48 protein-coding genes and 1 pseudogene are annotated in these 42,914 nt (G+C 39.1%); 33 read left to right on the top strand and 16 right to left on the bottom strand.

Translation table 11 applies throughout. From position 1 onward, the window contains the following. The 3 genes from tnpA to L634_RS0114720 form a co-directional block, all read right to left on the bottom strand. The coding region (gene tnpA / locus L634_RS32745; RefSeq protein WP_026583109.1) for an IS200/IS605 family transposase at positions 1-192 on the bottom strand (192 nt) is incomplete at its 3' end. Positions 193-372: 180 nt separating this feature from the next. After that, the gene (locus L634_RS0114725; protein ID WP_026583108.1) at positions 373-1,053 is read right to left on the bottom strand and encodes a hypothetical protein; all 681 of its coding nucleotides are present in this window, start codon (positions 1,051-1,053) and stop codon (positions 373-375) included. Between the two features lie 192 nt (positions 1,054-1,245). Next, positions 1,246-1,857, bottom strand: coding sequence for a CPBP family intramembrane glutamic endopeptidase (locus L634_RS0114720; protein WP_026583107.1), 612 nt, complete (start codon positions 1,855-1,857; stop codon positions 1,246-1,248). Positions 1,858-2,006: 149 nt separating this feature from the next. Between L634_RS0114720 and L634_RS34345 the strand changes: the two genes are divergently transcribed. After that, entirely contained in the window at positions 2,007-2,117 is a 111-nt protein-coding gene (locus L634_RS34345; protein WP_019381647.1) for a DUF6254 family protein, read from the top strand. Between the two features lie 332 nt (positions 2,118-2,449). Here the strand turns inward: L634_RS34345 and L634_RS0114710 are convergent, their stop codons facing one another. Beyond that, positions 2,450-2,638: a YkvS family protein gene (locus tag L634_RS0114710; RefSeq protein WP_026583106.1), complete on the bottom strand. Its 189-nt coding sequence runs from the start codon at positions 2,636-2,638 to the stop codon at positions 2,450-2,452. Between the two features lie 279 nt (positions 2,639-2,917). On the opposite strand from L634_RS0114710, the gene L634_RS0114705 reads away from it, so the two are divergent. From L634_RS0114705 to L634_RS0114655, 11 genes are all read left to right on the top strand, one after another. Next, complete coding sequence (locus tag L634_RS0114705; RefSeq protein ID WP_026583105.1) at positions 2,918-3,112, top strand: hypothetical protein; 195 nt, start codon at positions 2,918-2,920, stop codon at positions 3,110-3,112. Between the two features lie 154 nt (positions 3,113-3,266). After that, complete coding sequence (locus L634_RS0114700; protein WP_157452408.1) at positions 3,267-3,857, top strand: cell wall hydrolase; 591 nt, start codon at positions 3,267-3,269, stop codon at positions 3,855-3,857. Between the two features lie 127 nt (positions 3,858-3,984). Continuing rightward, positions 3,985-4,728 (top strand): SDR family oxidoreductase, encoded by a 744-nt coding sequence (locus L634_RS0114695; protein WP_026583103.1) that lies wholly within the window; start codon positions 3,985-3,987, stop codon positions 4,726-4,728. 359 nt (positions 4,729-5,087) lie between these two features. After that, positions 5,088-5,732 (top strand): ABC transporter ATP-binding protein, encoded by a 645-nt coding sequence (locus tag L634_RS0114690; RefSeq protein WP_026583102.1) that lies wholly within the window; start codon positions 5,088-5,090, stop codon positions 5,730-5,732. Positions 5,733-5,746: 14 nt separating this feature from the next. Beyond that, on the top strand, positions 5,747-6,544 hold the full coding sequence (locus L634_RS0114685) for an ABC transporter permease (RefSeq protein ID WP_026583101.1): 798 nt from the start codon (positions 5,747-5,749) through the stop codon (positions 6,542-6,544). A gap of 79 nt (positions 6,545-6,623) precedes the next feature. Further along, positions 6,624-6,929, top strand: a complete 306-nt coding sequence (locus L634_RS0114680; protein ID WP_232233770.1) for a hypothetical protein — start codon at positions 6,624-6,626, stop codon at positions 6,927-6,929. Positions 6,930-7,397: 468 nt separating this feature from the next. Beyond that, positions 7,398-7,664 carry a phosphocarrier protein HPr gene (locus L634_RS0114675; RefSeq protein WP_026583099.1) on the top strand — a complete coding sequence of 89 codons (267 nt, stop codon included), beginning with the start codon at positions 7,398-7,400 and terminating at the stop codon, positions 7,662-7,664. Further along, on the top strand, positions 7,664-9,379 hold the full coding sequence (gene ptsP, locus L634_RS0114670) for a phosphoenolpyruvate--protein phosphotransferase (protein WP_026583098.1): 1,716 nt from the start codon (positions 7,664-7,666) through the stop codon (positions 9,377-9,379). Before L634_RS0114675 ends, ptsP begins: the two co-directional genes overlap by 1 nt. A 446-nt stretch (positions 9,380-9,825) precedes the next feature. After that, on the top strand, positions 9,826-10,287 hold the full coding sequence (locus L634_RS0114665; RefSeq protein ID WP_026583097.1) for a hypothetical protein: 462 nt from the start codon (positions 9,826-9,828) through the stop codon (positions 10,285-10,287). Positions 10,288-10,491: 204 nt separating this feature from the next. Beyond that, positions 10,492-11,370, top strand: a complete 879-nt coding sequence (locus tag L634_RS0114660) for an NAD(P)-dependent oxidoreductase (protein ID WP_026583096.1) — start codon at positions 10,492-10,494, stop codon at positions 11,368-11,370. A gap of 74 nt (positions 11,371-11,444) precedes the next feature. Further along, positions 11,445-11,624: a hypothetical protein gene (locus L634_RS0114655; RefSeq protein WP_026583095.1), complete on the top strand. Its 180-nt coding sequence runs from the start codon at positions 11,445-11,447 to the stop codon at positions 11,622-11,624. 327 nt (positions 11,625-11,951) lie between these two features. On the opposite strand, the gene L634_RS0114645 is transcribed toward L634_RS0114655, so the two are convergent. Together L634_RS0114645 and L634_RS0114640 are read right to left on the bottom strand one after the other, a co-directional pair. Further along, entirely contained in the window at positions 11,952-13,106 is a 1,155-nt protein-coding gene (locus L634_RS0114645) for an aminotransferase A (protein ID WP_026583093.1), read from the bottom strand. 120 nt (positions 13,107-13,226) lie between these two features. Further along, positions 13,227-13,430: a hypothetical protein gene (locus L634_RS0114640; protein WP_026583092.1), complete on the bottom strand. Its 204-nt coding sequence runs from the start codon at positions 13,428-13,430 to the stop codon at positions 13,227-13,229. A gap of 281 nt (positions 13,431-13,711) precedes the next feature. Here L634_RS0114640 and L634_RS0114635 point away from each other — a divergent pair, with 281 nt between their 5' ends. Next, positions 13,712-14,242, top strand: coding sequence for an RDD family protein (locus tag L634_RS0114635; protein ID WP_026583091.1), 531 nt, complete (start codon positions 13,712-13,714; stop codon positions 14,240-14,242). 316 nt (positions 14,243-14,558) lie between these two features. Continuing rightward, positions 14,559-15,023, top strand: coding sequence for a DinB family protein (locus tag L634_RS0114625; protein ID WP_026583090.1), 465 nt, complete (start codon positions 14,559-14,561; stop codon positions 15,021-15,023). Here L634_RS0114625 and L634_RS31175 read toward each other — a convergent pair. Further along, positions 15,020-15,637, bottom strand: coding sequence for a TetR/AcrR family transcriptional regulator (locus tag L634_RS31175; protein ID WP_051428337.1), 618 nt, complete (start codon positions 15,635-15,637; stop codon positions 15,020-15,022). The two genes, L634_RS0114625 and L634_RS31175, sit on opposite strands and share 4 nt — an antisense overlap. Positions 15,638-15,823: 186 nt before the next feature. Here L634_RS31175 and L634_RS0114615 point away from each other — a divergent pair, with 186 nt between their 5' ends. Together L634_RS0114615 and L634_RS0114610 are read left to right on the top strand one after the other, a co-directional pair. Beyond that, positions 15,824-17,143, top strand: coding sequence for an MFS transporter (locus tag L634_RS0114615; protein ID WP_026583089.1), 1,320 nt, complete (start codon positions 15,824-15,826; stop codon positions 17,141-17,143). Positions 17,144-17,342: 199 nt separating this feature from the next. Beyond that, positions 17,343-18,251: a chemotaxis protein gene (locus L634_RS0114610; protein WP_026583088.1), complete on the top strand. Its 909-nt coding sequence runs from the start codon at positions 17,343-17,345 to the stop codon at positions 18,249-18,251. 27 nt (positions 18,252-18,278) lie between these two features. Here L634_RS0114610 and L634_RS0114605 read toward each other — a convergent pair whose 3' ends face one another. The 5 genes from L634_RS0114605 to L634_RS0114585 form a co-directional block, all read right to left on the bottom strand. Next, positions 18,279-18,764 (bottom strand): YkyB family protein, encoded by a 486-nt coding sequence (locus L634_RS0114605; protein WP_198029774.1) that lies wholly within the window; start codon positions 18,762-18,764, stop codon positions 18,279-18,281. A gap of 69 nt (positions 18,765-18,833) precedes the next feature. Then, positions 18,834-20,099 (bottom strand): MFS transporter, encoded by a 1,266-nt coding sequence (locus tag L634_RS0114600; RefSeq protein WP_026583086.1) that lies wholly within the window; start codon positions 20,097-20,099, stop codon positions 18,834-18,836. Positions 20,100-20,102: 3 nt separating this feature from the next. Next, positions 20,103-20,711 carry a PadR family transcriptional regulator gene (locus tag L634_RS0114595; RefSeq protein WP_026583085.1) on the bottom strand — a complete coding sequence of 203 codons (609 nt, stop codon included), beginning with the start codon at positions 20,709-20,711 and terminating at the stop codon, positions 20,103-20,105. A 148-nt stretch (positions 20,712-20,859) separates the two neighbouring features. Continuing rightward, a complete protein-coding gene (locus L634_RS0114590) occupies positions 20,860-21,357 on the bottom strand; it encodes a L,D-transpeptidase family protein (protein WP_026583084.1) in 498 nt (165 codons plus the stop codon). 120 nt (positions 21,358-21,477) lie between these two features. Next, positions 21,478-22,353, bottom strand: a complete 876-nt coding sequence (locus tag L634_RS0114585; RefSeq protein WP_026583083.1) for a metallophosphoesterase — start codon at positions 22,351-22,353, stop codon at positions 21,478-21,480. A gap of 582 nt (positions 22,354-22,935) precedes the next feature. Between L634_RS0114585 and fadH the strand changes: the two genes are divergently transcribed. Further along, the gene (gene fadH, locus L634_RS0114575; protein WP_026583082.1) at positions 22,936-23,700 is read left to right on the top strand and encodes a 2,4-dienoyl-CoA reductase; all 765 of its coding nucleotides are present in this window, start codon (positions 22,936-22,938) and stop codon (positions 23,698-23,700) included. A gap of 298 nt (positions 23,701-23,998) precedes the next feature. On the opposite strand, the gene L634_RS0114570 is transcribed toward fadH, so the two are convergent. Beyond that, positions 23,999-24,775: a C39 family peptidase gene (locus L634_RS0114570; protein WP_026583081.1), complete on the bottom strand. Its 777-nt coding sequence runs from the start codon at positions 24,773-24,775 to the stop codon at positions 23,999-24,001. A 185-nt stretch (positions 24,776-24,960) separates the two neighbouring features. On the opposite strand from L634_RS0114570, the gene L634_RS0114565 reads away from it, so the two are divergent. From L634_RS0114565 to L634_RS0114555, 3 genes are all read left to right on the top strand, one after another. After that, on the top strand, positions 24,961-26,175 hold the full coding sequence (locus tag L634_RS0114565; protein ID WP_026583080.1) for an EAL domain-containing protein: 1,215 nt from the start codon (positions 24,961-24,963) through the stop codon (positions 26,173-26,175). Between the two features lie 76 nt (positions 26,176-26,251). Next, positions 26,252-26,491 carry a hypothetical protein gene (locus tag L634_RS0114560; protein WP_026583079.1) on the top strand — a complete coding sequence of 80 codons (240 nt, stop codon included), beginning with the start codon at positions 26,252-26,254 and terminating at the stop codon, positions 26,489-26,491. 470 nt (positions 26,492-26,961) lie between these two features. Next, on the top strand, positions 26,962-27,669 hold the full coding sequence (locus L634_RS0114555) for a DUF3993 domain-containing protein (RefSeq protein WP_026583078.1): 708 nt from the start codon (positions 26,962-26,964) through the stop codon (positions 27,667-27,669). Between the two features lie 41 nt (positions 27,670-27,710). On the opposite strand, the gene L634_RS0114550 is transcribed toward L634_RS0114555, so the two are convergent. Together L634_RS0114550 and L634_RS0114545 are read right to left on the bottom strand one after the other, a co-directional pair. Next, positions 27,711-27,950 carry a glutaredoxin family protein gene (locus L634_RS0114550; RefSeq protein ID WP_026583077.1) on the bottom strand — a complete coding sequence of 80 codons (240 nt, stop codon included), beginning with the start codon at positions 27,948-27,950 and terminating at the stop codon, positions 27,711-27,713. Positions 27,951-28,013: 63 nt separating this feature from the next. Continuing rightward, complete coding sequence (locus L634_RS0114545; protein ID WP_026583076.1) at positions 28,014-28,967, bottom strand: MBL fold metallo-hydrolase; 954 nt, start codon at positions 28,965-28,967, stop codon at positions 28,014-28,016. A gap of 183 nt (positions 28,968-29,150) precedes the next feature. Here L634_RS0114545 and L634_RS0114540 point away from each other — a divergent pair, with 183 nt between their 5' ends. The 8 genes from L634_RS0114540 (at position 29,151) to L634_RS0114495 (ending at position 35,690) form a co-directional block, all read left to right on the top strand. Beyond that, positions 29,151-29,387, top strand: coding sequence for a YkuJ family protein (locus tag L634_RS0114540; protein ID WP_026583075.1), 237 nt, complete (start codon positions 29,151-29,153; stop codon positions 29,385-29,387). 111 nt (positions 29,388-29,498) lie between these two features. Further along, positions 29,499-29,648 (top strand): hypothetical protein, encoded by a 150-nt coding sequence (locus tag L634_RS33435; RefSeq protein ID WP_157452407.1) that lies wholly within the window; start codon positions 29,499-29,501, stop codon positions 29,646-29,648. Positions 29,649-29,701: 53 nt separating this feature from the next. Further along, positions 29,702-29,845: a hypothetical protein gene (locus L634_RS33865; RefSeq protein WP_198029773.1), complete on the top strand. Its 144-nt coding sequence runs from the start codon at positions 29,702-29,704 to the stop codon at positions 29,843-29,845. A gap of 81 nt (positions 29,846-29,926) precedes the next feature. After that, complete coding sequence (cbpB, locus tag L634_RS0114525) at positions 29,927-30,373, top strand: cyclic-di-AMP-binding protein CbpB (protein WP_026583074.1); 447 nt, start codon at positions 29,927-29,929, stop codon at positions 30,371-30,373. A 155-nt stretch (positions 30,374-30,528) separates the two neighbouring features. Then, positions 30,529-32,028, top strand: coding sequence for an MDR family MFS transporter (locus L634_RS0114520; RefSeq protein WP_034262728.1), 1,500 nt, complete (start codon positions 30,529-30,531; stop codon positions 32,026-32,028). A 345-nt stretch (positions 32,029-32,373) separates the two neighbouring features. Further along, on the top strand, positions 32,374-33,258 hold the full coding sequence (locus L634_RS0114510) for a LysR family transcriptional regulator (RefSeq protein ID WP_026583072.1): 885 nt from the start codon (positions 32,374-32,376) through the stop codon (positions 33,256-33,258). Between the two features lie 263 nt (positions 33,259-33,521). Next, positions 33,522-34,232 (top strand): 2,3,4,5-tetrahydropyridine-2,6-dicarboxylate N-acetyltransferase, encoded by a 711-nt coding sequence (dapD, locus tag L634_RS0114505; protein ID WP_026583071.1) that lies wholly within the window; start codon positions 33,522-33,524, stop codon positions 34,230-34,232. 333 nt (positions 34,233-34,565) lie between these two features. Next, complete coding sequence (locus L634_RS0114495) at positions 34,566-35,690, top strand: N-acetyldiaminopimelate deacetylase (protein WP_026583070.1); 1,125 nt, start codon at positions 34,566-34,568, stop codon at positions 35,688-35,690. Between the two features lie 208 nt (positions 35,691-35,898). Here L634_RS0114495 and L634_RS0114490 read toward each other — a convergent pair whose 3' ends face one another. Beyond that, positions 35,899-36,792, bottom strand: a complete 894-nt coding sequence (locus tag L634_RS0114490) for a mechanosensitive ion channel family protein (protein WP_051428338.1) — start codon at positions 36,790-36,792, stop codon at positions 35,899-35,901. A gap of 337 nt (positions 36,793-37,129) precedes the next feature. Between L634_RS0114490 and L634_RS0114485 the strand changes: the two genes are divergently transcribed. The 5 genes and pseudogenes from L634_RS0114485 to L634_RS0114460 all read left to right on the top strand — a co-directional run. Continuing rightward, positions 37,130-37,672: a peroxiredoxin gene (locus L634_RS0114485; RefSeq protein ID WP_026583068.1), complete on the top strand. Its 543-nt coding sequence runs from the start codon at positions 37,130-37,132 to the stop codon at positions 37,670-37,672. A gap of 338 nt (positions 37,673-38,010) precedes the next feature. Next, positions 38,011-38,469: a TlpA family protein disulfide reductase gene (locus tag L634_RS0114480; RefSeq protein WP_026583067.1), complete on the top strand. Its 459-nt coding sequence runs from the start codon at positions 38,011-38,013 to the stop codon at positions 38,467-38,469. A gap of 501 nt (positions 38,470-38,970) precedes the next feature. Further along, complete coding sequence (locus tag L634_RS0114470) at positions 38,971-40,725, top strand: ABC transporter ATP-binding protein (RefSeq protein WP_026583065.1); 1,755 nt, start codon at positions 38,971-38,973, stop codon at positions 40,723-40,725. A gap of 11 nt (positions 40,726-40,736) precedes the next feature. After that, the gene (locus tag L634_RS0114465) at positions 40,737-42,554 is read left to right on the top strand and encodes an ABC transporter ATP-binding protein (protein WP_026583064.1); all 1,818 of its coding nucleotides are present in this window, start codon (positions 40,737-40,739) and stop codon (positions 42,552-42,554) included. Between the two features lie 168 nt (positions 42,555-42,722). Next, positions 42,723-42,914, top strand: a pseudogene (locus L634_RS0114460) (IS3-like element ISBsp3 family transposase); the annotation flags it as partial.

Genomic DNA, 42,914 nt, shown 5'->3' with positions numbered 1-42,914 from the left:
TAACATATGAATGTGGTCTGGCATAGCATGTGCTTCAATGATTTCCACATCTTTCATTTCACACAGCCTTCTCAATATCGCTCCTATATCTCGTCTCAACTTTCCATAAATTACTTTTCTTCTGTATTTTGGGATGAAAACGATGTGGTACTTACAATTCCACCTGGTATGTGATAAACTATTGTCACTCATGAGTACTGCTCCTTTCGTTATATAGAAGTTGGTTTGACGGCCAGTTTCTATTATAACGATAGGAGTTTTTTTATGTCACATTACCACTCTAGAAGCTTTGTTTTCACACGTGCAGAGCACGTGGTTTTAAAACCTATAATAAAAAGAGATCCGGTACTTTCCGGATCTCTTGCCTGCCTATTATTTTTGCGGTTCTTCTTTCATAATGGTTTTTGCCATTTGAAGGAAAGCTTCTTCATGGTCAGCGTCTTCTTTGTTGAAAAGAGTTAGCTTAAGTGAAAGGTCATCTTTTTTAATCAGATAAGATGATACTTTTTCACCATTTTGTTCTGCTTTCCATACAGTTGCATCTTTGTAAAATTCATCGGCAGGGGCTTCGCCGCTTTGTACGTCCTCGCTGACAGCACTTAATTGTGCCTTTGTATTTTCTTCGGCCATCTTCCAGTCAGCATCATCCGGCAGAAGCTCTATGCGCATGAAAACCTGGTCATTTTCGGTGAAATAGAGGACATCTTTATTTGGCTCTTCTGCTGTCAGCTCATACCCAGGAAGAACATACATAGAGTAGCTTTGATTATCACTATGTTTTAGAAAGGCTGTATCTTCTTTCGTTTCTCCATTAACTGAATAGCTCAAATTCTGCTCCAGAATCCTGATTACGCTATTTCCTTCTTCAGAGGTTCCTTCTTCTTCTGCCTTATTTTCTTCAGCTTGTTCCTGGCCATTCTGTTCTTCTGTCGCCTCTTCCTCGTTTTGAACAGGATCTGTCCCTTTATCTCCAGCACTCTGATCAGTTCCGCAGCCAGCAAGAATGCCAGCAATCAATCCCGCGAGCAATAAAAGTTTCAACATCTTTTTCATTTTGTGTTCCTCCCACAGTTCACTAAGAAGCTTCTCTACATAATTAGACGAAAAGGGAATAAAAGGGTTACATAAAAATTCCTATTTAATAAGTACATTACCATTTATGCTAAGTTTCGACAAGACTTAAAAAGGGGTTATAAAATTAAAAAACAACCCGAAAAGTGGGTTGTCTGGAGCGGGATATGATTATTATTTAAATGGAAAGATGACAAACATAAACAAGTCAAAAATTAAATGGGAAACAATCACAAGAGGAATGCTTCTTTTCCAGGCATAAAGCCATCCCCAAAATAGACCTGCAATTAACGCAGCAAATGGCAGCATCCAATATCCTGAATAGAAGTGAACAGAAGCATAGAGGATAGAGGAAAGAATGATTGAAAAAGTGACATTTGAATGCTTCAATATTCTTTTTTGGACAAAGCCTCTCCAAAAAATTTCCTCACCAGGAATGATGATTAATATTAGCACGATATAATGCCAGAGAAGGGAGGGTGAAAAACGCCCATAAAGCTTTTCAACTTGATTGATAACTGGCAGATTCAGCAAATCAAATAAATGGTAGCCGGTCCAAAACAGAAAAAACAGGACAGCACCTGAAATAGATCCATAAATGAGATATGTCCCAAATGAAACCTTATCCTCCACTTCTTCCATAATAATCGAATAGCTGATTAAGAATAATAAAGATGCAGAAAAAATATACCAAAAAATCGATTTATCCTGAAATGTAAAATACATAAGCAGATGAGCTATAAACACTCCGCCAATGAAACGGACATCTGCAGAAATATTTTTCAATGTTATTTCTCCTTTCAAGAAAAAAATAGCCAAACATTATTCTAACAAAAAATACAAATAAAAAGTAAGGAAAAGATTTCTTTGGAAATGGAAATATAAAATGGCTTTGAAATGTTAAACCTACCCATATGAGAAAGGAGGTTTTATAGTTGACGAAGTCTAAAAGAGAGAAAGAGCGTGCATGGACTGTAAGAAAGCAGGATCAGCACCCGCATGGAAAAGTGAAATCATTAAAAGAACTCTCAGGTGAAAAGGAATAGTCGTTCAAGGCCTCCTGTATGAGGGGGCCTTTCCTATTCATTTCATTTATATTTTTCGTCACTCACTATTGATAGGTGAGTGTAATGAATTTAGATTTGGTGAAAAAATGGCAGAATGGGTTTTAAATCGTTGAATCCATTGCTAAGGGGGAAAAAATGTTGAAGTATAAACCAATTAAAGAGACATGTTGCAAAGGCTAATGGCTAGTTCCGCACAATATGGTACGAGGGGAATACACATTCTGGAATCTGATGAAATGCAAAAATAAAAAGCAGCATCGCCCGCTGCTTTTTTAAACGCACTCAGAAAGAATGCGCTTTCATTTATTCTTTTATATTGCTGATTCCTTTACTACTTTATAGTTTTTGTGATTGACAACGGTTCTTTGGTCTAACTCCAGATCACGATAATTATCCATATAAGTTAAATCAACAATGACAGAATTTTCATTAACTTTTTCTACAATTCCCTGTAATCCGTCACGAAATTCAATTATATTGCCAACCTCTGCTTTCTTCAAACAGCATCTCTCCTTTTTTGTAAATTACTTTAGCTGCGTAATAACAGTTTGCACTATATTATGTATAGCGTAAAGAAATTTGAACTTCTTTTGTGTTTGAATAATAAAAATATAGTTTCTAGTTTGGTAATATTATACCAGATTAATAATTAAATTACATTAAAATTATTTAATATTCAGAAAAAATACAGACTAACAGCTCTCACTCAACCTCTTTAAAAATGAAACCCATTTATATATGATAGATAAATAGGAAAAGAATAAAGGAGCTAATATATAATGAAAGAAGAACAAATACATGAAGTGCTGGATCAATTAAAAGGTGGAACCATTTCAGAATACTATGTTTCTAAAGATGATTTTCTTCCGTTTCGCAGTGTGCTTGTTAAAAGGGATGACTTTAAGCATTTCCGCGGAATAGCCCAAAGAGGTGGAGATGTAATTTATCATTACTTGGAATCACCCAGGAGTTAAGGTTTATGTTTACCTTATATGTCTTAAGGACAATATATATAATTATTTGCCCAGAAGATTGAAGCTTCTGCAAACTGGACCATTAATTACCTGATGATAAGGGCTCTGTTAACTGGTAGCCTGATAGTATAGAAAACTATCAGGAGGAATACATATGAAAATAAAGATCAAAAAAGCGGCTGCGGGTTTGTTGGCAGCTGCAGCCCTATTTTCATACCATGGGGAAGCTCTTGCCAGTGTACATAACGTAAATAAAGGGGATACACTATGGAAAATAAGCAGCCACTATGGCGTGCCAATTTCTAAAGTTATGACCCTCAATAAGCTTAACTCCCATTTAATTTATCCGGGGCAATCTATTAAGCTTCCATCAACAATAACACAGGCTGAGAAAAATCTGCTTGCCCAGCTTGTACATGCAGAAGCAAAAGGAGAGCCATATGCAGGTAAGGTGGCTGTGGCAACAGTTGTTTTAAATAGAGTCGATTCCCCTGATTTTCCCAATACGATCAAAGAAGTAATCTATCAGATTTCAAATGGGCATTATGCTTTTACACCGGTAGCTAACGGGGAAATCAACCGCCCTGCAGACGGCGAGGCAATGAAAGCTGTGAACGAAGCACTTGCTTTTAGAGGAAAAGGAAAAGGATCTTTATTCTTTTATAACCCGCAAACAAGCACAAGTAAATGGATTTTATCGCGCGAAGTTACAACTGTTATTGGAAAACATAGATTTGCTAAATAATGCATTGATAGAAAGGTACTTGAGCATCTCAGGTGCCTTTCTTTATGCCTTCATTAATAATGGAATAGAGAATGAATGGTTTGGAGATAAATGCAATATCAAATGTTAATAAAGGAGGCTGAGAACATTGAGCAAATTTAAAGGGAAAACAGTCATTGTAACAGGAGGTGCTAATGGGATAGGCAAGGGGATCTCTGAATTGTTTGCGGCTAAAGGTGCAAATGTTGTCATCGCAGATATCAATGAAAAGAAGGGAAGAGAGCTTGAAGATAGTTTAAAGGAGAAGGGCTATTCCAGCCTATTTGTAAAGACAGATGTGAAGGAGGAAATGGAGGTTTCCAGACTCATGGCAAAAGCATATGAGACATATGGCTCAATTGATACCCTGATCAACAATGCAGGAATTTCAAAATTTTATTCTTTTTTTGATATGACTATAGAGATGTGGGATGAGATTATCAATACAAACCTAAGAAGCGTATTTCTCTGCAGCAGGGAAGCAGCAAAGACAATGCAGACAGGCTCCTCTATTATAAATATATCCTCTACAAGGGCACAGATGTCTGAAAGCAATACAGAGGCATATTCGGCTTCAAAAGGAGGGATATTGGCAATTACACATGCATTGGCAAGAACCCTTTCAGCTAAAGGAATCCGGGTAAATTGCATCAGTCCCGGGTGGATTGAAACAGAGGATTATGAAGGGCTCAGAGAGATTGATCATAAGCAGCATCTTTCCAATAGAGTAGGCAAGCCCGGAGACATTGCCCGGACTTGTTTATTCCTGGCTGATCCTGAAAATGACTTTATTACGGGGGAAAATATCACAATAGATGGTGGAATGACAAAGAAAATGATTTACAAAACTTAATTTTGCTACTTTCTGAGCAGCACTATATTTAGCAGAAAAACAGCTGCAATAAAAATAATGCATAAAATAATTTGAAACAGCATCCTCTCCCCACCTGCCTTTATATTAAAGATAAAGAAGCTTTATTAAGTGCGAATAAAGGCAAAGTAAAGTTATTATAAATGATATAATTTTATACTTATTTTCTTTAATCCTTTGAGCTCCTTCTTCTTTTTGTCCACTTCCCGCTTATAAGAAAGAGCCTTGAAATTAAGAGCCCTTTTTCCATTTTCGGAAAGAGCTTTGCTTTTTCTAATGCTTTATGGTGAGATTAAGCGGATTTTATACAGGGTAAAGGGGAAGAGGGAAAGGAGATGCCTATGGATAAAAAAACACTTTATGAGATAAAGAATCTTCGTCATCAAGAAATCCTGAAAGTGCCTCATCTTAACATCTATGCTGGAAAGGTTACTTGTATAATGGGAGAGAGTGGGGCAGGAAAATCCACACTGCTGAAAATGCTGAATAAACTGCTTACTCCTGATACAGGTGAGATTTTTTACAAGGGCACTTCATTAAGTGAACTGGACCCTATACAGCTGCGCAGAAAAGTAATAATGCTTTCACAAACTCCATTAATTTTTCCCGGAACCATCAAAGAAAATCTCCAAATCGGCTTTAGGCTTACAGAAAAAGAGCCGGTACCCGATAATCTTCTTAGGAATGCTATACATAAAATGCATTTGGACAAAGAACTGGATGAGGACTCCGGCAATTTATCAGGTGGAGAGAAGCAGCGTTTAGCGCTAGCCAGGGTCCTATTGCTTGAATCTGAAGTTTACCTTCTGGATGAACCGACTTCTGCATTAGATGAAGAAACTGAATTAAAAGTACTGGAGCACTTTATAGATGAAGCTAAAAGAAAAAAGGCTGATATTATTATGATTACTCATTCGAAGAAAGCGATCGATCAATATGGTGAGGAAAGAATAGACTTGCTTAAACTGCAGGACAAAGACAGATAAATAAGGGGGCTGGCATGGAAAACGGCGGTATTATTAATATTGAACTTTGGAGGCTAGTATCTGCTTACGTTTTTGTTCTTTTGCTCGTCTTAATTTTTAAGATAAGAGGAATTGCACGTGAAAAAAGGCTTATGATTGCAACCTTCAGAATGACATTGCAGCTTGTCATTGCAGGTTATGTCTTAACATATCTATTTGAGTTTTCCAGTCCGGCATTAACCTTGGCTGTTATCGTTATTATGGAGGGTTTTGCAATATACACCATTTTTAAGCAGGCAGGAGTTCCTCTTTCCGGGAACCTGAAAAAAACGATTGCCATTTCCATGGCAGCAGGTACTGTGTTTTGTCTTCTTTTTTTTAATTTCGTAGTCATTGACTTTGAACCTTGGTATGACCCCCGATATTTTATTCCCATTGCCGGTATGATCATTGGTAATTCCATGACTGGAATTACACTGAGTGTAAAGGAGCTTTTGCAGTCATTTAATACACAAAGAGATATGATTGAAGGTGCATTAATGCTAGGTGCTGATCCAAAAGCGGCAGTAAAGCCATATGTGAACCATGCCTGTGATTCTGCTGTTTTGCCGACAATCAATAACATGCTGGGCATGGGCATTATATTCCTGCCGGGAATGATGACAGGTCAAATTCTTTCAGGTGTAAGCCCGCTGCTTGCTATTGAATATCAAATCGTTATCCTGTTGGGCATCCTGGGCAGTGTAGGGTTATCGGTGATAATTTTTATACTTCTGGCGTATAAAACCTTTTTCAATCGGGAAGCGCAGTTTATTCCTGAAGGAAAGCAATAAAAGGAATGGCGCTCTATTGCGGCATTACACTCTATTGTCCCGCATATATTTGAAGCATCAATGAAAAGGCGGGATGATTATGATGAACCTGGAAAAAGAAAAAGCCAATAGAGTTAAATGCCTATCTGAAGATATTCTGGAGCAGCTTATGGAAGATAAGATCTTATATAATCCTGAAGACTTAAAGAATGTCATTGAAATGCTTGCCCGGTCAGTATCCGATCTTGTGAAGGTCTATACTGGGGAGGAAGGAGACCATTCCACCGCTCTTAAAGGAACCATCTCAAAAATGAGAGTAGCCTACAACATTCTTTATTACAAAGAAAAAGCAAAATGTTTGAGAAAGCAAAATAAATATCGTCCCATATTAGTAAGAAGAAAATAAAATCAGTTTGCAAATTAAGGTTTTTCCAATGCTGGATGAAAACATTGGAAAATGTAAGCGTTTAACTGAAAAAAAGTGTGAACAAACGCGAAAAAATAAGGTTTTTTCATTGTCTAAATGTATATGAAATGCTATTCTTTTGTCTGAGATGTAAGGTGTCTGATGACTTAAATATTGCTGGGGAAATCTTCCCGATTACAAATAGGAGGGTTCAGAGGAGAGGTCAAACAGTACTGAATATTGCGTGCTATTTTTCTTGGACATTTTGAACAACCTATATACATGAATATATGGCCATTGGAAAAAATAAAACAGCATATAGGACAGAAATAACCCGTCATGATTATTCTATTCCTGAAGCTTAGCGGAATTTTTTCCAGGCCCGAGCTTTTAAGTTAGTGGGGCAACGCCTTGCACATCTTAACTTAATTTTAAAAATTATTTTTATAAGAAGGGGATTGATCCAATATGGTTCAAAAACAATTTAAAGTAACTGCAGAAACTGGAATTCACGCTCGTCCGGCTACAATGCTTGTGCAAGCTGCAAGCAAGTTCGATTCTGAAATCCACCTTGAATACAAAGAGAAGAAAGTTAACTTGAAATCAATCATGGGTGTTATGTCTTTAGGTGTTGGACAAGGTGCCGATATCACAATTATTGCTGAAGGCAACGATGAGCAGGACGCTCTTAACAGCCTTGAAGAAACTTTGAAAAAAGAAGGTTTGGCTGAATAATGAGTTTTTTAAATGGAATTGCGGCATCAAGCGGTATCGCCATTGCAAAAGCATACCGTTTGATCGAGCCGGATCTTTCTTTTGACAAAAAGTCAGTTGAAGATGGAGCAAAGGAAGTTGAACGCTTTCAGGCTGCCCTTACTGCGTCAAAAGGTGAACTGGAAGTTATTCGCGACAACGCCCATAAAGAACTAGGCGCCGATAAAGCGGCTATTTTCGATGCTCACCTGCTAGTCCTAAGCGATCCGGAGTTAATATCGCCAATTGAAGATAAAATCAAAACAGATAAAGTTAATGCAGAATCAGCTTTAAAAGAAACAGCCGATATGTTTGTCACCATGTTTGAACAGATGGACAATGAGTACATGAAGGAACGCGCTGCTGATATCCGAGATGTTACCAAACGTGTTCTCTCTCATTTGCTTGGCGTCCAAATTGTTAACCCAAGCATGATTGCTGAAGAAGTAATCATCATTGCCGAAGACTTGACTCCTTCTGATACAGCTCAATTAAACCGCCAATTTGTAAAAGGGTTTACAACTGATATTGGAGGCAGAACATCCCATTCCGCTATCATGGCCCGTTCCATGGAAATTCCGGCAGTTGTGGGAACTAAGGAATCAACAAAGCAAATTAAAAATGGCGACATTGTCATCGTGGATGGATTAAAGGGTCTTGTACATATTAATCCTACCCCAGAGGCTATAGCCGAGTATGAAGAAGAGCAGCGCAAGTTTGAGGAGCAAAAGGCTGAATGGGCCAAGCTAGTCAATGAAAAGTCAGTTTCTGCTGATGGCCATCACGTTGAATTGGCTGCCAACATCGGTACTCCTAAAGACCTTAAAGGTGTAATTGAAAATGGTGGGGAAGGCATCGGCCTTTACCGTACTGAATTTTTATATATGGGAAGAGACCAGCTGCCGACTGAAGAGGAACAGTTCGAATCCTATAAAGCTGTTCTTGAAGGTATGGAAGGAAAACCAGTTGTTGTTCGTACATTGGACATTGGCGGTGACAAAGAGCTTCCTTATTTAAATCTTCCAAAGGAAATGAACCCATTCCTAGGTTTCCGGGCTATCCGCTTGTGTCTTGAAGAACAGGATATCTTCCGGACTCAATTAAGAGCTTTGTTAAGAGCCAGCTCTTATGGAAATCTGAAAATCATGTTCCCGATGATTGCTACTCTTGATGAATTCCGTCAAGGCAAATCGATCCTTGAAGAAGAGAAACAAAAGCTTCTAAGTGAAGGAACAGAGGTTGCGGACAAAATTGAAATCGGCATCATGGTGGAAATTCCTTCAACGGCTGTTATGGCAGAGCAATTTGCTAAAGAAGTTGACTTCTTCAGTGTTGGAACAAATGACTTAATCCAATACACAATGGCTGCAGACCGTATGAATGAGCGTGTATCTTACCTTTACCAGCCATATAACCCAGCGATTTTGCGTCTGGTTAAAATGGTTATCGATGCAGCCCATAAAGAAGGCAAATGGGCAGGTATGTGCGGAGAAATGGCTGGAGACGAAACAGCGATTCCATTGCTGTTGGGATTAGGGCTTGATGAATTCTCAATGAGTGCAACTTCAATCCTGAAAGCACGTTCTCAAATCCGCCAACTTAACAAAAAGGATATGGAAGCACTTGCAGAAAAAGCGCTTCATATGAATACAGCAGAAGAAGTTGTACAGGCTGTAAAAGCGGCAACAAACCTGTAATCAAATTGAAATATATTAATGGTTTTAAATCATGGTTGCGGGGTAAATGAAAAGTAAGCACTTAGGCAAGGCTTAAGTAAGCTGATCATTCTCATTTTCCCCCCTTTTTAAGCCGGCCTGGCAAGGGCCGGTTTATTTTTATGTTCACTTCTTATAGATTGTTAGTTAATAATAATAATTCTCTTATAATGAGTTTATAACTTATAACAAGAAGTTGTGGAAATAAACGGGCAAAATTTATCAACAATTTATGAGAAAGAGCCAAAGAAAAACAAACAAATGAGTATGCAAAACAAAACCCATTTTTGAGCTGTGTTGTATGTTAAAAAAGCCTTGTAAAAGGCTTTTTTTTAATGCTTTCAGAAAAGGAGCGTAAACCTAGTTGTAAGTATTGGGGTTTATTGTAAGCCCCAAAAGGAAAAGGTAATGAAAAGGAGGAATTTAACATGAGAAAGAGGATTGTTATTTTACTGTTAACCGTCTTGGTAACAGCAAGCCTGGCAGGATGCATGCAGGGCAATCAGCAATCAATTGTCAATAGCCACGCTGAAGCATTGCTGACTAAAAACAATGAGCTTCAATTCCGCTTTAAGATTAATCATAAAATCCTTTCGGATGAAGAGTTATACAAAGTTAAAGTCCTGATACATAATGAAAAACTTGCAGCTGCATTGGGCAGGGATGAATGGGTCTATGGAGAAGAAACCATCATAGATGGAGAATACATAGAAGTTAACAATGAAAAAGGAAACTTCATATTTATGAACCCAATTCCACTTACAAAAGACTTGCATGTGTTTGAAATCGAAAAAATGATTGTTAATGAAGATGCAGTTTCAGTAGAAATCATTAACGATGATGAAGTAATCGCGCGCGCTTTCCTGAATAACTTTTCCTCACAGCTTTAAGCATTTTTAAAAGAAACATTATTTAAATAAGCGTTTTATTATAGCTGAATTCGGGTAATAGTAAATACGCGCATAAAATTGGGGATGGACCAGGCACTTGCCTGGTCTTTTGTCATTTAGAGGTCATATTTATTTTAAAAGTACAGAAGAAGTGCTAGAATAAATGTAAAAAATTCAGTCATTTCAATGAGGAGAGGATTCATTTTGATTTCACCAGAGAACACAGTTGTCGGATTTGTGGGAACAGGCGTAATGGGGAAAAGCATGGCGGGCCACCTTTTGAAAGCTGGCTATCCATTAATTGTTTATACAAGGACTAAAGAAAAAGCTTCAGAACTATTAGAGAACGGAGCAGAATGGGCTGAGACGCCATTGGAGGTTGCTCAGAAAGCAAATGTGATTATTACTATTGTTGGATACCCTGCTGACGTGGAAGAAGTGTACCTTGGTGAAAGTGGCATTATCACAAATGGAAATAAAAATACATATGTCATTGACATGACAACGTCAACTCCTACGTTAGCTAAAAAAATATATAAAGAAGCCGGCAAAAAGGGAATGCATGCTTTGGATGCTCCTGTTTCTGGAGGTGATGTTGGAGCTAGAGAAGCGAAGCTTTCGATAATGGTTGGCGGTGACAGGGAAGCCTTTCAGGCAGTCGAACCAATCTTCAATCTCCTCGGAACAAACATTGTTTACCAAGGAAAAGCCGGATCAGGGCAGCATACGAAAATGTGCAACCAAATTGCAATAGCTTCAAACATGATAGGTGTTTGTGAAGCAGTTGTGTATGCAGAGAAGGCCGGCCTGGATCCAAAGACGGTGCTTCAAAGCATATCTACCGGTGCTGCGGGCAGCTGGTCACTATCCAATCTGGCTCCAAGAATGATTGAAGGCAACTTTGAACCTGGCTTTTATATTAAACACTTCATTAAAGATATGACCATTGCTCTTGAAGAGGCAGAAGCAATGGGGATGATGACGCCAGGACTGGCACTTGCGAAAAAAATGTATGCCGAGCTGGCAGAGGAAGGCGAAGAGAACAGCGGTACACAAGCACTGTATAAATATTGGAATAAGTAATCCGACTTTATAAACGAATAAAGCCGCCCGATTCACTTCAAACTAACAAAGAAGATGAAAAGGGGGTTAGGCTTATGGCTAAAAGAACAAAGAAAAATGATCCTCAGCAAAAAAACAAAAAAGGCTTTGATTCTGCCGTCATTGATTCTGAATTCTCTCATGAATTAGGCAGTGCGGACACAAACAAAATTCATAAAGATAAAGCCAAAAAAGAAAAGGCTCCAAAGAATAATGGCCGCTATAAAGGTCAATAACGAAAAAAGGCAAGCAGGGTGCTTGCCTTTTGAATTTTGCAGAGGTTGGGTTAAGAAACGGTATCGCGTAGACCTGCGCAGAAAGCATGGGGCTTCATGCGTAAATGAAGAGAAGCAGCGTAATCGGGTCATCGCACACGAAAAAACCATGTCTCCGAACCTAAAAGGAAAGTTCATCATGCACAAAAACGTACAATCCACTAACGACGCAAAAAAAGTTCAATCCGACACGATTCTCCCATCAAATAAAAAAACGCCAGCCCGTCGCAAATTTGCGTTCAAGCTGGTGAAATAACGTTCATTTACAAAGGTTTGACCAAATAATCTCTACTCTCTAATCCCGGTCAAATATCTTTCTATTCGATCCAGGCCTTCTTTAAGTGTTTCCATGGAATAGGCAAAGGATATACGGAAATAGCCTTCTCCATATGTAGAAAATGCACTTCCCGGAACAACGGCAACACCAGCTTTTTCAACAAGTGATAAGGCGAAATCAAAAGAATTCATTGAAACAGGGGGCATTTTGATGAAAAAGTAGAATGCCCCATCCGGCTTAACAACATCCAGTCCCATATTAACTAAGCGCTCATAAACATAGTCCCGGCGCTTTGCATATTCCTGCCTCATTGGAATGGCATCGTTTTTGCCTGTTGTCAGTGCTTCCAAAGCAGCCATTTGCGAAATGGAGGACGCACATGTCACATTGTATTGATGAACCTTTAATATATGTTTTGCCAGATTTACCGGTGCAAATAAAAGTCCAATGCGCCAGCCTGTCATGGAGTGGGATTTGGATAATCCATTTATGACAATTGTTTGTTCGCGCAGCAGAGAAGCGATTGAATGATGTGACTGATCATAAATCAGTTCGCTGTATATTTCATCAGCAAGGATAAAAATATCACGACCCTTAATTAGAGCTGCAATATCTTTAAGTTCGCCGATGGTTAAACTGACACCGGTAGGATTCGAAGGGTATGGCAGGACGATGCACCTTGTTTTTTCGCTAATTTGTCTTTCAATTATATCAGCCGTAAATCGAAAATTGCTTTTGGTAATATCAGAATAGACGGGAGTTGCCCCGCAAAGCTTAATAATTGGTTCATATCCCGGATAAACCGGGCCTGGCAAAATGACTTCTGAGCCTTCTTCCAAGATTGTTCTAAATGTAATGTCAATTGCTTCACTAGCTCCGGAGGTCACGATTACCTCTGTATCGGGATTATATGTAAGATTATATTTTTCGTTTACAAAAGCAGATGCAGCTCTGCGCAAGCGAATGTCCCCTGCATTGTGCGTATACGAAGTAAAGTTATGATCAATTGCTTTCTTGCCGGCTTCTTTAACGTGAAGCGGAGTTGGGAAATCGGGCTGGCCAATAGTAAGGGAAATCATGTCTTTGGTGTCGGCAACCATGTTAAAAAATTTTCGGATTCCAGAAATTTCTATGTTCTTTACTTTGGGATTTATTAAATGTTCCAATGCATTCACCTCTCTAAATCATAATCTATATTCTATCACTTTGCAGCCTGCTGTTCTAATGGCAAAATATAAAAAAGCCCTGATAAATAATATCAGAGCTTTGTCATCCGTATATTTTTATTAGTATCCATAATCCCAGTCAACTTCATCTTCATGCCAGAATACAGGAGAAACTGCACCAAAGTCGATCACTTTATTTTCAAGATGGCATTGACAATGTTTGTCTCCGCACTGTTCCTTTAATTCTTCAAAAACGGAATGCTCCACATTTTCAATAATTGTCACCTTATTTTCATCATGGTAAAGGATCGCTGTACCTTTCATGCCTGATTGCACCTCTTTTTAGTATTATGTAATCCGATTTCTCTTTTACAAAATAATTGTATGCCGGTTAGAATAGTGTGTCTACAATATTGTTAAGATGTTCACAAAAAAGTCAAGATGAAAACGTTTTGTTTTTTGTAATCTAATTAGCAGAAATAAATTCGTGTAAATTTTTACAAATAGTTGAATATAATTCATTTAGAGATTAACATTAGTAGATAGTGGAAACTGAAATTCGGAATTTTAGTTTTCAAGATCTGCGTAAAAAAGGAGGTTATGAAATGGAGACAGCTTTGGAAAAGCAGCCTTTTGAAAGCACTAAGGAATATGGGGGATTCTGGATTCGTTTTGCGGCCTATTTAATTGATACTATTATTGTGGGAATCCCGCTATCTATTCTTACAATTGTTATTTTCATGATTTTCTTTGGGGCTTCAGACGCTTTTAATATGCTGTTAAGCGATCCTTCCTATATGGAAACTGAAATGACTGATGCAGAGGCGCTGGCGCTTTTGGGATCTTATTTTGGGGCAGCTGGTGTATCCGGAATAATCAGTCTTGTGGTTGCGCTTGCCTATTTTGCCGGCTTGCATGCATCAAAATGGCAAGGAACAGTAGGTAAAAAAATCTTGGGCTTAAAAGTGACTGACCTTAATGGAAATCGCATTTCTTTCTGGAGGGCGTTAGGCAGGTATTTGGCTATGTCCTTTTTGTCCGGGATTCTCTTAATTGGATATATTATTGCGGCCTTTACAGAGAAAAAGCAGGCATTGCATGATTTAATTGCCGGCACGGTTGTGGTGAAAAAATAGGACTTGTAAAGCTGTATGGCATCTGGCCGTGCAGCTTTTTTATTATTAAGCTATGTTTTAGAGGCAAGGTTTATTTAGTACTGTGTTATTGATTTAATGGAATGGGAAAGATCCTCCAAATGCATCCGCAACTCCTGCGAGGGGAATTTATTTGAGGGCTATTTCAATTCCAGCGCAAAGAGTGCAGGAATCCCGCAGAAAGCAAGTGACTTTAGCGGAAGTCAAAGGCAAAGATCAACAAAGCATATAATTAATAAGCAATAAAAGGATTTATTTTCTGCATGTGGAATATAAATTTAGGAAAGGGAGGATGTAAATGAAAAAGCAAGAAATGATGACTCACTATGAGTCATTTGCTTTGTGGCTGGAGTCTTTAAAAATGCTTGACCAGAAAACCTGGGAAAAGCCTGTTTCAGAAGGCAAATGGCCAGTAGCAGCAGTAGTTGCCCATTTATTATTTTGGGACAGATACTCGATTCAAGAGCGCTTTCCGTATTTTAAAGAGGGTGCAGAGCTGGACAGTTTTCCTGATTTTCAAAGTGTTAATGATGCGGCAAGAGAATACGCTGAAAAGCAGGAGCAGTGTGCAGTTATTGATGAACTATTGGCAATTAGGAAACAGTATCTTAAAATGCTAAGCAGCATGACAGAGCAGAACCTGGATACTGCTTTTAAAATAGGCAGCCATTCCTTGACAGTCCGTGATTATTTCGCAGATTTTATTGAGCATGATCTTCATCATAAAAAGCAGATTATGCAAGCAGCCGGTGTCAGCAATTAACACCGGCTATCAGGCAAGGGGGAGCGGGATTTTAAGACTGTAATATAGCATGTTATTACATCATGCAGCAAAGCTGGCAAAGTCTCGTATTCTGAATGATGCACCCAATAAAACAAGGTTCCAAAGAAGGAATTCACAATCAGTGTGGCTATACGTGAGGAATTTGCCTGTTCTGTAAATTCGCCTCTTTTTTGCCCTTCCTCAATCAAATTAATTAATATGGATCTGAATTCTGATGCTAGAAGGCTTTCGGAGGTTTGAAAATCTTTTACGGCAGTACTTATATGGAAGATAGATAATAGAAGAATTGGACCATATTCTTCGTTTTTAATAGCCATAAATTTAAAAAGCTTGTGCAAGCTTTCTTCAATTGATTCATTGCTATAGATAACTTCCTCGTAAAACGAATGAAGCAGCTTTAGCTGGGATTGTCCGACTAAATGCAGAACAGATTCTTTTGAATGAAAGTAATTAAAGAAAGTGCCTTTTGCAACTCCTGCATGGTCGGTAATTTGCTGGACAGTTGTATTTTGGAATCCCTGCTTCCTAAAAAGCTCTACTGCACTCTTAAAGATTAATTGTTTTGTATATTCTTTTTGTTCCTTCCGTTTCATTACTACCCACCTTAAATATAATACTTGCAATTATAGCATAATAAAAATTAATTATTTTAATATTCATTTAATTTTTACAAAAAATTTTAAATGATGTTTATAATTGAATTTTAAAAAATAAAAAGGGTTTTTCTGGATAGTCTTGAATAAGGAATAAGGTGTTTTTTACCATAAGGAGCTGATGAAATGGAAGTTGATAAAACGGAGCTGCAGAAGCAGGCAAAGCCGAGTTCCTGGCGGCTATATATGACATTGCCAATAGGATCATGGGCATTGTATGATTTTGCAAATACAATTTTTTCATCAAATATCAATACGATATTCTTTCCTTTTTATTTACAGGAAGTCATAGGTGAAAATGAGGTGTTAAATCAAATAGCCAGCACCTTTATTTCCTATTCGAATGCACTGGCAAGTTTTTTTCTAGTGCTTTTTTCTCCTTTATTTGGAGTCATGATAGACAGAACCGGAAAAAAGAAGAGGTATATCGTCGCCTTTACGTTAATCACTGTGCTGGCAACCATTTTGATGGGGGTCTTTGCGTCAAGCCAATTTGGCGGAAAAGTTATAGGGCTCCCCATTTATCTTGCATTAGTCATTATCTGTTTTGTAATTGCAAAGTTCTTTTACCATTCCAGCCTGGTTTTCTACGATGCAATGATTTCGGATTTAGGAACTAAAAAGGAAATCCCCTTGATTTCCGGATTTGGGGTTGCAGTAGGGTATGTAGGGACTCTTGTAGGCTTGACAGTATATTTATTTGTAGGGGATGACGGCTTTCATGAAGCGTTTATACCAACTGCTATATTATTTTTCCTTTTTTCATTGCCTCTCTTTTTCTTTGTTAAGGATAAACCGGTTGAGGTAAAAGAAAAACAAAGCTTTTTATCAGGCTATAGGGAAATCTGGCAGACTTTTAAAGAAATGAAGCATTATAAGGCCATTTTTACTTTTATGATCGCCTATTTTTTCTTAAATGATGCAATTGCGACCACAATTGCCATGATGGCAGTGTATGCCAAGACTATTGTAGGCTTTACGACCGGCAAATTTATTTTGCTTTACCTTGTATCAACTGTTTCTAGCATTATCGGCTCTTTCATTTTCGGATATATTACTAAAGCGAAAGGTCCAAATAAAGCCGTTAAGTATGTTGGGCTGCTTCTCCTTGTTGCTCTTGGAATCGCTGTTGGTTCCGTAAATGAATTGATGTTCTGGATTGCAGGCAGCATGTTCGGAATTGCACTCGGTTCAATGTGGGTAACGACCAGGACCTATATAGTGGAATTGACACCTGACCATAAGAGAGGGCAATTTTTTGGACTCTTTGCATTCTCGGGTAAAGTATCCTCAATCATTGGGCCGCTTATTTACGGCAGCATTACATTAATCTTTGCTGACTATGGAAACCTGGCAAGCAGAATGGCACTGGGATCATTAATGATTCTCACTTTAATTGGATTAATCATTCATTCCAGAATTAAAGAAGATGACAGTGCCGCATAAGTACCGCAAACAAATAGGTATTAAAATGATAATCACCTAAAGCAAGCCAACCGGCTTGCTTTTTAATATCCAAAGTAAAACATGAACACCTTCATACAATTATTGCAGTCTATTAAATTTCCATAAGAAAATTTACCCATTCATGGTATATTATATTAGTAGTGTAAATGCTTAATTAAAGATAGGAAGGGCGAAAATAATGGAGCATAGAAAGGGCATTTTGCTGGAGAGCGGAACGAATGAACTGGAAATTGTTGAATTCTCAATTGGGAAAAATAAATTTGGGATAAATGTTATTAAAGTGAAGGAAATCATCAATCCGGTACAGGTTGTTCCGGTACCGCATTCCCATAAACATATAGAAGGTGTTATAGAATTGCGGGGAGAGGTTTTGCCTGTTGTTGATGTGGCCGCTTCTTTAGGAATGCAGCCTTCTGAAACCCCGCTGCAGGATAAGTTTATCGTCACGGAATTTAATCAGCAGAAGATTGTCTTCCATGTACATAATGTTTCTCAAATCCATCGAATCTCCTGGAATCAGATTGAAAAACCATCAGAAATGTACCAGGGGACTGATAGCCAGATTATCGGAATCATCAAGCTACAAGGAGAAATGGTGCTTTTATTGGATTTTGAAAAAATAGTCACGGAAATAAATCCAAATACAGGGATTAGCATTCAGAAGGTCCAGAAGCTTGGAAAAAGGGAGAGGTCAGATAAGAGGCTAGTTGTTGCAGAGGATTCGCCTTTGCTGAGAAAACTGCTGCACGATACTTTGAATGAAGCGGGATATTTTAATGTTGAATTCTTTGAAAATGGCCAGGATGCTTTCAATTATTTGGAATCACTTGCACAATCTGGCCGCAATATCTCCAAGGAAGTACAGCTGTTGATAACAGATATAGAGATGCCGCAAATGGATGGACATCATCTTACGAAGAAAGTCAAAGACCATCCACAGCTTTCCGCAATTCCTGTTATTATTTTTTCATCTCTAATAACAGATGACCTGCGCCATAAAGGGCAGATTGTCGGAGCGGATGCACAAGTAGGCAAACCTGAAATTGCAGAACTTGTTCTTTTGATTGATCAATATGCATTATTATAAAAAGCTGGGTCTCCCCAGCTTTGCTTTCTAAAAATAACTTTCCCCCAGCTTTTTGAATACCGGTTTCTCATAACGCGGCTTTTTCTGAGAAGGCGGGCTTTGGTGCTCCTTTAATCCGGTATATGCCATTAGCAGCCTTTTCGCCGTGTTTAAAGATAGAGATGCTTTAGGATTTCTAACATGGGAATTAAGTTTTCCAAGATGGGGCAGCTGTGAAAAATCTTCCTTCGAAGGCGGCAGATGAAAAGAATAATTGCCGCATTGCACCAGCACATCTGATTGCTGCTGGCTATTTTTTGGGTTGCCTGAATAGTGAAGGCCTACCTTACTCGCTTTTCCTTCTTTTATAAGCTTATGGAGTGCATCATGCTTTAGCTTATATAAAAATTTTGGGTTTGGTGCTGTTTTTGCATGGCGGTTAACGGTAAAGATGGCTTGTGAGAGGTTTTCAACCGTTGGATGCAGATGGGGGTTATGTTTCTTGTCCGAATTCAATTGATTGTCTCCTTTCATATTTTAAAGGGGTATAGACCTATTATACCCCTTTTATTCAATAAAAACCAATATGGGCTTTCATTTGGCTTAAGCCTCCATTTGTTTTTCCTTAACCTCCTGGATGGGAGCTCTTCTTTTTATAATGGCTATAAGGGCAAGTAATCCCAATATGATGGTCGTTAAACCTGCACCAAGCATTACAGAAGGGGCTCCCATCCATTTAGCAAACATTGCACCAGCAGCAGGAGCAATTAGCATGGAAAAAGTCTGCAGCGACATAGCCGCAGAAGATACTCTCCCCATCATGCGTTTGGGTGTTTTTGATTGCAAAACATAGCCATACGGAACAGATTCCCCAGCTCCGAGAAGTCCCAGAAGGCATGCCCCGATAATCCAAATAAGTGGAGGAAAGTCAAGTATGCGGAATCCCCCCAGTCCAACTGATACAATCAAAATTCCACTTAAGACTGAGGAGGAAGCCATTAAATGAATCGGTTTTCGATTCCATTTTGTCCATTGTCCCAACAATAGGGACCCTGCAACACTTCCGAAACCCACCGAACTGATTAGCAATCCGAAACTGCCTTCATTAAATCCAAGGATTTGAGCGATAAAGACAAAAAGTCCATCATAAAGGAATATGATAAAGAATGCCGCAGAGGATAAAATGATAGATAGCTTTAGCAGCGGTGTATGTGCGATATGTTTTATGCCCTCAGAGAAATCAATCCAATACTTTCGTTTGAGGGAATTTCCGGAATTATCAGTATTCGGAATTTCCTTTAAGCTTGGCAAAAACAATAAAAAGATTGCAGCAATAAAGAAGCCTGCAGCTTCAAATAGAAAGGGGCTTTTGGGGCCAAATATGGCAATGATAGCACCGCCCAAAGCTGGTCCAGCTATTTTCATTGTATTAACCGAGAGCTGGCTAAGAGTAACTGCCTCTGCCAGCAGGTGATCGGGTACCAGCATTCTGATCGCACTTTGTCTAGCAGGATCATAGAGGGCAGAAACGGTCCCCTTTAAAAATACAAACAGCAGCAAAATATATAGATTAGGAGCAAAAAATAACCCTGCAACAAACACAATTCTTAACAGCAGGCAAACAATCATAACCGTTTTCTTTGGCAATCTATCTACGAATACACTCGCGAAAGGGCCGATGATAACCCATGGCAAACCCAGGACAATAAGGACAGATGCGATTGCAGTTTCGTCCAGTCCCCAATGATAGGCTACGATTACCTGTAAAGCGATAAAATCGAGCCAATTGCCCAAATCCGAAAAAAGCTGTGCGCCAAATAACGTACGGAAAGGCCTTAATTTTAGAGGTTTAAAAATCCCTGCTTTCATTGATCATATCTCCTTTTGTTCGCCTATTGCCTTTCTCCGCCGTTCAAGCAGTTTTTCTGTATTTCCATGGGGATCCTGGCCATCGGGAAGATCGTCGTTTTTTAAAGCCACTATTGATTCCTCAATCCATTTCAATTCAGTTTCAAGCTTCATTTCAGCATAGCGAATGGCCAGTGTCCCAAGCTTGCTGATATATGAGTACTCATTTTGGGGCCACTCTTTTACAAACCTAAGAATATCTTCAGTTTCTTCTTTTCTCTTTGATAAATGGCTAATTAAGATATTGTAATCCATATCTTCATGCCAAGTTGACATTTTCATTAGCAATTCGTCTTTAATGACTGGATAGGCAGGGGGTGCCTTCAGCCAATTTTCAAATTCTTCCCAGCCTTTCGGAGTTAGTTCATACATTTTTTTCTTCCGGCCGTTATCCTCGGAGTCGACCGTATATATAAGTCCATCTTCTTCGAGTTTTTTTAATTTGGGATAGATGCTCCCATAGCTCATTCCCCAATATAGGCCAGCAGCTTTATGTTCAAATTCAGATTTAATGTTATAGCCGGTACTGGGCCAAAAACTGAGTACAGCCAGCAGTGTATGTTCAACAGACAAGAGAAAGCTCCTTTCAAATTAAATCGTAATATATCATATTGATATATCGAAATGATATAACAATATGATATATCGAAAGTATGGAAATATCAACCATAAAATAAAAAACTTTCGCCCTTTTTGGCGAAAGCTTATATTTTAGAAAGGTTTATGGCTGAATTAATACCCTTGTGCCATTCGGAACTAGCCGGGCCAGTTCCAATACATCCTGGTTATACATTCGAATACAGCCTTTGGAAACCGATTGGCCTATAGACGCTGGATTGTTTGTTCCGTGAATCCCATAGCCGGATTTAGACAGGGAAAGCCACATCACACCGAAAGGACCACCAGGATTTGGCTCTCTGTTTACAATTACAAACTCTCCAATTGGTGTTTGGGTGAGCATTTTTCCAACGGCGATCGGGTATACCTTTTGGACAGCACCATTTTTTAAAAGCGTTAAATTTCTTTTTCCCCGCGAAACGATGATGGTGTACGGAATAGTATCAGGGTTGGGAAGGCCAGGAATCATAATTTGCTGGCCTGGATAGATTATATTTGGATTAATAATGGAAGGGTTGGCTGCAAGCAGCTGGCTGAGTGGTCTGCGGTAGTTTTTTGCGATAACGCCCAAAGTCTCACCCGGCTTTACAATATGGAAGATAAAAATCATTCCCTTCTTTAAAAGGTCTAATCCAAATATATGCATTTAAATGAAAGTTGGGACTATGAAAAAGAGGAGGAGAAAAAAGGAAAGCAGCAAAAAATAGCTGCTTTCCCTTTTCTAATCGCTACTGTTAGAGTGTAGAGTAAATACCGTCATTTCGGGCCTGGACAAAAATCGGAATGGGAGTCTGGTAGTGCCGAGTCCCCTGTTGACATATAGGGTGAGAGGTTCCTGGCTGCCAATCTCGTAAAATCCCTCATGATATCTTTCTGCATAGGGAGGCTTAACCAATGCACCGAAAAAAGGGATTTTGATTTGTCCGCCATGGCTGTGACCGCTTAACTGAAGGTGTATGCCAAAGGATGAGGCACCGTCAGCCAGATCAGGTGCATGGGACAATAAAATTTTATAGGAAGGGTCCTTAATGTTTTCAACAGCAAGCTTAATATCCGGCCTTCCCAGCATAGCATCATCAATTCCGATGATGTGGATACTGCTCCCGGAGACATCAATTTTATGGCTCTCATTCATCAGAAGGATAAATCCTGCTTTTTCCATAATAGATTTATAAATATCTGATCCATAGCCGCCATGATCATGGTTTCCATAAATGGCGAACTTCCCAAGAGGTGCTTTTATTTTTTCCAGAAGAGGCGCTACACGGCTGGCTTCTAGATACTTATTGGGCTCATCCATTAGGTCACCAGTGAAAAAGACTATATCCGGCTCTTGTTTGTTGAGTTTCATGATTAATTCTTCCAGCTGATCCAAATCATAATGAAATCCCAAATGAGTATCGCTGAATTGAACAATCTTCACATGATCGAAAGCTTTGGGAATAGTCTTATTAGAAATTTTATGGGTTGTAATATCCAAAAGCCGGGGCTCTATTTCTCGTGAATAGTAGTAGCCTCCCGCACTTAAACCGAAAGCGGCTGCGGCAAAGCTGAGCGCTCTTTTTAAAAAGGATCTTCTGGACACTTTTTTCGGCATTTATTTTACCAACCTATCTTTTCATATTTTATACTCCGGAAAATAGCCATATATTGCATTTCCCGGAATGGCCATTCTTTAGGCGTTCCTTCTAATACTATCAAACTATTTTATTAAAAAGAAGGAATAACTATTCGGTTTTTAATGCCTTCATTTCCCTTTTTTCTACTATCCTTTTTTATGCAAATCCTTTTTCTTTTAATTCATTAAATCGGAGAACAATAAACAAGTTTGACAGAGCTTTCTTTAAAATAGGCGGCTGTTGTTAAACCTGATTGTTGATTATTAGTTCCTGTTGATTGGAGCGGAAGGTGCTAATCCTGCGAAAATCCTCCGGCATTTTCTTGGGGCAGGGTGTTTATTCGAGGAAGCTGATTCAATGTCCTGCGGGAGGAGCGTGTCAAAAGGAGACCCCACAGTCACGAATGTCGGACCGCCCGCTGACAGCTTTGAGCTCCTGGAGCGGAAATCAACAGGCGATTTTAATTGTGCCTAAAAAATTTTCATATAAATAATTCGAAAATTCTATATTTAGTGGTAAAATAAAGAATGAATGATCATTCATTTTAGGAGGGAAGACTTTTGAAAAATAAAACAGTTATAGTGACAGGCGGATCCAGCGGTATGGGGAAATATATGGCGAAGCGTTTTGCAGAAGCTGGGGCAAATGTAGTTATAACCGGAAGAAATCCGGAGCGGCTGGAAGCAGCAAAAGCAGAAATTGAGACATCTCAAGGCCAAGTTTTGACTGTTCAGATGGATGTGCGAGAAATTGAACATGTTAAACATATGCTTAACGAAACAATTAATGCGTTTGGAAAAGTTGACTGTCTTGTTAATAATGCCGCTGGGAACTTTATTTGTCCGGCAGAGCAGCTAAGTGCAAATGGGTGGAATACTGTTATTAATATTGTATTAAATGGAACCTTTTATTGCTCAAGTGAAGTCGGAAAATACTGGATTGAAAAAGGGATAAAAGGAAGCATTATCAATATAGTGGCTACATATGCATGGGATGCAGGTGCAGGTGTTATCCACTCGGCAGCTGCCAAAGCAGGAGTATTATCCATGACTCGTACATTGGCAGTCGAGTGGGGAAGGAAATATGGAATCAGAGTGAACGCTATAGCTCCAGGGCCAATTGAGAGAACAGGCGGGGCAGACAGGCTTTGGGAATCTGAGGAAGCTGCTAATAGGACGATTCAAAGTGTGCCGCTTGGCAGGCTTGGGAAACCTGAAGAAATTGCAGAATTGGCTTTCTTCCTATTTTCAGAACATGCAGGTTATATTAATGGGGAATGCATTACAATGGACGGAGGCCAATGGCTAAATCAATTTCCGTTTTAATGCATCAAGTTTTTCTTAAAGTGTGTTGCTTTTCAGGGTGCTAAGGAACATTGACTTCCCGATTAAGCATCTGTATTTTTTTCGTACGGTATTTATTCAAGAATGCTTTTCCATATTGTCCCTCCGGGAAGAGAGGGAAGTGGGATACCCCACAGGCAGCCTGGGTGGCTCTAATTCCTCCCCAGCGGAAAGCTTGAAGTGCCCTAAGCAAAAATGAACAGGCAAAATTTATAAGTAAAAACAACCTTTATATATATAAAAGAAACCGGCTGAATTTAATTCAGCCGGTTAGCATAATTTATTGGTAGCTGACAGCTCTGGATTGCAAGGCTTTCCAGGATGAAATGAATCTTTCTTTTGAAACTTTCATCTGCTTTTTGCCGGAAAGCGGGTCGTTTAAATAAACATACTGATCATCGTAGCCAACCAATACTACAGCATGCAAATCTAATGGTGTTTTTATCGTTTGATTTCCATGCGTCCATGACTCCCAGCGGTCTGGAAGCCTATAGTCCCCTGTAGTCCAAACGACAACAGGATATCCTTTGGATACATGGCTTAAGACGGATTCAAAATTTTGTCCGGTTAAATTAATGGCTCTTCCTGGCAAATATTTATTAACCAAGTCCTCAATTGGTTTATCAAAAATAGCATATCCGGCACTTCTTCCTGTCATATCACCTACAAACCCTTCTGCCGGATTACCCCATTTTATAATATCACCTTTGGAGCGTATTAGCGGATCATTATCCTTCTTTACGCTATTATACAAATCCATTTTTCCAACTTTCAAACCTGCATGCTGCAGTACCATTGTAAGGCTTGTTACTTCGCACCCATACTTTAATTCTGGATTTTGGCTGATCAGTGGAACATCAATCATGACAGACCGCTTTTTACCCTCCACAGCCGAATTAGTGTTTTGGGCTGTAAGGTTTTTCGCTTTTGGCTGCTCTTCCCTTGCATATGTTTGGGTTTGGCCAGCCAATTCCATTGAGCCTGTTGGACTCACTGGTTCGGCATGGCTGCACCCCAGCAAGGGAATAAGAAGGAAAACCATTAGGAAATTCCTCAATGAAATACCCCTCTTTTCTATGATGTCCTGCTTTTATATTGTGAGAAATGGTTGTTCAATATGATATTAAGCTTTTGGGAAACCATGCTGATTTATCAATTAGTGGAACCTTTATTTTGAATAGTAACTGTTTTGTACGAATATGGTATAATAATTCATTAATATACATAGGGAGGCTAATGGACATGGATGCGTTGGATATTCTTACAGATTTGGATAATGTCTTTCCTTATTTCCAGCCAATATTCAGTGCGGATGAGCATCGTGTCATTGGTTATGAGGTACTGGGGCGGTATAGGGGAACAGATGGAATTGTCAGTCTTGGGCCTTTTTTTCAGGATGAAAACATTCCTGAAGAATTTCGGCTTGAGGTCGATCATGTAATTTTAAAGAAGGCTTTGGAAAAAGCGCTTGACCTGGATAAAGACATTATGATTTTTGTAAACAGGGATGCAGACCTTTTAATGCATAATGACGGAGAGCAATTTTTGAATATACTCCGCAGCTATGAAAATAAAGGCATAAAGCTTGACCGGATCGTTCTTGAAATAACCGAACGAAATTATAAAGGAGATATTGACCATATTGACCATCTTTTAAATTATTACCGCACTTATGGAATTAAATTAGCGATAGATAAACTTGGCAATGAAAGCAGTCATCTTGATCGTATAGGACAATTAGCTCCTGATATTTTAAAGGTAGACTTAATATCAATGAGGTCAACCGCAGCTGCCTATAATTTTAACGATATTCTTTATTCATTATCCATGCTTGCCAGAAAAATTGGAGCAAGCTTGCTTTTCGAAAATATTGAAATGGTCTATCAGCTGCAATACGCCTGGAAAAATGGGGGACGTTATTATCAGGGCTATTATTTGCAAAAACCTGCAGAACATTTTACGGAAAGGAATATGCTAAAAGAAAAGCTCAGAGAGGAATGCCATCAGTTTATTGTCCATGAAAAGAAAAAGCTTGAATCGCTTTATCAAGTTTCACTGGATTTCAATGAAAAGCTGAGTGAGTTCATTAATAAAAACCGAAAGAGTGCCGATTACGAAGATACCCTAAAATACCTCGCAAAGCTTTTGGATGGAGCTGCTTTCCGTCTCTATATCTGCGATGAAGATGGATTTCAAAAGTCGCCTAATTTATTTAAGGTGGATAGCATATGGACTTTTCAAAAAGAATATCTTCAGAAAAATTGGAGCTGGCGTCCTTATTTTTTGGAAAATATTATGAAAATGAGGATAAACAAAAAAGGCATTCTTTCTGATTTGTATACAGATATTGAAACAGGGGAGACAATCAGGACATTCTCCTTCCCGCTTAATGCTGAAGATTATTTATTTGTTGACTTATCATACAATTACCTTTATGAGCATGATGGATTATTATAGAGGTCCAAATAACAAGTATAAACAGTCGCTCAATGAGGAAATGTAAGTGTAGAACTTTCCTTAAGGAGAGATTAAAATGAGTACTTACACTTTGATCATTTTATTAATAGGAGCGGGGATACTTGTGTATTCCTTGGTATACACCTTATTTGTTGCAAAAGAGCGGAAAGCTGTCCGAGGAGATATTGATACTGAAATTCCGGATCAAGTACAAAAGCATGCCTACATCCGCAACCCTATTTTCATAACCTATGCCATTTTCTTTGGGATAGTCCTGATCATGATTGCTTACTTTGCATTTACTTGGAATTGGTAAAAAGGCCCAGCATTGGGTCTTTTTTTTTCGCTTTTTTTGTAAAGTTTGAGCTATTCAGAGCTAACTAAGTTGAACCAACTGAGTTAATTGTAGTGGAGGGCACTTGACTTCACGAAAATTCATTCGCATTTTCTTCCGACGAGATGTTTATTCAAGGATGCTCCTTTCAATGTCCTGCTCAGAAGAGAGGCTCTCATCCCTGCCCGCGGGAAAGCTTGAGTGCCCGGAACGGAAATCAGCGGGCAAAAGCATTATTCTAGAAAATAATTGGTAAAAATTCACATTGAAGTATAAGGCCCGATTTTGTGCTTAAAATGTTAATTTTTTGTCAATGCGGGTAGATTTATTACAAGAAAAGAATTTTTCTGTCAGAATATCAGGGAATTTCTTGTACGAAAAGAGATGGTAGATCATTCTTTTGCTGGTAAAATTGAGGGTAACATATAAGCTAAAAAGAAAGGGAGAGTGGAATGTACAAGCACTTATTTTTTGTATTCATTTTTGCAGCCATGTTCGCAGTTAGTCCTTCCCATCCTTATGCTAAGAGCAGCTTTTCAAGCAATGATGAAATCTACAAATTTTTACAGGAAGCATTTCAGGCGCAAGTTTCATTAAGCGAGGAAGAAAGAAGCAAAGAAGAAGTTAATGATATGCTGGATCCTTATTTTTCGGAAACGGCCAAAAAACAATTCCTGAGTGAAAATTTGGTTTCTGAAAATGGAAAATATATTATTTACGGTTCAGACTCAGCCCCGTTTTATATTCCGTTTTTTTCGTATTCTGATGATACCAAAGTAGTTGAGAGTAAAGATGAAATTTACGTTTTTGAATATTTTCCGGAAAACCATGAGGGCCCGGTAAGCTATGAAAGCCATTATGAAGGAATTTTGCTCGAAAAGGAGAATGGGCAACTGAAAGTTTCCCAGTTTTTAGGTGGGAATATACCAAAAAATATACTGAAGAACGCTGATCATTCTATGCAGGAAAGAACACAAACTTCATTTAAAATAACCGATGAATCAAGCTTTCTTAAAAAACCTTCATACCAGTTCAGTTTTCTGATTAATCCATTCGATGCATTCCTTCTGACAGGGAGTATTTTTGCAGCCGACAATAGCAATGGCGTTCTTGCCCAAATTGAAAAACAAGAATTAAACGGACAGCTGGCTTCCAATTAAAAAGAGAGCTTAAAAGCAGCGATTGCTTTTAAGCTCTCTTTTTATTCGCTAATGTTCAGGACTGACTTCAGTTTTTCAAGATCAAAACCGGTTATGACAGTGTCCCCGACGATAACTGTTGGAGTAGAGAAAGACTTATACCTTTGGGTTAACTCCTTGTGTGCGGCTGTATCTTTTTTTATATCTCTTATTGTAAAAGAAAAACCACAATCTTTTAAAAACATTTTGATTATTTCACAGGGCGGGCAGTCTGGCTGTGTATACAAAATTATTTCCTTCAAAATAAAATCCTCCAAATGAATGATACAGATTGTTTATTATAATAATTCAGTACTGAAAAGTAATCAATTACCCTGCTTGTGAAGATAATCAATTAATCCCATGGCACAAACCTCTATGTCAACAGAAAGAATTTCATAGACAGGATGGTCTTTTGATATGCCTTTATCAGTAAGATAAGTTTTAATTTGATTGGCGAGTTTGTCTTTTGCTGCCTGCGTTTGCGATTCAAAGGAACCCCCTTCCTCCACGCCTGATTTGCCAGCAGTGATAAATACGTCAAGCCACTCCCTAATTTGCCTGTACACTTCTTTTGGATTACTGCTCATGCCGTAATGTCCAAAGAAGATATAGTCCAAATTCAGCTTTTCATACATTTCGATAGAGTCCAGCATTTTCTTTGGGTTAAATTGATTTGGTGAAGTGGAAGGCAGATATAGCTCAATGCCCTCTTCCTTTAGCTGCGGGTAGGTGACTCCTGCAGTATCACCAGTAAACATACCATTTACAACTGGGTGGAAAATGCTGAAATGGTGGTTTGCATGTCCAGGCGAATTATAAAATTTAAGTGTGCATCGGGGTCCAATAGCAAGTTCGTCTTCATGGTCTTTAATCATAATTTTGTCTTGCGGCACTGGAAGAACCGGATCAAATAGTTCATTAAACTTATCACCGTAAACAGCTTTTGCACCGGCAATTAAACGGGAAGGATCAGAGATGTGCCTTGCTCCCTTGGGATGGACGATTAGCTTTGCATTTGGGCAATGGGTTAGAAGCAGACCTGCTCCTCCGGCGTGATCCAGGTGGATATGTGTCACAATAATGTAGTCTACTTCCTCTGGCCTCAAATTGAGCTCTTTTATTCCTTGCAGAATATAAGGGATGGAGGGGCTTGCGGATGTTTCGACCAGGGTTAGGTGTTCTTCCATTAAAACATATGTACCGGTACGTTTTTCCTTCGAGAGATCAAAATCATCAATTAAGTAAAGGTTTTCAGCCAGTTTTTCAGGTTTTTCCAAAAAAAATCACACCCTTTATAAAGGTTTTGCTTGTACAAACGCATGACATTATTTTATGCTGTTAATATTGGTATGTAAAGCATTAAGGTTGAATATTCTGAATTCAATTCATTAGGATAGAAACATGCCAAAAGAGAAACCTAAATGTATGATTATGGGTTTTGTTTTGAAAGGAGAGAGAGCATGTCACAGCTTCAAGGTATATTAACACGCTTAAAGAGCTTGCAGGAGCAATCAACTGGCGGAGAACCAATGCAAAGATTTTTTGAGGTAAATGGAGAAAGGAAATGCCAGGTTACCTACCATCCAAAAAATGAAACATTTGAATTGGAAGTTTATAATGATAAAGAAAAGCCAAAAAGATATCAATTTGATAATATTGATATGATTACGATTGAAATTTTTGACTTGATCCAATAATTAACCACATACATAAGGGGCCTTTAAGGCTCCTTTTTTAATTTGGATTCAACCTGACAGAAATTTATGGAATGATGATATAATGGCTTAAACAAATGACAGAGGTGTAAAATGGATTATTTAATCTTGATCCTGCTTTTTTTTACAGTGCTTCTTATGCTGGCAGATTTGATTAATACAAAAAAGGAAGTTATTTTAATTCGGAAAACGCTTGAAGAGCTGAAAAAAATTCTTGAAGAAAACAGGAATCAAAAAAGGTAAAGGATACATATCCGATTTAAATAAAGAAAAGGATATTAACAAGAGGTGATATTATGATGCCAACTGTTAAATGTCCAAGCTGCTTGGCTGAAAAAGAAATAGATGGAGTCTTGACTGCCCAATCCAATCAGAATGTGATTTTTCGCTGCCCCTATTGCAGCTATGAAGTCAGGGATATTCAAACAAGTAAAGGGTGAATATGTAAAAAAGGGGCAAATCGCTGGAAACTATGATAAAATAAAAGGGATTCATAACCTATTTTTGAGGAGTTTTCGGCGATGATTAGTCTTCATAGCGAGGAATTTTTAGAATTTAATATTAGTGATTTCATGATTCCTTCAGAACGGGTAGCACATGTCCAAGTGGGAAACAACCTGGAGCATGCACTTTTAGTATTAACGAAAAGTGGTTATACCGCCATTCCGGTCCTTGATCCGCACTATAAGCTGCAAGGTTTAATCAGTACCCCGATTATCATGGATTCTATTCTTGGCCTGGAACGGATTGAATTTGAAATGCTGGAGCAAAAAAGAGTGGAAGAGGTAATGAACCACAAAATTCCGCGCCTCGACATTGACGCTTCAATCCAGCAATCAATCGCTCTTTTAGTTGATCATCCTTTTTTATGTGTAGAGAACAAAGAAGGCTATTTTGAAGGGATATTGACAAGAAGGACTGTTCTTGATCAATTAAATAAGCACATCAGAAGATTAAATAAAAAATAAAATTATTTAGCTCCCCAACTGAGGGAGCTTGCTTTATTTTAGTAGGCAGATAACGCATTTGTTAAACATTTCCGGCTGCATTGACCAGGGACTGCTATGTATTCTGCTTATCAGGGTTGGAGGGGAAATTGTTGGGTCAGGAAATACATAAGAAAATGCCTGATGGAAAGAAAAAAGTTACGAAAAAGCCTTTTGTGCTCGCTTCGGTTATGCTTGCAATGTTCATGGGGGCAATTGAAGCAACGATCGTTTCCACGGCAATGCCTGCCATTGTTGGTGACTTGGGGGGCTTTGCATTATATAGCTGGGTATTTTCTGCGTACCTGCTAATGAATGCCGTCACAGTTTTAATTTACGGAAAATTGTCTGATTTATTTGGAAGGAAACCGGTTTTGACATTTGGAATCATTGTATTTTTAATCGGTTCTATTTTATGCGGTTTCGCTGAATCCATGACCATGCTGATTATTTTCCGGCTTATCCAGGGATTTGGTGCAGGTGCTGTAATGCCGATTGCCACAACAATTGTCGGAGATATTTACACAAAAGAGGAAAGAGCACAAGTGCAGGGCTATTTATCAAGTGTCTGGGGAATCTCAGCTATAATGGGGCCTGCAATTGGAGGGCTTCTAGTTGAATATGTGAGCTGGCGCTATGTATTCTGGGTTAATATTCCGCTGGGGATCATGGCTATTGCTGGCTTATGGCTATTCCTCCATGAAAATGTTGAAAGAAAAAAGCATCAGATCGATTATGCTGGAGCTGTACTGCTAACCGTTTCAATCTCTTCGCTGATGTTTGTACTCGTAGAAGGCGGCACAAATTGGGCGTGGAATTCCATTGAGGCAATCAGCCTGATATCTGTAAGTGTAATTGCATTTATATTATTTATCCTGCAGGAGCAAAAAGCGGCTGAACCTATGATGCCTTTTAACATATGGAGGGAAAAGCCCATTTTAATTGCCAACCTGGCCTCTTTGACTACTGGCGTTATGCTGATCGGAATATCCAGCTTTCTTCCTGCATTTGTGCAGGGTGTTATGGAAAGGTCGCCAATTGTTGCAGGTTTTACACTGACAACCATGTCAATAGGCTGGCCAATTGCAGCAGCTATAGCCGGAAAAATGCTGCTAAAGATTGGTTTTAGAAGTACATCAGTACTAGGGGGAATATTCCTTATTTTAGGCAGCGTTGTTTTTGTAACTCTTACTCCTGAAGCCGGTCCTGTATGGGCAGCTGCAGGAAGTTTCCTGGTTGGTGCCGGGATGGGCTTGACTAGTACAGCTTTCATTGTTTCCATTCAAAGCACGGTTGAATGGAAACAGCGTGGCATAGCAACTGCGGCCAATATGTTCATGAGGAACCTTGGGAATACCATTGGGGCGGCGTTGCTTGGCGGAATTTTAAACAGTCAAATAAAGTCCTTTATCCAGAAAAACGGTGAAGAAATTAATTCCGATTTATCTCTTGATTCGGCGAATGTCCTTTTAAATGAACAAGCGAGGAATAGCATGGATGCTGGAGTTAAAGAGGTGCTGCAAAACGGGCTGACATTTTCACTCCATTCTGTTTACTATGCGGTTTTATTATTTGCTGTCATAAGCTTTATACTTGTTATTGCCTTGCCAAAGAATGAAAGGGATGCCGCTTCCTAGATATTCATATTTAATCAAAAGCTCTGCATCGAAATGCAGGGCTTTATCTATCTTAGAACACTTTTATTAAATGCTGGATGATTAAAAGGATTGTAATACCATACAGAACCCCTTTAAGAAACCGGATGGAAATTTTATTTGCCAGCCTGACAGCTGTTTGTGCTCCAATGATTGAACCGGAAGCCAGAAAAATAGAAATGCTGATATTGTAATTGCCTGCAGCGACAAATGAAAAACTCTTGCACCTCCTGTTCCGGATTGCATTTTATTCGGAACTGCATGATAATGAAGTTTTAATAAATATAAGATATACTATAAGAAAAGGTTATAAAGGGGAGATAGCGGATGTCTTCACTTACAGAATTCCACCTTCTATCAGTATTGGCTCAGGAAATGAATATGAGAAAAGCGGCTGAAAGGTTATTTGTATCTCAGCCGGCATTGTCCCAGCGCCTCGTAAATATCGAAAAAGAATGGGGAAGCCGACTATTTATCCGTTCCCAGAAAGGCTTATCCCTTACTCCAGAAGGAGAACTTGTTCTCCAATTCGTTAATGAAGTATTATCGAAGGAAGAAAAAGTCAGGGAATCAATCACAGCCCTTAATTCAGAAGTGCATGGGACCCTTAAAATAGCGGTTGCCTCCATAGTAGGGCAGAATTGGCTTCCTCAAGTGCTAAAAAAATATGTCAGCCGCTATCCACAAGCGAAAATTTCCCTGATTACAGGCTGGAGCAGTGAAATCTTGAAATCTCTTTATGATGACCAGGTCCATATCGGAATTATTCGCGGGACCCCGGATTGGAAAGGGGTTAAGATTCCTCTTTTCAAGGATAGCTTATATCTTGTAGATACTGAGATTACAAGACCTGAACAAGTTCTGGAAACCGACCGTCCTTTCATCCAATTTAAAAGTGATTCGAATTATTATCAGGAAATCCAGGACTGGTGGTTAAGGCAGTTTAAAACTTCGCCTAAGCGGACAATCGTCGTAGATCAAATCGAGACATGCAAACAGATGACTTTTAATGGAATCGGATATGCGATATTACCGGCTATTACACTGAATGGGGCAGAAAAAAATATTTTTAAAATACCCCTGCTTGATGAAAACAACATGCCAATTAAGCGCGATACTTGGCTGCTTGGCTATGAGTCTGCTTTTCAGCTTAAACAGGTTCAGGCGTTTGTTGAATTAATAAAGGATTATATTGAGGAAGAAAGGCAATGAATTTTTTTGATTCCTTGCCAGATGTTTTTTATGTCAGGCTCTTTTCTAAAAGATTGTTGTTTTTAAATAGGTATTGTGAATAAAAACTAAATCAACCTCTCCTCACTACTTGTTAAAAAGCAACAAAGCTTGCGAAAACAGCCTTATGTTAAAACCCCCGGTTGAATCAAAAGGAAATTCCATGTTAATTTTCTTGTTTTCAATGCTTTTGTTTGTTAAAGTAATGCTAGTTGCAAAGTTATACATAGAGGAGGACTTTTAGTATGAAAATGATGGATGCAAACGAAATTATTTCTTTTATCCAAAACAGCACAAAATCAACCCCTGTAAAGGTTTATGTAAAAGGAGATTTGGAAGGGATCGACTTCGGTTCTTCTGCTAAAGCCTTTTTAACCGGCAGCACTGGTGTAGTGTTTGGCGAATGGGCTGAAATTAGCCAGGCAATCGAAGCCAATCAGTCTAAGATTGAAGATTATGTGATTGAAAATGACCGCAGAAACTCTGCGATTCCATTGCTTGATATGAAAAATATTAAAGCGCGCATTGAGCCGGGTGCCATTATCCGTGATCAGGTAGAGATTGGGGACAATGCGGTTATCATGATGGGTGCATCCATTAATATCGGCTCTGTTATCGGTGAAGGCACAATGATTGATATGAACGTTGTCCTTGGCGGAAGAGCCACTGTCGGGAAAAACTGCCATATCGGAGCAGGGACAGTATTGGCAGGGGTTATTGAGCCTCCTTCAGCAAAGCCTGTTGTCGTTGAAGACGACGTAGTTATTGGTGCTAATGCAGTTGTCCTTGAAGGAGTAACAGTTGGTAAGGGTGCTGTTGTTGCTGCAGGCGCAATCGTTATTGATGATGTACCTCCTTATACTGTTGTAGCAGGTACACCTGCACGCGTAATAAAAGAAATTGATGAGAAGACAAAGTCCAAAACAGAAATTAAGCAGGAACTTCGTCAATTATAATTACTCATAATACATGATTGTTATCATAAAGTTATTCGGGCGGCTAACTAAGCTAACCAGCTGACTGGATTGAGTGTAGGGCACTTGACACCTCGAAAATGCTCCGCATTTCCTTACGGCGAGGCGTATATTCAAGGAGGTTTTTCCAATGTCCTGCTCAGAAGAGGGGGAAATGGGAGACCCCGCAGTCAAAGCCGAGGAGGCTCCCGGACCGCCCGCGGAAAGCGATCTCCTGTAGCGGAAATCAACAGGCTAGTTTAACAGAGCCAATACAAAAAGCGTGGATCTTTATATCCGCGCTTTTTCTTAAATAGAAAGAAGGGGGAAACTGGAATGAGTGAGATTAGTCCGCTTATAGAAATCCGCCGTGAACTTCATAAAATACCTGAACTGGGGTTTCAGGAATATAAAACTCAGAAGTTTTTATTAAATTACTTAGAGTCGCTGCCACAGGAACACATGGAGATTAAAACGTGGAAAACAGGCATTTTTGTAAAAATAAAGGGGAAGAATCCTGCAAGAATGATTGGATATCGTGCTGATATCGATGGGCTTCCAATCGTAGAAGAAACAGGTTTGCCATTCAAATCAGAGCATAGCGAACAAATGCATGCCTGCGGCCATGATTTTCATATGACGATCGCATTGGGTCTGATCACCAGATTTGTTAAGGAACAAATCAATGATGATTTGCTGTTCATATTCCAGCCGGCTGAAGAGGGTCCAGGCGGTGCCGAACCAATGCTAAAGTCGGATATCATGCAAGAATGGAAGCCTGATATGATAATTGCACTCCATATCGCTCCGGAATATCCTGTAGGAACAATTGCTTTAAGAGAAGGATTACTGTTCGCCAACACCTCCGAACTGTTCATCGACTTAAAAGGAAAAGGCGGACATGCTGCATATCCGCATAATACAAACGATATGGTTGTGGCAGCCTGTTCATTGGTCAGTCAGCTTCAATCAGTTGTATCTAGAAATGTCGACCCGCTTGACAGCGCGGTGATTACCATTGGAAAAATCACCGGCGGCACCGTACAAAACATAATTGCTGAAAAAGCAAGGCTTGAAGGCACCATCCGAACGCTGTCACCCGAATCTATGAACAAGGTTAAGAGCAGGGTACAGGCTCTTGTAAGGGCAATTGAAGTTGGATATGAATGTGAAGCTTCAATCGATTTTGGCAGCATGTATCACCAGGTCTATAATGAAGAAATGTTAACAAGAGAATTTATGGAATTTGTCCGCACCAATACTGACATAAAGGTTGTAGAATGCCGTGAAGCCATGACGGGTGAAGATTTCGGATATATGCTTGAGGAGATTCCAGGATTTATGTTTTGGCTTGGAGTCGATTCGGAGTATGGGCTTCATCATGCAAAGTTAAATCCCAATGAAGAGGCAATCGAAAAAGCAATTGAAATGATCACATCGTATTTAATATATAAAAGTTAATGTTGGGTGCCTGTGTTAGGCATCCTAATTTTATTCGTCCAGGTATTGTAAACTAAGCAATTATATAGGATATACCAGCGAACAAATAGTTAATATAGCAAATGAAGGGGGGAGTTTTAGCAAGTAAACACGTTCATCTAGCAAAAAAAGCTGATTCCAAAGATCCCCATCAAAAGAAACTTCGGAATCAGCCGCATGAATGAAACGTTTACCCGTTTGCACGCTCAGTGCCAGCCTGTTTCTGAATAAGGACCTGATGAGGAAATGGAATTTCAATGCCATGTGCATCAAGTGCTTCTTTCAGAGCTTTTCTAAGTTCTCGTTCAACAGCCCATTGCTCCATATTTTCCGTTTTAGCAATAACACGCAGTACTACATTCGATGAACCTAATGTTTGTACACCGATTACATTCGGGCCTTCTACAATTGCCTTATTTTCCTCTGCTATTTTGTCACATGCTGCCTGAAGCACCGAAATGGCTTCGTCAATATTGTCATCATAGGATATTCCTATATCAACAAGTGCCCGCATGTTGCCGCGCGAATGATTGCTCAGACTGGTTATTTCGCGGTTAGGTATAAAGTGCAATGTACCATCAAAGCCTCGGACCTGTGTCGTTTTTAACCCGATTTGTTCGACAATTCCTGAAAAGCTCCCAGTGGTAACATAATCCCCGACATCAAGCTGCCTTTCAAGAAGGATGAAAAAGCCTGTTACAACATCGCTTACCAGGCCTTGTGCCCCAAAACCAATCGCCAGCCCAACCACTCCTGCACCGGCTAAAATGGCAGTTGCTTCAATGCCAAATATCTGAAGAACAGTTACAGCAAAAATGAAAATAAGGACATATGAAAATATGTTTTTGGCGAGACTTTCAAGTGTTTTGGACCTTCCTGGTGACACTTTTTCTTTCTTGCTTATTCCATCAAAGCTTTTATGTATGATCTTGTTTCCTGCAGCCTTTACTATTAAAAAAGCAATATATATGGCTGCGAGTTTCAGCAGAATAATGCCTGATTCAATCAGGATGGCTTCCCAATTGATATGAGAAAAATTAAAGTTCTCCACTTCTCCACTTCCTTTCAGTTTGATTAAAGTCATCATTTTAACGCAAAGTTATTTTTTATGCAACCGATCCACATCTGCTAAAAGCAAATCTATTAAGCATTTCATTTTATTATAGGTTAGGTATTTGTTAAACTAAAATGGAAAATATACCAATTGGACGAGCCAGATGGCTGTTTATTTCTAAATAAAAACGGGCAAAACATGTAATGAGTTTATTTTCAAGTTTTATAATAATTATTTTGTTAAACCCATTACAACATAATATTGACTGAAAATACTAAAAACGCTATAATGAAACATGTGATTGGAAAGATAAATGAGAATATACATAGGAAATTCTCATTTAATAAAACAATTGGAGGGATTATGCATGCCAGAACGTATGGTAGGTAAACAAGCACCGCGTTTCGAAATGGACGCAGTAATGGCTAACAAAGAATTTGGGAAAGTAAGCCTTGAAGAAAACATGAAAAACGACAAATGGACTGTCCTTTTCTTCTATCCAATGGATTTCACTTTTGTGTGCCCTACTGAAATCACTGCTATGTCTGACCGATACGAGGAGTTCCAGGATCTTGATGCTGAAGTAATTGGAGTATCTACTGATACTATTCATACTCATTTGGCATGGATTAATACAGACCGCCAAGAAAATGGTCTTGGCCAATTAAAATATCCTTTAGCTGCTGATACCAATCATGTTGTTTCCCGTGACTATGGTGTCTTAATTGAAGAAGAAGGTGTAGCTCTTCGCGGATTATACATCATCAACCCTGAAGGCGAATTAATGTACTCAGTAGTTAACCACAATAACATTGGCCGTGACGTTGATGAAACTCTGCGTGTGCTTCAAGCACTTCAAACTGGCGGACTTTGCCCAGCTAACTGGAAGCCTGGTCAAAAAACCTTATAATTTAGAATTTGATTATTTAAATAAAGACTGTGTTAAAGCTTATTGTTGATTTCAGCACCCTGTTGATTGGAGTCGAAGGGGCTAATCCCCCGAAAATGCAATCTCATTTTCTTACGACGAGATGTTTATTCATAGTTTTGCGGTAAGAGCGGAGTTAAAGGGAGACTCCACAGGTGCGGGGGCCAAGGCGCGTAGAACACCTGGAAAGCGACCCCTCGAAGCGGAAATCAACAAGGTCAGTTTAACAGTGCCAACTAAAAAAGGCCTAACGATTGTTAGGTCTTTTCTTTCAATTAAAGGGTTAATGAAAATAGGCAAATCGAAAAGGAGGAATTTCGATGAGACTTCGTGAACCAATGCCAGAACTCTCAGGCGCAACTGAATGGCTTAATGGTGAAGTTACAAAAGAACAGCTGATTGGCGAAAAGCCGACACTCATACATTTTTGGTCAGTGAGCTGCCACCTGTGCAAAGAGGCAATGCCTCAAGTTAATGAATTCCGCGACCAATATAAGGATCAATTAAATGTTGTAGCTGTTCATATGCCCCGTTCAGAGAATGATTTGGATATAGAGGAAATTAAGAAGGTGGCTTCTGAGCATGATATAACACAGCCAATCTTTGTAGACAGTGAGCATAAGCTGACCGATGCCTTTGAAAACCAGTATGTTCCTGCTTATTATGTTTTTGATAAGGATGGCAGCCTCCGCCACTTCCAGGCAGGGGGAAGCGGCATGAAAATGCTTGAAAAGCGTGTAAATCGTGTGCTGGATGAAATGAATAAGAACGAGCAATAAACAAGATCCGATCAGGCAAATGCCTGGTCGTTTTTTAGTTAGGCTTTTTTCGTAAAGGTTGTTGCTTTTTAAAGGCGAACTTAGTTCAAACCGACTGAGCTGATTCTTGACCCCAGCGGGAAAAGAGGGAAGTGGGAGAAGCCAAGGAAGCTCGCATCGCTCCCCGCGGACAGCTTGAGTGTCCCGTACTGAAATCAACAGGCAAATTTAACAAAGCTTTATTTAAAAAAATAAATTTTTTTGACACATTTCTGATTGGGTGGAGGTCAGGCGGCGTTAACTGGACTGGTATTGAAAGTTTAATAGGTTGTAAGTCTTTTTACCGATTTTTATAGATGTCTAAATATAAACAATGCAAATGAATAAACTCCATACATAGTAGGAACTAAAAAAGTGGAAAAATCACACAAAAGGGGGTGGAAAAATACTTCGAAACCCGATATATTTATTAATACGTTCTAATTTTTCTAAATTTTCCACAATTTAAAAGGGGGAATGCAGATGGAAACATTTAAAAAATTAAAGCAGTATTATTGGCCGTTTAAAAGGTATTTTTTGTGGTCGGTTCTTTTTCTATTTATCGTAACAGCTATTACAGTTGTGTATCCCATGATTCTGCAAGTGACAATTGACGAGGTTGTCATTGGAGGACAATATGGGTGGATACCGTATTTAGCATTGGGGTTTATTGCCATAATGGCTATAAAAGGAGCAGCGACCTATATCCATCAATACACAGGTGATTTGTTTGGAATCACATCAGTTTATAAGCTAAGGAATGCTCTGTATGAAAAGCTTCAGTTTTTGCCTTTCAGATATTACGACAACGCCAAAACAGGAGACTTGATGTCCCGTTTGACAGCGGATGTAGAAGGTTTTCGCTTTTTTCTTTCCTTTGGTTTCTCAGAACTGATCCGTTTCTTTTTATTAATTTTAATAAGCATTTCGGTCATGTTCTACTATTCTATACCGCTTACAATTGTAACTCTTATAACGCTGCCCTTTCTCGCGATCGTAACATTCAAGTTTGATAAGGCTGTACACCCGGCTTTTCGAAGCATAAGAAAGTCTTTCGGGCGCTTGAATACAAAAGTCCAGGAAAATATCAGCGGCATCAATACAGTTAAGTCATTATCGCGTGAAGACTATGAGATTTATAAATTTAACGATTCCAATAGTGATTACAAGGATAAATATCTTTTCACTTCGGATATTTGGGCTAAGTATTTCCCGCTAATGGAGTTTTTGGGCAATTTAAGTGTTGTCCTGTTGCTGTCGTATGGAGGCTACCTCGTCATGGCCGGAAATTTGAAGCCAGGAGAACTTGTCGCTTTCTATAGTCTTGTTTGGTATATTATGTGGCCGATTATGAACCTTGGTTTTATAGTAAACCTCTTTTCTCAATCTAAGGCATCAGGCGAAAGGCTGCTTGAGATATTGGAAGCTGATAATGAGATTGAGAGCAAAGAATCCCCTGTAGTGGCAAAACGCTTGGAGGGGGAGGTTGAATTTCGCGATGTTACATTAAAATATACAGAAGAGGATAAGGATGCTTTAAGCAATATAAGCTTCCATGCACCGCCAGGTAAGGTAATCGGCATAATAGGTTCTACAGGATCAGGGAAAACGAGTCTAACACAGCTTATAACGAGATTCTACGAGCCCGTTGATGGTGAAGTGCTGATTGATGGGGTGAACGTGAATGAGTATTCCCTTAATTCACTTAGAAGCAACATTAGCTTTGTCCTGCAGGAATCATTTTTATTTTCTTCCTCAATTAAAGCGAATATTGCTTTTGGGAATCCGGATGCATCGATGGAGGAAATTATAGAAGCAGCCAAACGGGCCCAGGCTCATGACTTTATCATGGAACTTCCGGAAATGTACAATACCATTCTTGGGGAAAGGGGAATGGGACTTTCAGGAGGCCAGAAACAGCGGATTGCAATCGCGCGGGCCATATGTTCTGACCCTAGCATATTAATCCTGGATGATGCAACAAGCGCAGTTGATATGGAAACGGAATTCAGAATACAAAAAGCGCTGAAAGAAGTTATGGCAAATCGCACAACTTTTATTATTGCCCACAGAATTTCTTCGTTAAAACATGCCGACGAAATTCTGGTGCTTGAAAACGGGACTGTAGCTGAAAGAGGGACGCATGAAATGCTTCTGAAAAATAACGGCCCATATCAGCGAATATACGATATTCAGTACCAGGACCGAGAAAAAGTTATTCAATCACATGCAGGTTAGGAGGTGCTCATTTGAAAAAAGAAAAAAATGAAAAGGTCCTGAACAGGTTTCAGTACTCAACAGAGGAAGTAATTGAGAAGCCATTTAATTGGAAGCAAATGATGCGTCTTTTCAGCTATATGAAACCGTACCGAAAAAAATTGCTGCCTCTCTCAATTATAATGGTATTAATTAATACAGGTGTCAGGCTGGTCATTCCTATTTTAATAGGTGTTTATACACTTGATAAAGCCTTAATTGAAAAGGATGGTCAGCTTCTGGCCATTTTGGTTTCGCTGATTGCAGGGCTATACGCGATTTCTTATTTAGCAAATTATTTCCGGATTAAATGGATGAATCAGCTCGGCCAAAGTGTGATTTATGACCTTCGGAAGCATCTATTTACGCATGTGCAGTCGCTTTCACACCGTTTCTTTGACCAGCGATCGGCAGGATCGATATTAGTCCGGATCATGAATGACATTAACTCTTTGCAGGAGCTCTTTACTAATGGTGTTATAAACCTCCTAATGGATCTAATTATGCTTGCGGGCATTTTTATTATCTTGTTTACATTAAGTCCCGAACTGACATTGGCCATAATGGTCATCTTGCCGATCATGTTTTTTATTTCTACTTCGTTGCGGAGAAATATAAGAAGATCCTGGCAAACAGTACGGCTAAAGCAATCAAAGCTTAACTCACATTTAAATGAGAGCATTCAGGGGATTAGGATTACTCAATCTTTTACACAGGAAAAAGAAAATATGGCATTTTTTGATGGAGTCAACACAGAAAATTTTGAAAGCTGGCGAACAGCGTCCCAGAAAAATGCTCTGTTCAGACCGCTTGTTGAATTGACAAATGCTTTAGGTACGGCCGTCTTAATATGGTACGGTGCACATTTAATCCAGAATGATGCCATTACAATCGGTGTATTTGTTTCCTTTGCTTTTTATCTGGGCATGTTTTGGGAACCGATTTCCCGGCTTGGAATGGTATATAACCAACTGCTCATGGGAATGGCATCTTCGGAAAGGATTTTTGAATTTCTTGATGAAAAACCAATTGTCTCGGAAAAAAGCGATGCAATCGATCTTCATGATATAAAAGGTCATATTGAATTTGAGAATGTGGTCTTTTCTTATGATGAAAAGAGAACTGCTTTAAACGGGGTCAGCCTTGAGTTGGAAGCGGGTCAGACTGTAGCGCTTGTCGGGCATACAGGCTCAGGAAAAACGACGATTGCCAATTTAATCAGCCGATTTTATGATCCAACTGGCGGAGCTGTAAAGATTGACGGCCACAACTTAAAGGATGTGTCTTTATCTAGCTTGCGCCATCAAATCAGTGTTGTGCTGCAGGATACCTTTATTTTTTCTGGAACGATTTTTGACAATATCCGTTTCGGCAGGCCTGATGCAACAGATGGAGAAGTAATGAAAGCTGCTAAGGCTGTAGGTGCACATGTATTTATTGAAAAGCTGCCTAATGGCTATGAGACTGAAGTAGAGGAACGTGGGAATATCCTTTCTGTGGGGGAGAGGCAGCTTCTATCCTTTGCCAGAGCTTTGCTTGCTGACCCGCGCATTCTTATTCTGGATGAAGCAACTGCCAGTATAGACACAGAAACGGAAGTGAAAATCCAGGCAGCTTTAAAGACGCTTTTGAAGGGCAGAACAGCCATCATTATCGCACATAGACTTTCAACTATACGGGAATCTGACAAAATTTTTGTATTGGATCATGGAAATATTCTTGAGCAAGGCAATCATGATCAGCTGATGGATTTGAAAGGAGAATATTATCATTTGGTAAAAGCGCAGTTTAATATGCTTGAAGCAATTTAAGAATAAAGTATAAAGAAAGCTTAATAAAAGTGGATTCTATGGATCCTTGAACTGAACCCCGAACAGTAGACACTTTAAAAAAAGTGGACCTATTCGGGGTTTTTCTATTTTTCTTAGCTTAAAACCCCGTTATACTAAAATCTATATATTAGGACGGGAGAAGTTACTATGAGTAAGATTATTTTCAATGAACATCAACGACAAGTCTTAGAAAAGAACCCAAATGTCGCATCTGTATCTGATCGTGCGATTCAATATACTGCCGAATTTAAAATTCGAGCGGTAAAAGAGAATTTAGCTGGTAAAGGGCCTGCTCAGATCTTTATCGAAGCTGGGTTTAATTTAGAGATGATTGGGCTC

The sequence above is a fragment of the Bacillus sp. J33 genome (genome assembly GCF_000518885.1).
In the GTDB taxonomy this organism is placed as follows: Bacteria; Bacillota; Bacilli; order Bacillales; family Cytobacillaceae; genus Cytobacillus.
The sequence above is the reverse complement of the archived record's forward strand: the minus strand, read 5'-3'. Positions and strand labels throughout refer to the sequence as shown.

Coding starts and splice junctions, on each gene's coding strand:
- L634_RS0114510 (WP_026583072.1), top strand. CDS start 32,374: ATGTCTTCACTTACAGAATTCCACCTTCTATCAGTATTGGCTCAGGAA.
- L634_RS0114520 (WP_034262728.1), top strand. CDS start 30,529: ATGCCTGATGGAAAGAAAAAAGTTACGAAAAAGCCTTTTGTGCTCGCT.
- L634_RS0114495 (WP_026583070.1), top strand. CDS start 34,566: ATGAGTGAGATTAGTCCGCTTATAGAAATCCGCCGTGAACTTCATAAA.
- L634_RS31175 (WP_051428337.1), bottom strand. CDS start 15,637: ATGAAACGGAAGGAACAAAAAGAATATACAAAACAATTAATCTTTAAG.
- L634_RS0114485 (WP_026583068.1), top strand. CDS start 37,130: ATGCCAGAACGTATGGTAGGTAAACAAGCACCGCGTTTCGAAATGGAC.
- L634_RS0114610 (WP_026583088.1), top strand. CDS start 17,343: ATGGAGCATAGAAAGGGCATTTTGCTGGAGAGCGGAACGAATGAACTG.
- L634_RS0114470 (WP_026583065.1), top strand. CDS start 38,971: ATGGAAACATTTAAAAAATTAAAGCAGTATTATTGGCCGTTTAAAAGG.
- L634_RS0114635 (WP_026583091.1), top strand. CDS start 13,712: ATGGAGACAGCTTTGGAAAAGCAGCCTTTTGAAAGCACTAAGGAATAT.
- L634_RS0114685 (WP_026583101.1), top strand. CDS start 5,747: ATGGAAAACGGCGGTATTATTAATATTGAACTTTGGAGGCTAGTATCT.
- L634_RS0114565 (WP_026583080.1), top strand. CDS start 24,961: ATGGATGCGTTGGATATTCTTACAGATTTGGATAATGTCTTTCCTTAT.
- L634_RS33435 (WP_157452407.1), top strand. CDS start 29,499: ATGGATTATTTAATCTTGATCCTGCTTTTTTTTACAGTGCTTCTTATG.
- L634_RS0114560 (WP_026583079.1), top strand. CDS start 26,252: ATGAGTACTTACACTTTGATCATTTTATTAATAGGAGCGGGGATACTT.
- cbpB (WP_026583074.1), top strand. CDS start 29,927: ATGATTAGTCTTCATAGCGAGGAATTTTTAGAATTTAATATTAGTGAT.
- L634_RS0114675 (WP_026583099.1), top strand. CDS start 7,398: ATGGTTCAAAAACAATTTAAAGTAACTGCAGAAACTGGAATTCACGCT.
- L634_RS0114705 (WP_026583105.1), top strand. CDS start 2,918: ATGAAAGAAGAACAAATACATGAAGTGCTGGATCAATTAAAAGGTGGA.
- L634_RS0114640 (WP_026583092.1), bottom strand. CDS start 13,430: ATGAAAGGTACAGCGATCCTTTACCATGATGAAAATAAGGTGACAATT.
- dapD (WP_026583071.1), top strand. CDS start 33,522: ATGAAAATGATGGATGCAAACGAAATTATTTCTTTTATCCAAAACAGC.
- L634_RS0114625 (WP_026583090.1), top strand. CDS start 14,559: ATGAAAAAGCAAGAAATGATGACTCACTATGAGTCATTTGCTTTGTGG.
- L634_RS0114600 (WP_026583086.1), bottom strand. CDS start 20,099: ATGAAAGCAGGGATTTTTAAACCTCTAAAATTAAGGCCTTTCCGTACG.
- L634_RS0114605 (WP_198029774.1), bottom strand. CDS start 18,764: ATGAAAGGAGACAATCAATTGAATTCGGACAAGAAACATAACCCCCAT.
- L634_RS0114680 (WP_232233770.1), top strand. CDS start 6,624: ATGATGAACCTGGAAAAAGAAAAAGCCAATAGAGTTAAATGCCTATCT.
- L634_RS0114585 (WP_026583083.1), bottom strand. CDS start 22,353: ATGCCGAAAAAAGTGTCCAGAAGATCCTTTTTAAAAAGAGCGCTCAGC.
- L634_RS0114655 (WP_026583095.1), top strand. CDS start 11,445: ATGGCTAAAAGAACAAAGAAAAATGATCCTCAGCAAAAAAACAAAAAA.
- L634_RS0114540 (WP_026583075.1), top strand. CDS start 29,151: ATGTCACAGCTTCAAGGTATATTAACACGCTTAAAGAGCTTGCAGGAG.
- L634_RS0114555 (WP_026583078.1), top strand. CDS start 26,962: ATGTACAAGCACTTATTTTTTGTATTCATTTTTGCAGCCATGTTCGCA.
- ptsP (WP_026583098.1), top strand. CDS start 7,664: ATGAGTTTTTTAAATGGAATTGCGGCATCAAGCGGTATCGCCATTGCA.
- L634_RS33865 (WP_198029773.1), top strand. CDS start 29,702: ATGATGCCAACTGTTAAATGTCCAAGCTGCTTGGCTGAAAAAGAAATA.
- L634_RS0114490 (WP_051428338.1), bottom strand. CDS start 36,792: ATGACTTTAATCAAACTGAAAGGAAGTGGAGAAGTGGAGAACTTTAAT.
- L634_RS0114480 (WP_026583067.1), top strand. CDS start 38,011: ATGAGACTTCGTGAACCAATGCCAGAACTCTCAGGCGCAACTGAATGG.
- L634_RS0114700 (WP_157452408.1), top strand. CDS start 3,267: ATGAAAATAAAGATCAAAAAAGCGGCTGCGGGTTTGTTGGCAGCTGCA.
- L634_RS0114615 (WP_026583089.1), top strand. CDS start 15,824: ATGGAAGTTGATAAAACGGAGCTGCAGAAGCAGGCAAAGCCGAGTTCC.
- L634_RS0114725 (WP_026583108.1), bottom strand. CDS start 1,053: ATGAAAAAGATGTTGAAACTTTTATTGCTCGCGGGATTGATTGCTGGC.
- L634_RS0114690 (WP_026583102.1), top strand. CDS start 5,088: ATGGATAAAAAAACACTTTATGAGATAAAGAATCTTCGTCATCAAGAA.
- L634_RS0114665 (WP_026583097.1), top strand. CDS start 9,826: ATGAGAAAGAGGATTGTTATTTTACTGTTAACCGTCTTGGTAACAGCA.